Source organism: Paracoccus liaowanqingii, assembly GCF_004683865.2.
Classification (GTDB): Bacteria; Pseudomonadota; Alphaproteobacteria; order Rhodobacterales; family Rhodobacteraceae; genus Paracoccus; species Paracoccus liaowanqingii.
This window is the reverse complement of the sequence record NZ_CP038439.1, coordinates 2008217-2064475: the sequence shown is the minus strand read 5'-3', so window position 1 is coordinate 2064475 and position 56259 is coordinate 2008217. Positions and strand designations below refer to the sequence as shown.

At 69.5% G+C, this 56259-nt stretch carries 55 protein-coding genes (1 of these 55 running past the window's edge); 33 read left to right on the top strand and 22 right to left on the bottom strand.

Annotated elements, in window-relative coordinates; translation table 11 throughout:
* A protein-coding gene (gene tkt, locus E4191_RS09990; RefSeq protein WP_135313288.1) for a transketolase crosses the window boundary here: on the bottom strand, positions 1 to 1509 show its 5' portion. It extends 528 nt beyond the left edge of the window; the window shows 1509 of its 2037 coding nt (coding positions 1-1509); its start codon is at positions 1507 to 1509; the stop codon falls past the left edge of the window.
* A 133-nt stretch (positions 1510 to 1642) separates the two neighbouring features.
* Between tkt and E4191_RS09985 the strand changes: the two genes are divergently transcribed.
* The 15 genes from E4191_RS09985 (at position 1643) to E4191_RS09915 (ending at position 17713) form a co-directional block, all read left to right on the top strand.
* Positions 1643 to 2425, top strand: a complete 783-nt coding sequence (locus tag E4191_RS09985; RefSeq protein ID WP_135313287.1) for a DeoR/GlpR family DNA-binding transcription regulator — start codon at positions 1643 to 1645, stop codon at positions 2423 to 2425.
* Positions 2422 to 3183, top strand: coding sequence for a triose-phosphate isomerase (locus E4191_RS09980; RefSeq protein ID WP_135313286.1), 762 nt, complete (start codon positions 2422 to 2424; stop codon positions 3181 to 3183). Before E4191_RS09985 ends, E4191_RS09980 begins: the two co-directional genes overlap by 4 nt.
* Positions 3180 to 3641: a D-erythrulose-4-phosphate isomerase gene (gene derI, locus E4191_RS09975; protein WP_135313285.1), complete on the top strand. Its 462-nt coding sequence runs from the start codon at positions 3180 to 3182 to the stop codon at positions 3639 to 3641. The genes E4191_RS09980 and derI overlap by 4 nt, the downstream gene beginning before the upstream one ends.
* Positions 3641 to 4615, top strand: a complete 975-nt coding sequence (locus E4191_RS09970; protein WP_135313284.1) for a class 1 fructose-bisphosphatase — start codon at positions 3641 to 3643, stop codon at positions 4613 to 4615. Before derI ends, E4191_RS09970 begins: the two co-directional genes overlap by 1 nt.
* Positions 4616 to 4621: 6 nt before the next feature.
* Positions 4622 to 5662 carry a class II fructose-bisphosphate aldolase gene (gene fba / locus E4191_RS09965; protein ID WP_135313283.1) on the top strand — a complete coding sequence of 347 codons (1041 nt, stop codon included), beginning with the start codon at positions 4622 to 4624 and terminating at the stop codon, positions 5660 to 5662.
* Positions 5663 to 5844: 182 nt separating this feature from the next.
* Complete coding sequence (locus E4191_RS09960; RefSeq protein ID WP_135313282.1) at positions 5845 to 6555, top strand: gamma-glutamylcyclotransferase; 711 nt, start codon at positions 5845 to 5847, stop codon at positions 6553 to 6555.
* 77 nt (positions 6556 to 6632) lie between these two features.
* Positions 6633 to 7286: a GNAT family N-acetyltransferase gene (locus E4191_RS09955; protein WP_135313281.1), complete on the top strand. Its 654-nt coding sequence runs from the start codon at positions 6633 to 6635 to the stop codon at positions 7284 to 7286.
* Positions 7287 to 7509: 223 nt separating this feature from the next.
* The gene (gene glpD / locus E4191_RS09950; RefSeq protein ID WP_135313280.1) at positions 7510 to 9105 is read left to right on the top strand and encodes a glycerol-3-phosphate dehydrogenase; all 1596 of its coding nucleotides are present in this window, start codon (positions 7510 to 7512) and stop codon (positions 9103 to 9105) included.
* 20 nt (positions 9106 to 9125) lie between these two features.
* Positions 9126 to 10604, top strand: coding sequence for a glycerol kinase GlpK (glpK, locus tag E4191_RS09945; protein WP_135313279.1), 1479 nt, complete (start codon positions 9126 to 9128; stop codon positions 10602 to 10604).
* Between the two features lie 97 nt (positions 10605 to 10701).
* Complete coding sequence (locus E4191_RS09940; RefSeq protein ID WP_135313278.1) at positions 10702 to 12192, top strand: inorganic phosphate transporter; 1491 nt, start codon at positions 10702 to 10704, stop codon at positions 12190 to 12192.
* A gap of 125 nt (positions 12193 to 12317) precedes the next feature.
* Complete coding sequence (locus tag E4191_RS09935) at positions 12318 to 13916, top strand: ABC transporter substrate-binding protein (protein ID WP_135313277.1); 1599 nt, start codon at positions 12318 to 12320, stop codon at positions 13914 to 13916.
* A gap of 100 nt (positions 13917 to 14016) precedes the next feature.
* A complete protein-coding gene (locus tag E4191_RS09930) occupies positions 14017 to 15033 on the top strand; it encodes an ABC transporter permease (RefSeq protein ID WP_407947063.1) in 1017 nt (338 codons plus the stop codon).
* A complete protein-coding gene (nikC, locus tag E4191_RS09925; RefSeq protein ID WP_135313276.1) occupies positions 15030 to 15977 on the top strand; it encodes a nickel transporter permease in 948 nt (315 codons plus the stop codon). The genes E4191_RS09930 and nikC overlap by 4 nt, the downstream gene beginning before the upstream one ends.
* Positions 15974 to 16861, top strand: coding sequence for an ABC transporter ATP-binding protein (locus E4191_RS09920; protein WP_176562591.1), 888 nt, complete (start codon positions 15974 to 15976; stop codon positions 16859 to 16861). Before nikC ends, E4191_RS09920 begins: the two co-directional genes overlap by 4 nt.
* A gap of 75 nt (positions 16862 to 16936) precedes the next feature.
* The gene (locus tag E4191_RS09915) at positions 16937 to 17713 is read left to right on the top strand and encodes an ABC transporter ATP-binding protein (protein WP_135313274.1); all 777 of its coding nucleotides are present in this window, start codon (positions 16937 to 16939) and stop codon (positions 17711 to 17713) included.
* Here E4191_RS09915 and E4191_RS09910 read toward each other — a convergent pair.
* The 8 genes from E4191_RS09910 to E4191_RS09875 form a co-directional block, all read right to left on the bottom strand.
* Positions 17710 to 18870 (bottom strand): glycosyltransferase, encoded by a 1161-nt coding sequence (locus E4191_RS09910; protein WP_228461223.1) that lies wholly within the window; start codon positions 18868 to 18870, stop codon positions 17710 to 17712. The genes E4191_RS09915 and E4191_RS09910 overlap by 4 nt on opposite strands.
* A 5-nt stretch (positions 18871 to 18875) precedes the next feature.
* The gene (locus E4191_RS09905; protein WP_135313273.1) at positions 18876 to 19853 is read right to left on the bottom strand and encodes a glycosyltransferase family 2 protein; all 978 of its coding nucleotides are present in this window, start codon (positions 19851 to 19853) and stop codon (positions 18876 to 18878) included.
* Complete coding sequence (locus E4191_RS09900; protein WP_135313272.1) at positions 19850 to 21004, bottom strand: glycosyltransferase; 1155 nt, start codon at positions 21002 to 21004, stop codon at positions 19850 to 19852. Before E4191_RS09900 ends, E4191_RS09905 begins: the two co-directional genes overlap by 4 nt.
* A complete protein-coding gene (locus E4191_RS09895; RefSeq protein ID WP_135313271.1) occupies positions 20997 to 23120 on the bottom strand; it encodes an HAD family hydrolase in 2124 nt (707 codons plus the stop codon). The genes E4191_RS09900 and E4191_RS09895 overlap by 8 nt, the downstream gene beginning before the upstream one ends.
* A 105-nt stretch (positions 23121 to 23225) precedes the next feature.
* Positions 23226 to 24089, bottom strand: coding sequence for an ABC transporter ATP-binding protein (locus E4191_RS09890; RefSeq protein ID WP_135313270.1), 864 nt, complete (start codon positions 24087 to 24089; stop codon positions 23226 to 23228).
* Positions 24089 to 25111, bottom strand: coding sequence for a FecCD family ABC transporter permease (locus E4191_RS09885; protein ID WP_135314422.1), 1023 nt, complete (start codon positions 25109 to 25111; stop codon positions 24089 to 24091). Before E4191_RS09885 ends, E4191_RS09890 begins: the two co-directional genes overlap by 1 nt.
* 23 nt (positions 25112 to 25134) lie before the next feature.
* Positions 25135 to 26163 (bottom strand): FecCD family ABC transporter permease, encoded by a 1029-nt coding sequence (locus E4191_RS09880; protein ID WP_135313269.1) that lies wholly within the window; start codon positions 26161 to 26163, stop codon positions 25135 to 25137.
* On the bottom strand, positions 26160 to 27137 hold the full coding sequence (locus E4191_RS09875; protein ID WP_135313268.1) for an ABC transporter substrate-binding protein: 978 nt from the start codon (positions 27135 to 27137) through the stop codon (positions 26160 to 26162). The genes E4191_RS09880 and E4191_RS09875 overlap by 4 nt, the downstream gene beginning before the upstream one ends.
* Positions 27138 to 27380: 243 nt before the next feature.
* On the opposite strand from E4191_RS09875, the gene E4191_RS09870 reads away from it, so the two are divergent.
* Entirely contained in the window at positions 27381 to 29480 is a 2100-nt protein-coding gene (locus E4191_RS09870; protein ID WP_135313267.1) for a TonB-dependent siderophore receptor, read from the top strand.
* Positions 29481 to 29652: 172 nt separating this feature from the next.
* Positions 29653 to 30942 (top strand): glycerate kinase type-2 family protein, encoded by a 1290-nt coding sequence (locus tag E4191_RS09865; RefSeq protein ID WP_135313266.1) that lies wholly within the window; start codon positions 29653 to 29655, stop codon positions 30940 to 30942.
* A gap of 4 nt (positions 30943 to 30946) precedes the next feature.
* On the opposite strand, the gene E4191_RS09860 is transcribed toward E4191_RS09865, so the two are convergent.
* Positions 30947 to 31642 (bottom strand): GntR family transcriptional regulator, encoded by a 696-nt coding sequence (locus E4191_RS09860; protein WP_135313265.1) that lies wholly within the window; start codon positions 31640 to 31642, stop codon positions 30947 to 30949.
* A gap of 84 nt (positions 31643 to 31726) precedes the next feature.
* Here E4191_RS09860 and uxaC point away from each other — a divergent pair, with 84 nt between their 5' ends.
* Genes uxaC through E4191_RS09815 form a run of 9 tightly spaced genes read left to right on the top strand, consistent with a single transcriptional unit; the run spans position 31727 to position 40833 of the window.
* On the top strand, positions 31727 to 33133 hold the full coding sequence (uxaC, locus tag E4191_RS09855; RefSeq protein ID WP_135313264.1) for a glucuronate isomerase: 1407 nt from the start codon (positions 31727 to 31729) through the stop codon (positions 33131 to 33133).
* A 23-nt stretch (positions 33134 to 33156) separates the two neighbouring features.
* Positions 33157 to 34128, top strand: coding sequence for a TRAP transporter substrate-binding protein (locus tag E4191_RS09850; RefSeq protein WP_135313263.1), 972 nt, complete (start codon positions 33157 to 33159; stop codon positions 34126 to 34128).
* A gap of 55 nt (positions 34129 to 34183) precedes the next feature.
* Positions 34184 to 34801 (top strand): TRAP transporter small permease, encoded by a 618-nt coding sequence (locus E4191_RS09845; protein ID WP_135313262.1) that lies wholly within the window; start codon positions 34184 to 34186, stop codon positions 34799 to 34801.
* A gap of 4 nt (positions 34802 to 34805) precedes the next feature.
* Positions 34806 to 36086, top strand: coding sequence for a TRAP transporter large permease (locus tag E4191_RS09840; RefSeq protein WP_135313261.1), 1281 nt, complete (start codon positions 34806 to 34808; stop codon positions 36084 to 36086).
* A gap of 14 nt (positions 36087 to 36100) precedes the next feature.
* Entirely contained in the window at positions 36101 to 36382 is a 282-nt protein-coding gene (locus E4191_RS09835; RefSeq protein ID WP_135313260.1) for a cupin domain-containing protein, read from the top strand.
* 13 nt (positions 36383 to 36395) lie between these two features.
* Positions 36396 to 37220 carry a 5-dehydro-4-deoxy-D-glucuronate isomerase gene (kduI, locus tag E4191_RS09830; RefSeq protein WP_135313259.1) on the top strand — a complete coding sequence of 275 codons (825 nt, stop codon included), beginning with the start codon at positions 36396 to 36398 and terminating at the stop codon, positions 37218 to 37220.
* Positions 37217 to 37957, top strand: a complete 741-nt coding sequence (kduD, locus tag E4191_RS09825) for a 2-dehydro-3-deoxy-D-gluconate 5-dehydrogenase KduD (protein WP_135313258.1) — start codon at positions 37217 to 37219, stop codon at positions 37955 to 37957. The genes kduI and kduD overlap by 4 nt, the downstream gene beginning before the upstream one ends.
* A 1-nt stretch (position 37958) precedes the next feature.
* Positions 37959 to 39365, top strand: a complete 1407-nt coding sequence (locus tag E4191_RS09820) for a mannitol dehydrogenase family protein (protein WP_456320284.1) — start codon at positions 37959 to 37961, stop codon at positions 39363 to 39365.
* The gene (locus E4191_RS09815) at positions 39358 to 40833 is read left to right on the top strand and encodes a UxaA family hydrolase (protein WP_135313256.1); all 1476 of its coding nucleotides are present in this window, start codon (positions 39358 to 39360) and stop codon (positions 40831 to 40833) included. The genes E4191_RS09820 and E4191_RS09815 overlap by 8 nt, the downstream gene beginning before the upstream one ends.
* 77 nt (positions 40834 to 40910) lie before the next feature.
* On the opposite strand, the gene E4191_RS09810 is transcribed toward E4191_RS09815, so the two are convergent.
* From E4191_RS09810 to E4191_RS24975, 3 genes are all read right to left on the bottom strand, one after another.
* Positions 40911 to 41822 carry a sugar kinase gene (locus E4191_RS09810; RefSeq protein ID WP_135313255.1) on the bottom strand — a complete coding sequence of 304 codons (912 nt, stop codon included), beginning with the start codon at positions 41820 to 41822 and terminating at the stop codon, positions 40911 to 40913.
* A gap of 28 nt (positions 41823 to 41850) precedes the next feature.
* Positions 41851 to 42513, bottom strand: a complete 663-nt coding sequence (locus tag E4191_RS09805; protein WP_135313254.1) for a GntR family transcriptional regulator — start codon at positions 42511 to 42513, stop codon at positions 41851 to 41853.
* Positions 42514 to 42755: 242 nt separating this feature from the next.
* Positions 42756 to 42842, bottom strand: coding sequence for a small membrane protein YohP (locus E4191_RS24975; RefSeq protein ID WP_135314421.1), 87 nt, complete (start codon positions 42840 to 42842; stop codon positions 42756 to 42758).
* Between the two features lie 220 nt (positions 42843 to 43062).
* On the opposite strand from E4191_RS24975, the gene E4191_RS09795 reads away from it, so the two are divergent.
* The 6 genes from E4191_RS09795 (at position 43063) to E4191_RS09765 (ending at position 47683) form a co-directional block, all read left to right on the top strand.
* A complete protein-coding gene (locus tag E4191_RS09795; protein ID WP_135313253.1) occupies positions 43063 to 43242 on the top strand; it encodes a hypothetical protein in 180 nt (59 codons plus the stop codon).
* A gap of 169 nt (positions 43243 to 43411) precedes the next feature.
* A complete protein-coding gene (locus tag E4191_RS09790) occupies positions 43412 to 43675 on the top strand; it encodes a hypothetical protein (protein WP_135313252.1) in 264 nt (87 codons plus the stop codon).
* Between the two features lie 107 nt (positions 43676 to 43782).
* Positions 43783 to 44079 carry a PRC-barrel domain-containing protein gene (locus E4191_RS09785; protein ID WP_135313251.1) on the top strand — a complete coding sequence of 99 codons (297 nt, stop codon included), beginning with the start codon at positions 43783 to 43785 and terminating at the stop codon, positions 44077 to 44079.
* Between the two features lie 794 nt (positions 44080 to 44873).
* On the top strand, positions 44874 to 45062 hold the full coding sequence (locus E4191_RS24030; protein WP_135314420.1) for an ATP-binding cassette domain-containing protein: 189 nt from the start codon (positions 44874 to 44876) through the stop codon (positions 45060 to 45062).
* Positions 45056 to 46408: a metal ABC transporter solute-binding protein, Zn/Mn family gene (locus tag E4191_RS09770; protein ID WP_181955335.1), complete on the top strand. Its 1353-nt coding sequence runs from the start codon at positions 45056 to 45058 to the stop codon at positions 46406 to 46408. The genes E4191_RS24030 and E4191_RS09770 overlap by 7 nt, the downstream gene beginning before the upstream one ends.
* A gap of 27 nt (positions 46409 to 46435) precedes the next feature.
* The gene (locus E4191_RS09765) at positions 46436 to 47683 is read left to right on the top strand and encodes a metallochaperone AztD (RefSeq protein WP_135313250.1); all 1248 of its coding nucleotides are present in this window, start codon (positions 46436 to 46438) and stop codon (positions 47681 to 47683) included.
* A gap of 143 nt (positions 47684 to 47826) precedes the next feature.
* Here the strand turns inward: E4191_RS09765 and E4191_RS09760 are convergent, their stop codons facing one another.
* On the bottom strand, positions 47827 to 48531 hold the full coding sequence (locus E4191_RS09760; protein WP_135313249.1) for an aspartate/glutamate racemase family protein: 705 nt from the start codon (positions 48529 to 48531) through the stop codon (positions 47827 to 47829).
* A 232-nt stretch (positions 48532 to 48763) separates the two neighbouring features.
* On the opposite strand from E4191_RS09760, the gene E4191_RS09755 reads away from it, so the two are divergent.
* The gene (locus tag E4191_RS09755; protein WP_135313248.1) at positions 48764 to 49462 is read left to right on the top strand and encodes a GntR family transcriptional regulator; all 699 of its coding nucleotides are present in this window, start codon (positions 48764 to 48766) and stop codon (positions 49460 to 49462) included.
* Here E4191_RS09755 and E4191_RS09750 read toward each other — a convergent pair.
* From E4191_RS09750 to E4191_RS09720, 8 genes are all read right to left on the bottom strand, one after another.
* Positions 49456 to 51033, bottom strand: a complete 1578-nt coding sequence (locus E4191_RS09750) for a gamma-glutamyltransferase family protein (RefSeq protein ID WP_135313247.1) — start codon at positions 51031 to 51033, stop codon at positions 49456 to 49458. The genes E4191_RS09755 and E4191_RS09750 overlap by 7 nt on opposite strands.
* Positions 51034 to 51050: 17 nt before the next feature.
* A complete protein-coding gene (locus E4191_RS09745; protein ID WP_135313246.1) occupies positions 51051 to 51770 on the bottom strand; it encodes an ABC transporter permease in 720 nt (239 codons plus the stop codon).
* Positions 51770 to 52063 carry an ABC transporter permease subunit gene (locus E4191_RS24145; protein WP_228461705.1) on the bottom strand — a complete coding sequence of 98 codons (294 nt, stop codon included), beginning with the start codon at positions 52061 to 52063 and terminating at the stop codon, positions 51770 to 51772. Before E4191_RS24145 ends, E4191_RS09745 begins: the two co-directional genes overlap by 1 nt.
* A gap of 9 nt (positions 52064 to 52072) precedes the next feature.
* Positions 52073 to 52213, bottom strand: a complete 141-nt coding sequence (locus E4191_RS24140; RefSeq protein ID WP_228461221.1) for a hypothetical protein — start codon at positions 52211 to 52213, stop codon at positions 52073 to 52075.
* Between the two features lie 142 nt (positions 52214 to 52355).
* On the bottom strand, positions 52356 to 53375 hold the full coding sequence (locus tag E4191_RS09735) for an extracellular solute-binding protein (RefSeq protein ID WP_135313245.1): 1020 nt from the start codon (positions 53373 to 53375) through the stop codon (positions 52356 to 52358).
* Between the two features lie 24 nt (positions 53376 to 53399).
* Positions 53400 to 54200, bottom strand: a complete 801-nt coding sequence (locus tag E4191_RS09730; protein WP_135313244.1) for an ABC transporter permease — start codon at positions 54198 to 54200, stop codon at positions 53400 to 53402.
* The gene (locus E4191_RS09725; RefSeq protein ID WP_135313243.1) at positions 54193 to 55116 is read right to left on the bottom strand and encodes an ABC transporter permease; all 924 of its coding nucleotides are present in this window, start codon (positions 55114 to 55116) and stop codon (positions 54193 to 54195) included. Before E4191_RS09725 ends, E4191_RS09730 begins: the two co-directional genes overlap by 8 nt.
* Complete coding sequence (locus tag E4191_RS09720) at positions 55113 to 56180, bottom strand: ABC transporter ATP-binding protein (RefSeq protein ID WP_135313242.1); 1068 nt, start codon at positions 56178 to 56180, stop codon at positions 55113 to 55115. The genes E4191_RS09725 and E4191_RS09720 overlap by 4 nt, the downstream gene beginning before the upstream one ends.
* Positions 56181 to 56259: the final 79 nt, after the last annotated feature.

Sequence of the window (56259 nt, the reverse complement as noted above, 5' to 3'; positions counted from 1 at the left end):
GCGCAGGACCGTCAGGCCGGGGATCGCGCGCAGGCTGGCCAGATGCTCGATCGGCTGGTGGGTCGGGCCATCCTCGCCCAGGCCGATGCTGTCATGGGTCATGACATAGATCGTGCCCACCCCCATCAGCGCCGACAGGCGGATCGCGTTGCGGGCATAGTCCGAGAACACCAGGAACGTCCCGCCATAGGCGATGAAGCCGCCATGCAGGTTGATGCCGTTCATCGCGGCAGCCATGCCGAACTCGCGCACCCCGTAGCCGATGTAGCGGCCCGGCGCGTCGCGGGTGTACTGGCTGTCAACGGCCTTGACGCGGGTCAGGTTCGATCCGGTCAGATCCGCCGATCCGCCGATCATCGCGGGCAGGGCCGGGGCCAGCGCCTCCAGCGCCATCTGGCTGGCCTTGCGGGTCGCGGCCTTCTTGGGCGCCTCGAACAGCGCCTTGCGGGCATCGGCCAAGGCCGCGTCATAGCCCTGGGGCAGGGCGCCGGTCAGGCGTTCGGTCAGCGCTTCGCGATGGGCGGAGGCGGCCAGCCGATCCTCCCATGCTTTGCGGGCATCCGCACCGCGCGTGCCGATGGCGCGCCATTCGGCAGCCAGATCCTCGGGGATGGCGAAGGGCTCGGACGCCCAGCCAAGCGCCTCCTTGGTCAAGGCGCCCTCGTCCTTGCCCAAGGGGGCGCCATGGACCGAATAGCTGCCCGCGCGGTTGGGAGAGCCGAAGCCGATGATCGTCTTCATCGCGATCAGCGAGGGCTTGCCCGTTTCCGCCTTGGCGGCGGTGATCGCGGCATCCAGCGCCTGGCCGTCATGGCCGTCGCAGGTCTGCACATGCCAGCCGCAGGCGGCCAGGCGGGCGGGCACGTCCTCGGAGAAGCTGATCGAGGTCGGCCCGTCGATGGTGATCGAGTTGTCGTCATAGAGGACGATCAGCTTGCCCAGGCCCAGATGGCCCGCAAGGCTGATCGCCTCCTGCCCGATGCCCTCCTGCAGACAGCCGTCGCCCAGCATCACATAGGTGTGGTGATCGACCAGATCATCGCCGAATTCCCCGGCCAGCGCGCGTTCGGCCAGCGCCATGCCCACGGCAGTCGCCAGGCCCTGGCCCAGGGGGCCGGTCGTCGTCTCGATCCCCTTGGCATGGCCGTATTCCGGATGGCCGGCGGTGATCGCGCCCCACTGGCGGAAGTTCCTGACCTGATCCAGCGTCATGTCCTCGTAGCCCGTCAGATGCAGCAGGCTGTAGAGCAGCATCGAGGCATGCCCGTTCGACAGCACGAAGCGGTCGCGGTCGGGCCAGTCGGGGTTCATCGCGTCGAATTTCAGGTGGTTGCGGAACAGCACGGTGGCCGCATCGGCCATGCCCATGGGCGCGCCGGGATGGCCGGAATTCGCGGCGTTCACCGCGTCGATGGTCAGCGCGCGGATGCAGTTCGCCAGCGCGAAATTCTGTGGGTCCAGGTCGGCCTTGGCGGCCAGGGCGGGGTCTTTGGGGGTGTCTAAGGGCATGGGGTCCTCCTTTGACCGAAAGCCATAGCGCGTTGCGGGTGTCATCACAAGAAAAAATCACAAAGTCACAACAAAGGTGTTGTTATGTCCGGTTCGCATGTTATGACCGGGGCGGAGACAGGGGAGGGCCGGGGTGAAGCGCGAGGAACGCAGGCAGGCGATCATGGATCAGCTGGTCGCGGCACGTGCCGTCGATCTTGACGATCTTGCGTTGCGCTTTGCTGTCAGTCGCATGACGATTCACCGCGATCTGGACGATCTGGAACAGGCGGGCCTGCTGCGCAAGGTGCGCGGCGGCGCCACGATCGAGGCGGGCACCCAGTTCGAAAGCGATTTCCGCATCCGCGAGCTGCAGGACGGCGAGGCCAAGGCCCGCATGGCCCGGGCGGCTCTGGATCTGGTCGAGCCGGGGATGACCGTGATGGTCAATGACGGCTCGATGGCGGCGCTGCTGGGGGCCCGCCTGACGGACCGGGCGCCGCTGACCGTCATCACCAACAACGCCGCCGTGATCGAGCGGCTGAAGGACGCCCCCCGCGTCACGCTGATCGCGCTTGGCGGGATCTACAGCGCCAAGTTCAACGGCTTCTTCGGCATGGTGACCGAAGGGGCGCTGGCCGGGCTGCGGGCGGATCTGGCCTTCATCTCGACCCCTGCCGTGGCCGGGCTGCAGGCCTTTCACATGGACGACAACGCGGTGCGCGCCAAGCGCGCCATGATGCAGGCGGCCGAGCGGCGGGTGCTGCTGGTCAACCATGCCCGCTTCGGGCGCAGCGCGCTGCACACGCTGGCCGACCTGACGGAATTCGACGCCATCATCACCGACGCGCCCCCCGCGCCCGAGGATCGCGCCGCGATCGACCGGGCGGGGATCGCGCTGACCATCGCCCCCGAGCCGAAGGAGCCCCTGACATGACCGACTTCTGGATCGGCACCAGCTGGAAGATGAACAAGACCCTGGCCGAGGCCCGCGCCTTTGCCCAAGGCCTGGCGGATGCCCCGGGCGATCCGCGCATCCAGCGCTTCGTGATCCCGCCCTTCACCGCCTGCCGCCAGGTGGCCGAGATGCTGGCGGGCAGCGACGTCAAGGTCGGCGCGCAGAACATGCATTGGGACGACGCGGGCGCCTGGACCGGAGAGATCAGCCCGGTGATGCTGACCGATTGCGGGCTGGACATCGTCGAGCTGGGCCACAGCGAGCGCCGCGAGCATTTCGGCGAGACGGACATGACGGTGGGCCTGAAGACCGCCGCCGCCGTCCGTCACGGCCTGATCCCGCTGATCTGCATCGGCGAGACCCTGGCCGAACGCGAGGCGGGCCGCGCGCAGGAGGTGCTGGAAACCCAGGTGCGCGCCGCATTGCAGCCGGTGGCTGGGTCCGACGCCACGATCCTTCTGGCCTACGAGCCGGTTTGGGCCATCGGCGCGAACGGCATCCCCGCGACCTCGGATTACGCCGATGCGCGGCAGGCCGAGATCATCGCGGTGGCCCAAGACGTGCTGGGGCGGCGGGTGCCCTGCCTCTATGGCGGCTCGGTCAATCCCGGCAACTGCGCCGAGCTGATCGCCTGCCCGCATGTCGACGGTCTGTTCATCGGACGCTCGGCCTGGGACGTGACCGGCTATCTGGACATTCTGGCGCGCTGCGCCGCAACCATCGGAGACGACGCATGAAACTGGCAATTGCAGGCGACAGCGCGGGCGAAGGCCTGGCCAAGGTTCTGGCCGACCACCTGAGGGACCGCTTCGAGGTGTCCGAGATCAGCCGCACCGATGCGGGCCCCGACGCCTTCTATGCGGGCCTGTCGGACCGGGTGGCCAGCGCGGTGCTGGACGGCACCTATGACCGCGCGATCCTGGTCTGCGGGACCGGCATCGGGGTCTGCATTGCGGCCAACAAGGTGCCGGGCATCCGCGCCGCGCTGACGCATGACACCTATTCGGCGGAACGCGCCGCGCTGTCGAACAACGCCCAGATCATCACCATGGGTGCCCGCGTGATCGGGGCCGAGGTCGCCAAGACCATCGCCGATGCCTGGCTGGCGCAGACGATGAACTTCGACGCGGGCGGCAAGTCCGCCGGGAATGTGGACGCCATCGACGCGGTCGATGCCAAGTATTCCAAGACCTGATGCTGCGCCTGCCCAATGACGGGGCCGCCACCGGCCCGCTGCTGGCTGATCTGCTGGCCCCGGACGGCGCCGCCGCCATCGTGCGCGCCATCGCCGAGGCGCTGCCGCCTCTGGCCGCGCGTCTGGCGGCGGGGCGTCTGCATGGCGATCCCGAGGCGATCGTCGGCATCAACGACAGCGGCGACAAGCAGAAGGCGCTGGATGTCGCGGCGCATGACCACATGATCGCCGTGCTGCGCGAGGCGGGCGTCCGGCAGGTCCTGTCGGAAGAGGCCGAAGAGGTCATCCTGCTGGATCCCGACGGCGCCTTCGACGTGGCCATCGATCCGATCGACGGGTCGGGCAGCATCGGCATCGGCGCGCCTCTGGGGATGCTGTTCAGCGTCCTGCCCGCCGCCCCCGAGGGGTTCCGGCGGCCGGGGCGGCATGTGGTGGCGGCGGGCTACGGCTCGTTCGGGCATTCGGTCGATTTCGGCTGGTCTACCGGCGCGGGCGTCCATGTGGCCACCTGGGACGCGCAGGTCGCGTCCTTCCGCGTCGCCCGGCAGGACCTGCGCCTGAAGCCCAGCTCGTCGACCATCGCCTACAATGCCTCGAACGAGCGGCACTGGCCGCCCGGGCTGCAGGCCTGGGCCCGCGATCTGCGGGCGGGCCGCGAGGGGCCGCGCGGGCGCGACTTCAACATGCGCTGGCTGGCCGCCGCCGTGGGCGAGCTGCACCGCATCCTGCTGCAGGGGGGCGCGTTCCTCTATCCCGCAGATGCCCGGCCCGGCTATGCCAACGGTCGGCTGCGGCTGATCTATGAAAGCGTGCCCATCGCCTTCCTGATCGAGCAGGCGGGCGGTCACGCGACCGACGGCCACGGCCCGATCCTCGACCGCCAGCCCGACGGGCTGCACGACATGACCCCCCTGATCTTCGGCGCGACCGACGAGGTCGCCGCCATCCACCATGCCCTCGCCACCAAAGGATAACGCCCCATGTCCATGATCACCCTGCGCCAGCTTCTGGACCACGCCGCCGAGCACGGCTATGCCGTGCCCGCCTTCAACATCAACAACATGGAACAGGGCCTTGCGGTCATGCAGGCGGCCCAGGCCACCCGCTCGCCGGTGATCCTGCAGGCCAGCCGGGGCGCGCGCGCCTATGCCAACGACCTGGTGCTGGCCGGGCTGATCGAGGGGCTGGCCCGCGCCTTTCCCGACATCCCGCTGTGCATGCATCTGGATCACGGCAACGGCATGGAGACCTGCGCCACCGCGATCCAGAACGGTTTCACCTCGGTGATGATGGATGGCAGCCTGAAGGCCGACGGCACGACCCCCGCCGATTATGCCTACAATGCCGACATCACCCGTCGCGTGACCGAGATGGCCCATGCCTGCGGCGTGTCGGTGGAGGGCGAGCTGGGCGTGCTGGGCAGCCTGGAGACCGGCATGGGCGATCAGGAGGACGGCCATGGCGCCACCGAGAAGCTGGGCCATGACCAGCTGTTGACCGACCCTGCCGAGGCCGAGCAGTTCGTCAAGGATACCGGCGTGGACGCGCTGGCCATCGCCATGGGCACCAGCCACGGCGCCTACAAGTTCACGAGAAAGCCCGACGGCGCGATCCTGGCCATGCATGTGATCGAGGAGATCCACAAGCGCCTGCCCAACACCCATCTGGTGATGCACGGATCCTCCTCGGTCCCCGAGGATCTGCAGGAGATCATCAACAACTACGGCGGCGACATCCGCCCGACCTGGGGCGTCCCGGTCGAGGAGATCCAGCGCGGCATCCGCTCGGGCGTGCGCAAGGTGAACATCGACACGGACAACCGGCTGGCGATGACGGCGGCGATCCGCAAGACCCTGACCGAGGACCCGTCCGAGTTCGATCCGCGCAAGTATCTGAAACCCGCGATGCAGATGATGGCGCAGGTCTGCAAGGACCGCTTCGAGGCCTTCGGCACCGCCGGCCAGGCCGACAAGCTGCGCCCCCTGCCGCTGTCGGTGATGGCGGGCCGCTACGCCGCCTGACCTTGGGCGACCGCGACATCGACAGGCCGCCCGGGATCGATGCCGGGCGGCCTTTTTCCCTGCGGATTCGGGCGGGCCCTGCGCGCCGAACGGGCAGCAGGGGCGGTTCCCACCCGTTGCCGCTTGACCCCGGCCGCGCGGGTGACCAGATCGGATCCGACCCCCGATCCCGCAGGACCCCCATGCCCCAGCCCGTTCCACTTGTTCTGTCCGACCACCATGTCGCCCGCGTCGCCCCGGCCGAGGGGCTGATCTACGACCCCGCCTGGCGGCTTCTGGACGAGGTCGATCTGGACGCGCTGGCGGACCGGCTGACCCGGGGGCGGCCCCGCCCGATCCCGATCTTCGCCTATGGCTCGCTGATCTGGAACCCGGGCTTTGCGGTGCAGGACCGCCGCCGCGCGACCGCCATCGGCTGGCACCGCGACTTCTCGCTCAGCCTCGAGCATTTCCGCGGCACGCCGGAACGGCCCGGGCTGATGCTGGCGCTGGCCTCGGGCGGCAGCTGCGAGGGGCTGGTGATGGACATCGCCCCGGGCACCGAGGTCGACTCGCTGCGCGCCATCCTGAAGCGCGAGCTGGTCGCCCACGAGCTGGCCGCCAATGCCTGCTGGATCGAGGTCGAGACGGCGCGCGGGCGCGAGGAGGCGCTGACCTTCTATGCCGACCCGGTGGATACGCCGGTCGCCCGGCTGACGCTGCCCCAGCAGGCCCGCAGGCTGGCCAGCGCGGCGGGGGCGGCGGGATCGGGCGCCGAATACCTGCTGCGCACCGCCCGGGGCCTGGCCGAGCTGGGCATCCATGACGACTATATCTGGACCCTGCAGCAGCTGGTCGCCGAAGAGATCGAGGCGACCCTGCCCGCAGGAGACGGGTCCGGGCATCCGGGCTAGGCGCCCCCCAGGGGATGTTTACTTTGCACCCCCGTCGGGCTTTGCTGGCCGCCGGTATCAAGGATGGGGGCGGCAGGGTGGATCTGGCGGACTGGACCGGGGCCCCGCGCCCCCCACGCGCGGCGATCGCGGGACGCTATGTCCGGCTGGAGCCCTTGGGCCCGGATCATGCCGGGACCCTGTACGAGGCCTCGACCGCGCCGGGGCAGGAGGACCGCTTCCGCTGGCTTTTCGAGACGCCCCCCGCCGACCGCGCCGAGTTCGACGCCTGGCTGGCGCAGGCCTCGGTCCCCGCCGATCCGCTGGTCTTCGCGGTGGTCGATGCCGCCACCGGCCGCGCCGAGGGGCGGCAGGCGCTGATGCGCATCGACACCGCCCATGGCGTGATCGAGATCGGCGGCATCATGTGGGGCCCGGCGCTGCAGCGCACGCGCATGGCGACCGAGGCGCTGTTCCTGACCGCCCGCCATGTCTTCGACCTGGGCTATCGGCGGCTCGAATGGAAATGCAATGCGCTCAACGCCCCCTCGATCCGCGCGGCCACGCGGTTCGGTTTCCGCCCCGAGGGGGTGTTCCGCCAGCACATGGTCGTCAAGGGCGCCAGCCGCGACACTGCCTGGTTCGCGATGACGGACGGGGACTGGGCGCGGCTGCGGCCCATCTACGAGGCCTGGCTGGATCCCGCCAATTTCGACGCGGCGGGACGGCAGCGGGCGGCCTTGGAAGTGTGAGAGCGGCGGGGGATGTTCGTTCCTGCGCGGTTTGGGGGCGGCGGCGGGTAGGATCTTTCTGACGAAGGCCGCCGTGGGGCAGGCTTGAGCCGCGAGGCTTGGGCGGCAGGCCCTCGCCAGACCTCTGATCACGGGACGGATGTGAACAAAACCGAAGCCAAAACTCTTTCCTTTTGACGCGAATGATGCCAGACAGAACCTGTCCAATCGAAGGAACGCGCGCGTGACGGAAGCAGACGGGACCGTGGATCTGTTCGTGATCGGCGGCGGCATCAACGGCTGCGGGATCGCCCGCGACGCGGCCGGGCGCGGATTGTCGGTGACCCTGGCCGAGATGGGCGATCTGGCGCAGGCGACCTCCAGCGCCTCGACCAAGCTGTTCCACGGCGGCCTGCGCTATCTGGAGTATTTCGAGTTCCGCCTGGTCCGCGAGGCGCTGATCGAACGCGAGGTGCTGCTGCGCGCCATGCCCCATATCAGCTGGCCGATGCGCTTCGTGCTGCCGTGGCATCCCGACATGCGGTTCGAGCAGGACACGCCGACCTCCAAGCTGCTGGGCGTGGTCATGCCTTGGATGAAGGGCCGCCGCCCGTCCTGGCTGATCCGTCTGGGGCTGTTCCTCTACGACACCCTGGGCGGGCGCAAGATCCTGCCCGGCACGCGCACCCTGTCGCTGACGGACACGCCCGAGGGCGCGCCGCTGCAGGACCGCTTCCTGCATGCGTATGAATATTCCGACTGCTGGGTCGAGGATTCGCGGCTGGTGGTGCTGAACGCCCGCGATGCCGAGGCGCGGGGCGCGACCGTGATGGTGGGCACCAAGGTCCTGTCCGCCGACCGCCATGCCGACCACTGGATCGTCACCACCCGCAATGCGGACGGCATCACGCGGCAGCACCGCGCCCGCATGCTGGTCAATGCCGCCGGCCCCTGGGTCGGAGAGATCATCCGCGGCACGCTGCGCCTGAACGCGACCGACGGCGTGCGGCTGGTGCGCGGCAGCCATATCGTGACGCAGAGGCTCTATGACCACGACAAGTGCTATTTCTTTCAGGGAACCGACGGTCGGATCATCTTCGCCATCCCCTACGAGACCGACTTCACGCTGATCGGCACCACGGACGCCGAACACGAGGACCCGTCCGTCAAGCCCGACTGCACGCCCGAGGAGCGCGATTACCTGCTGGATTTCGCCAACCAGTATTTCCGCCGCCAGCTGACGGCAGACGACGTGGTCTGGTCCTATTCCGGGGTCCGGCCGCTCTATGACGACGGCGCGCAAAGCGCCTCGGCGGCCACGCGCGACTATACGCTGAAGCTGGACCGGACGGGCGGGGCGCCGGTACTCAATGTCTTCGGCGGCAAGATCACCACCTATCGCCGGCTGGCGGAATCCGCGCTGCAGAAGATCGCGCCGGTCTTTCCGGGCCTGCCCGGGCCCTGGACGCGCGAGGCCTCGCTGCCCGGCGGCGATTTCCCGGTGGACGGGGTGGATGCGCTGGTGGCGCGGCTGCGCGCCGATCAGCCCTTCCTGACCGACCGGTGGGCGCTGCGCCTGGTGCGCGCCTACGGGACCGAAGCGTCGGCGATCCTGCGGGGCGCCCGCAGCGCCGCCGATCTGGGCCGGGACTTCGGCGCCACGCTGACCGAGGTCGAGGTGATCTGGCTGATGGACCGCGAGCATGCCCGCCGGGCCGAGGACGTGCTGTGGCGCCGCAGCAAGCTGGGCCTGCGCCTGGACGCGCCCCAGGCCGCCGCGCTGGAGGACTGGATGGCGGCGCGACGCGCGCGGGAACCCGGGCGCGCTGCCGCCTCTTGAGACTGACGGAGGAGCCTTCCATGACCCATATCCTTGCCATCGACCAGGGCACGACCTCGTCCCGGGCCATCATCTTCGACGCCGACCTGCACCCCTGCGCCAGCGCGCAGGAGGAATTCGAGCAGCATTTCCCGCGCCCCGGATGGGTCGAACACGATCCGGGCGACCTGTGGTCCAGCACCGCCGCCACCTGCCGCGCGGCCATCGAGAAATGCGGCAATCCCCGGATCGCGGCCATCGGCATCACCAACCAGCGCGAGACGGTGGTGATCTGGGACCGCAAGACCGGCAAGGCGGTCCACAACGCCATCGTCTGGCAGGACCGCCGCACCGCCGGGTTCTGCCGAGAGCTGGAGGCAGCAGGCCATGCCGACATGATCACCGCCCGCACCGGGCTGCTGGTCGACCCCTATTTCTCGGCCACCAAGGTCAAGTGGATCCTGGACCATGTCGAGGGCGCCCGCGCGCGGGCCGAGGCGGGCGATCTGGCCTTCGGCACGGTGGACGCCTGGTTGATCTGGAACCTGACCGGCGGGCAGGTCCATGCGACCGATGCCACCAATGCCGCGCGCACGATGCTGTACGACATCCACAAGGGCAGGTGGTCGGCGACGATCTGCAAGCTGTTCGACATCCCCATGTCGATGCTGCCCGAGGTCAAGGACTGCGCGGACGACTTCGGCACCACGCGGCCCGACCTGTTCGGTCGCCCGATCCCGATCACCGGGGTCGCGGGCGACCAGCAGGCCGCGACCGTGGGCCAGGCCTGCTTCCAGCCGGGCATGATGAAATCGACCTATGGCACCGGCTGCTTCGCGCTTCTGAACACCGGGGACCAGCCCGTGGCCTCCAGCCAGCGGCTGCTGACGACCATCGCCTATCAGCTGGACGGCAAGCCCACCTATGCGCTGGAGGGCTCGATCTTCATCGCGGGCGCGGTGGTGCAATGGCTGCGCGACGGGCTGAAGATCATCCGCGATGCCAAGGAGACCCAGCCCCTGGCGGAACATGCCGATCCCGACCAGCAGGTGATCCTCGTCCCCGCCTTCACCGGGCTGGGGGCGCCCTACTGGAAGCCCGACTGCCGGGGCGCGATCTATGGGCTGACGCGCAACTCGGGCCCGGCCGAGCTGGCCCGCGCCGCGCTGGAGAGCGTGGGTTTCCAGACCCGAGACCTGCTGGAGGCGATGAAGGCCGATTGGGAGCCCAAGGGCGAGACCGCCCTGCGCGTGGATGGCGGCATGAGCGCGTCCGATTACGCGATGCAGTTCCTGTCCGACATCCTGGGCGCCCCCGTCGACCGCCCCAAGGTGCTGGAGACGACGGCCCTGGGCGCCGCCTGGCTGGCGGGGCAGGGGCCCGGGATCTATCCCGACCAGGCGGGCTTTGCCAAGGACTGGGTGCTGGACCGCAGCTTCGCGCCCGACATGGAGGCTGCCGACCGCGACGCCCGCTATGACGCTTGGCTGCGGGCGGTCAAGGCGACCATGTCGCTGTGACCGGCGGGGGATCGCTTTCGGGATTGTGACGGTTCGGTAACGGTTGTGCTACGGCACGTTTGCGCCTCGGCCGCGCCTGCCCGACCCCGAGGACATCATGGCCCTGAACGACCTGGACACCCGACATCTCGATACGCTGGACCGCGACCTCGGGCGCTTCTCGGCCCTGGAGCGCGCGACCGCCTATGCCGCGCGCCCGCTGATCGCGCCGGGGATCGCGCTGGTCTTCGTGCTGCTGGCGGGCCTGGGGGCGATGCTGGCCTTCGGGCAGTCCAGCAACGGGCTGATCGTGGCGATGGCGGCGGTCTTCGGCGCCTACATGGCGCTCAACATCGGCGCCAATGACGTGGCCAACAACATGGGGTCCGCGGTCGGCGCCAATGCCCTGACCATGGGCGGCGCCATCGCCATCGCCGCCGTGTTCGAGACGGCGGGCGCGCTGATCGCGGGCGGCGACGTGGTGGGCACCATCTCGCGCGGGATCGTGGCGCCCGAGAGCATCGGCACGCAGGAGGTCTTCGTCTGGGCGATGATGGCGGCGCTGCTGTCCTCGGCGCTGTGGGTGAACCTGGCCACCTGGGTCGGGGCGCCGGTCTCCACCACGCATTCGGTGGTGGGCGGGGTGATGGGCGCGGGGATCGCGGCGGCGGGCTTCGGCGCGGTCAACTGGCCGACGATGGCCACCATCGCGGCCAGCTGGGTCGTCTCGCCCGTGCTGGGTGGGGTGATCGCGGCGGGGTTTTTGTGGTTCATCAAGTCCCGCATCATCTACCGCGCCGACAAGATCGCCGCCGCGCGCATCTTGGTGCCGGTGCTGATCGGCATCATGGCCGGCGCCTTCGCCGCCTATCTGGCGCTGAAGGGCCTCAGCCGGCTGATCGACATCTCGTTCGGCATGGCGCTGGCAATCGGCGCGGGTCTGGGCCTGGCCATCTGGCTGGTGATGATCCCGGTCATCGCCCGCCAGTCGCGCGGGCTGGAGAACCGCAACAAGTCGCTCAAGGTGCTGTTCGGCATCCCGCTGGTCGTGTCGGCCGCGCTTTTGTCCTTCGCGCATGGCGCCAACGACGTGGCCAATGCGGTGGGGCCGCTGGCCGCCATCGTGCAGGCCCTGGGCTCGGGTGGCGCCTCCGAGGCGGTGTCGATCCCGCTCTGGGTCATGCTGATCGGGGCCTTCGGGCTGTCCTTCGGGCTGTTCCTCTTCGGTCCCAAGCTGATCCGCATGGTCGGCAGCCAGATCACCAAGCTGAACCCGATGCGCGCCTACTGCGTGTCGCTGTCGGCGGCGATGACGGTGATCGTGGCCAGCTGGCTGGGCCTGCCGGTCAGCTCGACCCATATCGCGGTGGGCGCGATCTTCGGCGTGGGTTTCTTTCGCGAATGGGATGCGGAACGGCGCCTGCGGGCCGCGCAGGGCGGAATTCCCGAGCGTCCCCGCCCCGGCCCCGAGGAGCGCCGCCGCCGCAAGCTGGTGCGCCGGTCCCATGTCATGACCATCGCCGCGGCTTGGGTGGTGACGGTCCCCGCCGCCGCCCTGCTGTCGGCCTTCCTGTTCCGGCTTCTGACCGCTATCGGCGGACCTGCCTGACCCGGCCGGCGGGACCCCGCATCGCCCCGCTGCAAGACCCTTGCAAGGCGCCGGGGCTTGGGTCAACCTGCAGAATGCGCAACTCCGCGGCAAGCGGAGGCCGTTCACCAACAGGGATCACCGACATGACATTCCACCTGACCTCGCGGGCCGTGCTGCTGGCCTCGGCCCTGGCCTTCGCCCCCGCCGCCTTCGCCGAGACGCCCGCCGACACGCTGGTCGTGGCCCACACGATCGACGACATCATCAGCCTGGACCCGGCGCAAAGCTTCGAGTTCTCGGGCAATGACGTGAACAACAACACCTATGACCGGCTGGTCGACTTCGACCCGCTGGACCCCGAGGCGGGCTTTCAGCCCAGCCTGGCGGAAAGCTGGGAAGTGTCCGAGGACGGGCTGTCCATCACCTTCACGCTGCGCGAGGATGCGACCTTCCATTCCGGCAATCCGGTCCGGGCGCAGGATGCTGCCTGGTCGCTGCAGCGCGCGGTCAAGCTGGACAAGACCCCGGCCTTTATCCTGACGCAGTTCGGCTTCACCGCCGAGAACGTGGACCAGATGATCACCTTCGAGGGCAACACCCTGACCCTGACGATGGACAAGCCCTATGCGCCGTCCTTCGTGCTGAACTGCCTGACCGCCAACATCGCCAGCGTGGTGGACATGGAGACGGTCATGGCCAACGAGGCCGACGGCGATCTGGGCAACGGCTGGCTGAACACCAACGAGGCCGGGTCCGGCGCCTATGTGCTGGCCGCCTGGCGCCCGAACGAGCAGGTGCAGCTGACCGCCTATGAGGACTACTGGCAGGGCGCGCCGACGATGAAGCGGGTGATCGTGCGCAACGTGGCCGAATCCAGCGCGCAGCGGCTGCTGCTGGAACAGGGCGACATCGACGTGGCCCGCAACCTGACGCCGACGGATGTCGAGTCCATCGCCTCGGTCGAGGGCGTGACCATCCAGGACGAGCCGCGCGGGCGCATCCTCTACATGGGCCTGAACCAGAAGGACGAGCTGCTGTCGAACCCCGCCGTGGTCGAGGCGATGAAGCATCTGGTCGATTACGAGGGCATCACCAGCAGCTTCCTCAAGGGCCAATTCGTCACCCATCAAAGCTTCCTGCCCCGCGGCTATCTGGGCGCGCTGGACGAGACGCCCTGGACCTATGACATCGAGAAGGCCCGCCAGATCCTGACCGATGCGGGGATCGAGGGCGGCACGATCACCACCCGCGTGCGCGACCTGCGCGAATATATCGACGTTGCGCAGACCCTGCAGGCCGCGATGGGCCAGGTCGGCCTGACGCTGGAGATCGAGCAGATGACCGGCGCGCAGGTGCTGGATGCCTATCGCGCCCGCGAGGTGCCGATCTTCCTGGGCGAGTGGGGCCCGGATTACTCCGACCCCAACACCAACGCCGCGACCTTCGCCTACAACCCCGACAACAGCGACGAGGCTGCCGCCGTGGGCCTGCTGGCCTGGCGCAACGCCTATGAGGTGCCCGCCGAGATGAACGAGGCCACCGTGGCCGCGACCCTGGAACAGGACACCGACACCCGCGCCGCCATGTATCAGGACATCCAGCGCCAGTATCAGGCCGAGGCGCCCATTGTGCCGCTGTTCCAGCGAATCGAGCAGGTCGGCATGGGCGACGGCGTGCAGAACTGGTGGAGCGGCGGGGCGATCAGCTCGGTCATGTACCGCCAGGTGACGAAGGGCGAATAACCCCGTGTCCGCGACCGACATCACCGGCACCGGGGGACCACCGTCCCCCGGTGCGACCCCTCCGGGCCGGGGCCGTCCCGACCTGGCGGGCCGCCGCGCCCTGCGCCGCCGCCGCGCCCGCAGCGTGGCGGGCACGATCCTGTCGCTGGCGCTGACGCTCTTGGGCCTGCTGCTGGTGACCTTCATCATCGGTCGCGTCATGCCCATCGACCCGGTGCTGAAGGTCGTGGGCGACCGTGCGACCCAGGCCCAGTACGACGCCGCCTATATCGCCATGGGGCTGGACCAGCCGCTGGTCGTGCAGTTCCTGACCTATATCGGCGACGTGCTGCGGGGCGATTTCGGACGCTCGATCTCGACCGGGCAGCCGGTCAGCGCCGACATCGCCCGCGTCTTTCCCGCCACGCTGGAGCTGGCGACGCTCGGTACCCTGATCGGGGTCGTGATGGGCGTGCCCCTGGGCGTGATCGCCGCCGCCCGCCGGGGCGGGATCATCGACCAGGTCGCCCGCGTGGTGGCGCTGGTGGGCTATTCCATGCCGATTTTCTGGCTGGGGCTGATGGGCCTGCTGATCTTCTACGGCATGCTGGGATGGGTCGGCGGCCCGGGGCGTCAGGGCATCCTCTATGACGGGATGGTCCCCAACGTCACCGGCATGGTGCTGGTCGACAGCCTGATCGCCGGGGACTGGCCCGCCTTCCAGGACGCCTTCAGCCACATCATCCTGCCGGCCAGCCTTCTGGGCTATTACAGCCTGGCCTATATCAGCCGCATGACCCGCAGCTTCATGCTGGAACAGCTGTCCCAGGAATACATCACCACCGCCCGCGTGAAGGGCCTGTCGGAACGCGCGGTGATCTGGCGCCACGCCCTGGGCAACATCGCCATCCCGCTGGTCACGGTCATCGCGCTGTCCTTCGGCTCGCTGCTGGAGGGCTCGGTCCTGACCGAGATCATCTTCAGCTGGCCGGGCCTGGGCAGCTACATCACCCGCGGCCTTCTGTCGGGCGACATGAACGCGGTGTTGGGCGGCACGGTCGTCGTCGGCGCCTGCTTCGTGGTGCTGAACCTGCTCAGCGACATCCTGTACCGCTTCCTTGACCCGAGGTCGACATGACCGCCGCCCCGACCTCCCCCGACAGCCGCCCCCAGACCCGCCTTCAGACCCGGCGCGACTGGCTGCTCTCGGATGCGCCGCAGACCCGGCGCCAGGCGCGGCTTGGCGCCATCTACCAAGGCTGGCTGACTTTCCGCGCCAACAAGCTGGCGATGCTGGGGCTGGTCATCCTGGTCCTTCTGACCGGCATGGCGATCCTGGCGCCCTGGATCGCGCCGCAAAGCCCCTATGCCCAGAACCTGGCCGACCGGCTGCAGCCGCCCTCGGCCGCGCATTGGCTGGGCACCGACGCATTGGGCCGGGACATCCTGTCCCGGCTGATCCACGGCTCGCGCATCACGCTGTTCATCGTGGGCACGGTGGCGCTGATCGCGCCGATCATCGGGCTGTTCATCGGCACGGTCGCGGGCTTTGCGGGTGGCTGGGTCGACCAGGTGCTGATGCGCATCACCGACATCTTCCTGGCCTTCCCCAAGCTGATCCTGGCGCTGGCCTTCGTGGCGGCCTTGGGCCCCAGCATCGGAAATGCGGTCCTGGCGCTGGCCCTGACCGCCTGGCCGCCCTATGCCCGCCTCGCGCGGGCCGAGACGCTGACCATCCGCAACGCCGATTTCATCGCCGCCGCCCGGCTGCAGGGCGCGGGGCGGCTGCGCCTGCTCATCGGCCATATCTGGCCCCTCTGCGTCAGCTCGCTCATTGTGCGGGTGGCGCTGGACATGGCGGGCATCATCCTGTCGGCGGCGGGCCTGGGCTTCCTGGGCCTCGGCGCGCAGCCGCCCCTGCCGGAATGGGGGGCGATGATCTCGGACGGGCGGGCCTATATCCTCGACTTTTGGTGGGTGGCGGCGATGCCGGGGCTGGCGATCTTCACCGTCTCGATGGCCTTCAACCTGCTGGGCGACGGCCTGCGCGACGTGCTGGACCCCAAGGGAGACAAATCGTGACCGAGGCCCCCCTCCTGTCCGTGCGCGACCTGCGGGTGACCTTCCCCACGCGGCAGGGCAGCTTTCAGGCCGTGCGCGGCGTCAGCTTCGATCTGGGCCGAGAACGGCTTGGCGTCGTGGGCGAAAGCGGCTCGGGGAAATCCATGACCGGCCGCGCCATCCTGGGCCTGATCCGGCCGCCGGGACGGATCGAGGCCGCGTCGATGACGCTGGAGGGCCAGTCGATCCTGGACCTGCCCGAACGCCAAATGCGGCGCATCCGCGGCGGGCGAATCAGCATGGTCATGCAGGACCCCAAGTTCAGCCTGAACCCGGTGATGACGGTCGGCCGCCAGATCATCGAGGCCTATCGCCTGCACGCCGCGGCCCCCCGCGACCAGGCCCGGCAGAAGGCGCTCGAGATGCTCGAGGCGGTGCAGATCCGCGACCCCGAGCGGGTGATGAACGCCTATCCGCACGAAGTCTCGGGCGGCATGGGCCAGCGCATCATGATCGCCATGATGCTAGCCCCGGGACCGCAGATCCTGATCGCGGACGAGCCGACCAGCGCGCTGGACGTGTCGGTCCGGACCGAGGTGCTGCACATCATGGACCGGCTGGTCCGCGACCGGGGCATGGGCCTGATCTTCATCAGCCACGACCTGAACCTGGTCGCGCAGTTCTGCGACCGAGTGCTGATCATGTATGCGGGCCGCATCGTGGAAACGCTGCCCGCCCGCGACCTGCACCAGGCCCGCCATCCCTATACCCAGGGGCTGTTGAACAGCCTGCCGCGCCTGGACGCGCCCGTGTCCCGCCTGCCGGTCCTCGCCCGCCAGGACAGCTGGCGCGACGGCGACCCTCTATTGCCCCGCGCCGACACCGCGCTGCCCGGAGGGCTCTGACATGCACATTCGCCTTGGCGCAAATATCCCGCGGGGGTGCGGGGGCGCGAAGCCTCCGTTCCGACGGTCCCGCCCATGCTGAGCGTGTCGGATCTGAACGTCTGGTTCGGCCAGATCCCCGACCGCGTGGACGCCGTGCGCGGCGCGGGGTTCCAGGTGGCGTCCGGCGAAAGCTTCGGCCTTGTGGGCGAAAGCGGCTCGGGCAAGTCGACCGTCCTGCGCGCCATCGCCGGGCTGATCCCCACCTGGTCGGGGTCGATCCGGGTGGACGGGGCCGACCTGCGCCGCGACCGCCGCGACCGGGTCTTCTTCAAGACCGTGCAGATGGTCTTCCAGGATCCCTATGCCAGCCTGCATCCGCGCCATTCCGTCGATGCCGTCCTGGCCGAGACGCTGCGGCTGCAGGGCATGGACCGGATCGACCAGCGCATCGTGCGGCTGCTGGACGATGTGGGGCTGGGGCAGAGCTTCCGCTTCCGCTATCCCCACCAGCTCTCGGGCGGCCAGCGCCAGCGCGTGGCCATCGCCCGGGCGCTGGCGGCCGAGCCGCGCCTGCTGCTGCTGGACGAACCCACCAGCGCCCTCGATGTCAGCGTCCAGGCCGAGATCCTGAACCTGCTGGCCGACCTGCGGGCCGAGCACGGGCTGACCTATCTGATGGTCAGCCACGACCTGTCGGTGATCGGGCATATGTGCGACCGGCTGGCGGTCATGCAGCAGGGCCGCGTCGTCGAGGTGATGCCGGTCGCAGACCTGCGCGCGGGCCGCAGCACGGCGCCCTATACCGCGCAGCTGATGGCCGCCTCGGCGGGCTACCGCGCCCCGGATGCGGTCGCGGCCCCCGGCGCCTAGATCGCCTGCGGGACCTCGGCCCGGTCCCAGGCCGCGACCAGCCGGTGGGGCAGCTCGATCTCGGGGAAGCGGATGGGGTCGCCCCCCGCCGCGCCGCGATGGGCCAGCGCGCTGGCATAGAGCGCCTCGTAGCCGTCGATCATCCGGTCCAGCGTGAACAGCCGCTCGACCCGCTGCCGGGGGCGGTCGCGGGGGATGGCCAGGGCCGCCTGCAGGGCGCGGTCCAGATCCGAGCCGTCGGCCTTCGCATAGGCGCCCGCATCGCCCACGACCTCGCGCACCGCGCCCATCTCGATCGCCGCGACCGGGGTGCCGCAGGCCATCGCCTCAATGGCCGACAGGCCGAAGGGCTCGTCCCATTGCGGGGTGAACAGCAGGACCGAGGCCCGCCCGTATTCCCGCGCCAGATCGGACCCGGCCAGATGCCCGCCATGGCGGATGCGGGGGCCAAGCGCAGGACGCACCAGCGCCTCGTAATATCCCGAATCCTCGATGCTGCCGAAGATGGTCAGCGCAATGCCCGCCCGAACGGCGGCGGCGATGGCCAGATGCGTGCCCTTGTTGGGGGTGATGCGCCCGGCCCAGACCGCCTCGCCATTGCCCGTCGCGCGGAAGGGCCAGTCGGCCGGATCGATCCCGTTGGGGACCACATGCGCGTCCGGCGCCACCCCGCCCGGCCAGTAGGCGTCCAGATGCCGGCGCGAGCATCCCGTCACCGGATGCCACGGCGCCACGCTGTCGCGCACCGCGCGGGCCAGCGCGTCGAAGGGGGGCACATGCAGCGAGGTGACCATCGGCAATTCCACGCTGCGCGCCAGCCGGGGCGGATAGCGGTGCAGCGTGTTGTTGTGGACGATGTCGAAGCCCTCGTCCCGCAGCCGGGCCAGCGCCTCGGCATGGCTGAGGTCCAGATGGTCGTTCAGCACCTTGGTGCCGTGGAAATCGTTCCAGGGATAGGCGCTGTCGTAATGCTGCCGCATCAGCGGCAGGACCGGCACGCCGACGCGGCTGTCGCCCGCCGCAATCAGTGTCACATCATGGCCGCGCGCCTGCAGGGCATGGGTCAGGTGATGGGCATGCACCTCCATCCCGCCCATGAAGGGAGGCGAGATGGGATGGCGGCAATGCGCCATCACGGCGATCTTCAGCGGGCGCATCGCGGCTATTCCGCGGCGGGCATCAGAAGGCTGTCCTGTGCCCGGCGCAGCTCGGCCACCCGGTCGGGGGCATGGCGGCGGTCGGCCGCGACCTGATGCAGGTGGTCGATCACCCGGCGCGAATTGGCATAGGGCATGTGGCCCTGCTGCTCGCAGAGCGCGATGTCGGCGGCGGCGGGCTCGCGCAGCACCTCCAGCCCCGATGCGGTGTTGCGGATCAACCCCATCAGCTGGAAGGCATAGAGCCAGTGCTCCATCGTCCGGTGGCCCCATTTCGCCGCGAAGACCTCGGTGTTGCGCAGCACCGAATGCAGGTGATGGACGGGGGGCATGCAATGGGGGTGGTACTGGTGATAGACGCGGCCCCCCTTGATCCACCAGATCGGGATGCCCGCCTCGGACAGGGCGCGGCCGAAATCGGTGTCCTCGCCGCCATAGCCAGTGAAGCGCTCGTCAAAGCCTGGCCCGGCCTGCCAACCGGCGCGGTGCATGGCGAAGTTCAGCGACCAGAAGCAGCGGTAATCCGGGCAACGCTCCAGCCCGGCGGCGGGCGGGCCCTGGCGGTCGGAATGGCGCACGGCCATTCCGGCGAAGCGGTCGAAATCCAGCCCCTGGGCCGTCGCGCCGGAGGGCAGATACAGGACCTCGCCCATGAAGAGGCCGCTCTGCCCCTCCATGCAGGCCAGATAGCCCGCGATGAACTCCGGATCGGGCATGCAGTCGACATCGACGAAGACCAGCACATCGCCCGTCGCCGCATCGGCCACCGCGTTGCGCGCGGCGGCCAGGGGCAGCTCGGGGCCGGTGATGCGGATCTGGCGGATCGGGAAGTCGGTCGTGGGCAGGTCGGTGTAATCGCTGTCCTGCATGACGCCGATGATCAGCTCAACCGGGGGATGGGTCTGGGTCTGAAAGCCGCGGATGACATTCTTCAGATGCGCCTCGCGGCCCGAGGCGATGGTCAGGGCCGAAACAGTCGTCATGCATGTGCTCCTTGCACGGGATGGAGGGGGAGGGGCTCCGCGCCCCACAGATCGTCCGACAGCGTCTCCAGCCAGCGCGCCGCCGCGGCGGCCGGATCGGCCGAGATCAGCCGAGCCTGCCGGGCCGGATCGTGGCGGGCCATGGCTTGCGTCACCGCCGCCCGCCAGGCCTGCGCGCTGGAGGGCAGATGCGGCAGATGCAGGGCCGCGCCTGCGCGGTCCAGGGCCTCGGCCTTCAGCCGCTGCTCGTCGAAATAGCGCCATTCGGGAACCACGATCCACGGGCGGCCCGCCGTCAGCACCTGCGCGCAGGTGGTGTTGCCGGTGGACGAGATCACCAGATCGGCGGCGGCCACATGGGTCTCGGGGTCGTCGACCCAGCCCTTGCTGACGAGGTTGCGCCCCTCGGTCGCGTGCCATTCCTCCTGCAGCTTGCCGATGGTCAGCCAGGTCCAGCCGGGAAAGGCCCGCGCCGCAACGCCAAGCGGCGCCTGCGAAAAGCCGGTGCCGCCCGCGCCCGACAGGATCAGCGCCACGGGGCGGTCGGGATCCAGGCTAAGCGCGCGCCGGGCTGTGGCGCGGTCGCCCGCGCGGCTTGCGGTGACGCCGAGGCCCGGGGCGAAGTGGATCTTGTGCGCAAACGCCTGCCAGTCGGGCTGGGCCAGCTCGGCCGCGAAGGGAGCCAGCAGGCCCGCAGCCCCCGCATAGGCCGCCTGATGGCCGGCGTCGTCGCGGGCACCGTGCTGCAGGATCTTGACATGCGGGACCGAGCAGATGCGCGCCAGCTGCGCGATCTCGGCGCTGACATCGCAGATCATCAGCGCGGGATCGGCGCTGGCGAACCATGCGGCGATGGTGCCCATCGCCTGCCGGATGCCGGGCCAGCCCAAGGGCGCGCAATGCAGCGTCTCGGGCGTCTCGACCTGATCCATGTCGACCTCGGCCCCGCCGCGTTCGAACAGCGAGGGGATGCGGGTGATCCGCACATGGCCGGGCAGGGCCGGAAAGATGTCGTCGCGCGCGCAGAAGATCGTCACGGGGCGATCCGGGGGTAGGGCGGCCAGCAGGGCGGCGCAGCGCTCGGCATGGCCCCGGCCCTGATGGTGGACGAAATAGCCGAAGGGTCGGCGCGGCAGGGTCAGGTCACGCATGGGCGGGCTTCGCCGCCTTGGGGGCGGTGCTGCGGGCCAGGCGGGAGGCCGGGACCGGTCCTTGGGTCGGGGTCTGGGACGGCGCGCGGGGCCGGACGGGACCGCCGAGGCCAAGCCGCGTCAGCCCGTCGATGACGCCGGCCGCATGGGTCAGGGGGCTGCGATAGATGCCGGTGCCGCGCAGGTGGTCCAGTTCGGCATAGGCATTGGCGGGCAGGATCGCGGCACCGCTGGCCGCCAGCATGTCGGCATCGTTGCCGCTGTCGCCCGCCGTGATGCAGTGGCCAAGGTCCAGACCCCACCGCGCCGCCTCGAAGCGCAGCGCGGCGGCCTTGCCTGCGCGGGGCGGCAGGATGTCGATGAACTGGCCGTGCGAGGCGATGACGCGGGCGCCAAGGCCCTGCCGGGCCAGGTCGCGGCGCAGATCGTCCGCCAAGGCCGCGGTCCCGAACAGGGACAGCTTCCAGCGGCGCTGCTCGTATCCCGGCTGCCATTGCGGATCATGTTCGGCCAGCAGGGCGGCCACCGCCGCGCGGTCCCAATCGCCGTCCAGATGGCGGGCGTAATCGGCGCAGCGCGCCAAGCGCCCGTCCGGGGACCAGCGCCAGATCTCGCTGCCGACCGAGGTGATGAACAGGTCCGGGCGTGGTAGCTGCCAGTCGTCCAGAACCCGCCGCGCCTGAGAGACCGCGCGCCCGGTGGCGACTGCGAACATCAGCGTCTCGGACCGGGTGGCGTGCCAGTCGCCGAAGCGCAGTGCCGCCGCATAGCTGCCGGTCAACGTGCCGTCGATGTCGCTGGCCAGGATGCGGCGCACGATCCGGCGCGGCCGTGCCGCCGGCTGGCCGAGCGTCCGGCAGAGGGCGACCGAGCGTTCGGCCCAGTCTCCCCAATCGAAGACCGCCAGCGCACGCACCTGCGCCAAGCGGACCCGGGCCGCGCGGTCCGGATCCTCCATCAGCCGCAGGCAGGCGGCGGCGATCTGCGCGGGGTCCTGCGGATCGACCAGCGCGCCGTGGCCCAGCTGCGCCACGATGTCCACCGGCCCGCCGTTCCGGGTGGCCACGACCGGCACACCGGCCTGCGCGGCCTCGATCAGGGTCAGGCCGAAGGGCTCGTGAAAGGCCGGGTTCACGAAGACGCCGCCCTGCGCCGCCCGATCGTACAGCGCGCGCAGCTGCCGGGCGTCATGGCGCGGCGGCAGGGCGACCTTGCCCCACAGCCCGTGCCGGTCGACGCAGTCGAAGAGGCCGCGCAGCACGTGGTTCTGTTCGGCCGGTCCCTGCACGATCCCGTCGCGCAGCCCGGCCAGGATGACCAGATTGGCGCGGGCCTGCAGGACGGGCGAGGCGGCATAGGCCTCGATCAGGCCGATCAGGTTCTTCTTGAGGACAGGGCGCGCCACGGCCAGCAGGATCGGCAGGGACGCATCGCGCAGGAAGGGCGCCAGCAGGCCGTCGGCCGCCGTGGCATCCGACAGCGGCGCCAGATCGACGCCCGGCGCCAGGCAATGGCTGCGCCCCTCGGCATCCGCGCCGTAAGGCAGCAGCTGCCGTTCGGCCTCGTCGCGCGAAGACACGATGATCGCCCCCGCGCCAGCAACGGCAGCGCGCTCCGAGGCGATGCGGGTCCGCAGCGCGGGCAGGCGGTCCGCGTCCGGGCCCTTCTGCAGGGCCAGCGAATGGGGGGTATAGATCCACGGGATGCCGAATTCAGCCTCGGCGGCCCGGGCCAGGCGCGCGGCATCGGCGAAATGGGCATGGATCACGTCGGGCCGCCGGGGCATGTCCCGCAGCAGGTCCAGGAAGGCCAATGTCAGCGCGGGCACCTCGGCCTCCAGCGCCTCCTTGCTCAGGTAGGCATGGTTCGACGTGCGCAGGCGCAGGATGCGGCATCCCGGTGCCACCTCCTCGGTCGTCCGGTCATGCACGGTGTCCAGGCCCGGCGCCCGGAAGGCGCGGGTGACGATATCGACGGCATGGACATCGGCCAGCCGGGCCTGCGCCATGGCCGCGCCCAGGATATAGGCGATGTGGCCGCCCGTGTCTTCCGTGATGCCATAGCTGACCGGCGGCGCCTTGAGGCAACCGCCGAGCGCGACGTGAAGGATGTGCATGAATGGCCTTTCGGCGGGGAAAGAAGGCGCCGCGTGCGACACGCAGCCCATCCCAACGCGTTTTGGCCATCACGGTTCAGTCAGCGGATCGGAAACTGAGAAAGATTATACCCCGCAGCCCGGGGCGCGGGCATCCGGACACCCCTCGGGCATCGCACTGCGATGGCGGCCCAGGGGCAGCATCAGCGGCCGCCCCGAGACCGGATCGGCGATGATGCGGCTGTCCAGACCGAAGACCTGACGCACCATCTCTCGTGTCAGCACCTCGGACGCGGGGCCCGCGGCATGGATGCGGCCCGCGGACATGGCGATCAGGTGATCAGCATAGCGCGCCGCCAGATTGAGGTCGTGCAGCACCATCACCACGGTCGTGCCCCGGTCGCGGTTCAGGTCCGTCAGCAGGTCCAGCACCTCGATCTGGTGGCTGATGTCGAGGAAGGTCGTGGGCTCGTCCAGCAGTAGCAGGTCGGTCTGCTGGGCCAGGGCCATGGCGATCCAGACGCGCTGGCGCTGGCCGCCCGACAGCTCGTCCACCGGGCGTTCTGCCAGATCGGCGGTGCCGGTGACGGTCAGCGCCTCGGCCACGGCGCGGTCGTCGGCGCCGCTCCAGCGCGAGAGCAGGCCGTGATGGGGATGGCGGCCCCGGCTGACCAGATCGGCCACGGTGATCCCCTCGGGCGCGACGGGCGATTGCGGGAGCATGCCCAGGATTTGCGCCAGCTGCCGGGGCGGCATGGCATGGATTGACCGACCGTCCAGCAGCACCTGGCCCGCGCGGGGCGGCAGCAGCCGCGTCAGGCTGCGCAGCAGCGTCGACTTGCCGCAGGCATTGGCGCCGACGATGGCGGTGATCCGGCCCGGCGGCAGGTCCAGATCCAGCCCGGTCAGGATCTGCGCGGGGCCATAGCCCGCCGTCAGGGACCGGGCGATCAGGGCATGGCGGGCAGGGCTGTGGGCGGGAGGGGGCATCAGGTCGCTCCGATCCGGTTGGCGCGGATGATGAGAAGGATGAGGTAGGGGGCACCGAGCGCGCCGGTGACAACCCCCACCGGATAGCGCGCGGGCAGCAGGAACTGCCCCGCATAATCGCCCGCCAGCACCAGCAGCGCCCCCACCAGCGCCGCCGGCAGCAGGGCCGAGCCGCGCGGCCCGGTCATCCGCGCCGCGATCGGCCCCGACAGGAAGGCCACGAAGGCGATGGGTCCGGTCACGGCCGTCGCCACCGCGATCAGCGCGACGGCGGCCAGGATGACCGTCGCACGGGCGCGGCCCACGCGGACGCCAAGGGCGGCGGCGGTGTCCTCGCCCAGGCGCAGCGCCTCCAGATCGCGGGCGCGCGACAGGATCAGCCCGCCGCAGACGATCAGCGCCAAGGCCAGCGGCAGCGCCTGGTCCAGCCGGGCGCCGTTGACGCTGCCGGTCAGCCAGCGCATCGCCTCAAGCAGGTCCCACGCGGGCGCGCGGGCCAGCACATAGGCGATCACGCTGTCCAGCATGGCCGAGATGCCGATGCCCACCAGGATCAGCCGCGTCCCCGCGATGCCGCCCCGGAAGGACAGGCCGGTGATCAGCACCGCCACGCCGATCCCCGCCGCCACCGCCAGCAGCGACAGGGCCGCGCCCTCCAGCCCCAGGACCACGATGCCCAGCACCGCCGCCGCGCTGGCGCCCGACGAGATGCCGATGATGTCGGGGCTGGCCAGCGGGTTGCGCAGCAGGGTCTGGAAGGCCGCGCCCGCCAGCCCGAAGCTGGCGCCCGCCAGCAGCGCCAGGGCGGCGCGGGGCAGGCGCAGCTGGCCCACCACGAAGGCCGCGCCGGGGGCATCCTGGCCCGTCAGCACGTGCCAGACCTCGCCCGGCGGCGTGAAATTCTGGCCCAGCATCAGGGTCAGCGCGACCAGTGCCACGACCGCCGCCGCCATCCCCAGGGTGGTGCGGCGCCATCCGCGCATGCGCGCGCGGCGCAGGGCGGCGATGCGGGGGGCGGTCATCGGCGGGGCTGGGGTGTCGGGGCTCACAGCTCGCGGATCCTCTGGCGGCGGACGATCCAGATGAAGACCGGCCCGCCCAGAAGCGCGGTGACGATGCCCACGTCCAGCTCGGCCGGGCGGGCGATCAGGCGGCCCAGGATGTCGGCGGCCAGCAGCAGGCAGGCCCCCGCCAGCGCCGCGAAGGGCAGCAGCCAGCGGTGGTCGGTGCCGGTCAGCAGCCGGCAGGCATGCGGCACGACCAGCCCCACGAAGCCGATCGGTCCGCAGATGGCGGTGGTCGCCCCGGCCAGCAGGATCGCGCCCGCCGCGGCCCAGGCCCGGGCGCGGGCCACCCGTTCCCCGAAGCCCGCCGCCAGCTCGTCGCCCAGGGCCAGCGCGTTCAGCTTGCGCGCCGAGATCATCGCCAGCATGAAGCCCAGGGCCAGGAAGGGCGCCACATGGCCGATGCCCTCGAAGGTCGCGCCGCCGACGCCGCCGATCTGCCAGGACCGGATGCCGCCCGCCAGATCGGCCCGGGGCAGCACCACCGCCGCCACCAGCGACGAGAAGGCGACCGAGGTCGCGGCCCCCGCCAGCGCCAGCTTCAGCGGCGTGGCGCCGCCCCGGCCGAGCGAGCCGATGCCATAGACGAAGACCGCCGCCGCCCCCGCGCCCAGGATCGCGGTCCAGACATACTGGTCCAGCGCGGTGATGCCGAACCAGGCGATGCCGATCACCACGGCCAGCGAGGCGCCCATGTTCACCCCCAGGATGCCCGGATCGGCCAGCGGGTTGCGCGTCACGCCCTGCATGATCGCCCCCGACAGGCCCAGGGCGGCACCCGCCAGCGCGGCCAGCGCGGTGCGCGGCAGCCGGGCCGCGACGGCGGCGGTGGCGATGCTGTCCACCTGTCCGCGCAGGGCCAGCGCGATGTCGGGCCAGCCGACCGCCCGGGTGCCCACCGCGACCGAGGCCAGCACCAGCGCGCCCAGTACCAGCAGCGCCAGCCCCAGCCACAGCGGGCGGCGGCCCGCCCGCATCAGGCCGGCGCCAAAGGATGGGCCGCCCCTCATCGGGCCTTGCGCGCCGCGTCGGACAGCAGGCCCACATAGTCGGGCAGCACATAGGAGATCGACAGCGGCGTGGGCGTCGCCGCCGTGCCCAGGGGATCGTTCTGCAGCATCACCACCGCGTCGTTGGCCACCGCCGGCATCCGCGACAGCAGCGGATCGGCGCGCAGCGCCGCCAGCAGGTCGTCGCCGCCATAGGTGACGATGATGTCCACGTCGTCGAACAGGTCGATCCGCTCGGCGCTGATCGCGCCCGCATATTGCCCGGGCAGCGTGGCCTCGGCGACGCTTTGGGGCAGTTCCAGCCCCAGATCGCCGAAGAACTTCACCCGCGCGTCGTTGCCGGTATAGAAATTGATGACGCTGAGGTTCGTGGTGTCCAGATGCGTCACGAACATCGCCCGCTTGCCCGCCAGCTCGGGATGGCCTTCCAGGGTCCGGGCGATCTCGGCCTCGATCCGGGCGATCAGGGCGTCGCCCTCGGGCGCCATGCCCAGCCCGGCGCTGTCCATGCGGATCGTCTGGCGCCAGTCGGTGGCCCAGGGCGCGTCGGGATAGGCCACGACCGGGGCGATCATGCCAAGCGTCGCATAGTCGTCGGCGCTGAGCCCGGAATAGGCCGCCAGGATCACGTCGGGGGCGCTGGCGGCGACCGCCTCGAAATCGATCCCGTCGCCCTCGTCGAAGAGCGGCGGCACCGGCGCGCCCAGTTCCGCCAGTCGGGCCGAGACCCAAGGAAGCACCCCGTCGCCGTCATCGTCGCCGAAATTGGCGCGGGCCATGCCCACCGGCACGATGCCTAAGGCCAGCGGCACCTCGTGATTGGCCCAAGCCACCGTCGCCACGCGCTGCGGCGGCGCCGGGATGGTGGTGGTCCCGAAGGCATGCGGGACGGTCAAGGGAAAGCCCGGATCCTGGGCCAGGGCGGGGGCTGCGGCCAGAAGACAGGCGGCGGACAGGGGAAGGAGGCGGGACATGGGCAGGGTCTTTCACGGGGCGGTCCGGGGGCCGGGGGACCGGGCGGGCGCCCGAAAAGCCCGGGACGGCCGCCGTCCGCCGGGTCCGGCGACGATTTGCGCTGTTTCTGACAAAAACGATAGGATTATACAAGACAAGCGCCGCAAAAAGGTTTAGCAGCCCGGACCAGCCATCGGTCGACGCCCGCAAAGGGCCGCGCCGTCGCCAGACCCGCCCCCCTCTTCAGTCCGGAACCCTTTCCCATGCGCTTTCCCCCTCATGCCCGTCCCCTGTCCCTGATCGCCGCTCTGGCCGGCTGCGCCTCGGTTCTGGCGGTCACCGCCGGGGCGGGGCTGGCACAGGACATGCCCGCCAATGTCACCGTCCTCGATCCGATCCTGCTGGAGGCGGTCGAGGGCGACGACGACGCGGGCTCGATCGTGGCCGCGACCAGCAGTGCGGGCGGGCGGCTGGCCGCGCCCCTGCTGGACACGCCCGCCTCGGTGTCCGTCATCACCTCGCGCGAGATCGCGCAGCGCGGCGCGCAGGGGGTCGAGGAGGTGCTGCAGTATTCCGCCGGCGTCGTCGCGGATTTCTATGGCGCCGACGACCGCTTCGACTACTTCAAGATCCGCGGCTTCGATGCCTATGCCGCCCGCGACGGCCTCAGCCTGGGCCGTCCCTTCGGCGGCATCCGCGAGGAGACCTATGCCTTCGAGCGGGTCGAGGTCGTGCGCGGCGCCATCTCGACCGCGACCGGCGTGTCCGACCCGGGCGGCTCGGTGAACTACGTGACCAAGCTGCCCCGCCGCGCGCGCTTCGGAGAGGTCTATGGCACGGTCGGTTCGGACGACCGGGGCGAGATCGGCTTCGATCTGGGCGACAATTTCACCCCCGATGCGACGCTGTCCTGGCGGCTGACCGGCAAGCTGCGCGACGCGGATGCCGAATACGACAACTCGCGCGACGATGCGGGCTTCCTGATGGGCGGGCTGACCTGGCGCCCGTCGGAGGCGACCAGCCTCAGCGTGGTGGTCGATCATCTGGACCTGGAGGGCGTGCCGGGCAGCGGCGGCCATCCGATCGGCACCGATTTCGACCGTGACCGCTTCTTCGGAGAGCCGGGCTACAACTTCCGGGGCACCGAGCGGACCAGCGTGACGGCGCTCCTGGACCATGACTTCGGCACCGGCCTCAGCGCCAGCGCCCGGCTGCGCTATTCCGACACGGCCAGCGATTACGGCTATGCCTATATCGCCGCCACGCCCACCGATGGCAGCACCGTCGCCACGCGGTCCTTCTTCGGCAACGATGCCGCGCTGACCGCGCTGATCGGCACGGCGCAGCTGCAATACGACACCAGCTTCGGCGGCACCGGCAGCCGCACCGTCGCCGGGGTGGAATTCGCCGACCGCGACCGCGACAACGACACCTTCTTCGGCCCGGCCCCGGGCATCGACTGGACCGATCCGATCTATGCCGGCGCGCCGGAGGACGTGCCGCTGATCGCCAGCACGACCAACGACCAGCGCGGTCGCGCGATCTTTGCCGAACAGGAGCTGACCTTCGCCGACCGGTTCATCGTCACCGCCGGGCTGCGCCACGACTGGCTGGACATCACCGAGACGGACAACCTGACAGGGACCACCGCCCGGGGCGAGATCAGCGAGACGACCGGCAGGCTGGGCCTGACCTGGAAGGTCACGCCCGAGGTCTCGACCTATGCCAGCTATGCGCAATCGGTCGTCCCCGCAGGCATCGGCACCGATCCCGAGGAGGGGCGGCAGGTCGAGCTGGGCGTCAAGTACCAGCCGCTTGGCACGACCGCGCTGTTCAGCGCTGCCGTCTACGACCTGACGCGCACGAACCTGACCCGCACCGACCCGGTCACCCTGCTGCCCGCCACCATCGGAGAGGTCAGCGCCCGGGGCCTGGATCTGGAGGCCAAGGCCGAGTTGACCCCGGCGATCAGCCTGACCGCCGCCTATTCCTGGATCGACCAGGAGATCGTCAAGAATGGCACCTCGGGCAATCTGGGCAACCGCCCCCTGCTGGTGCCGGAACAGTCGGCCTCGCTCTGGGCGACCTATACGCTGGTCGGGCAGGGCGCGCGGGGGGACATGACCTTCTCTCTGGGCGGGCGCTATACGGGCCAGCACTTCTACGACGATGCCAACACGGTGGGCACGGGCGGCACGGTGGTGGTCGATGCGGCCTATGGCTGGCAGCTGCGCGACGACACCGCGCTGACGCTGAATGTCAGCAACCTCTTCGACCGCAAATATGTGGCGAATGGCGGCTTCGGGGCGGATTTCTACAATCCCGGCCGCCAGGTCACGGCGACGCTGCGCCGCAGCTGGTAACGATCTTTGCGGCCCCCCGGCGCGGGGGCCTTCGGCCGGGGCCGAGTTGCCTTTGAGGCGTCGAGGCCCCGGAGATCAGGACAAGCCGCGCCTTGAGACCTTCGGTCCGGGGGGCGGTGGCAAAGCCCGATCCCGCCGGTTATGTTGCCCGAAAGAGGGCAGGGGGACCGCGATGACGCAGCAGGACGACTGGACCGCAGACCGGGCAAAGGCGCTGCTGCGCGCCATGTTCGACGCGGCGGTGGCGGCGGCCGATCCCGCGCGGGTGCTGGCGGCGCATCTGCCCGAGGCCCCGCGCGGGCGCTGCATCGTGCTGGGCGCGGGCAAGTCCGCCGCCGCCATGGCCGCCGCGGTCGAGGCGGCCTGGCCCGATGTCGATCTGTCGGGCGTGGTCGTCACCCGGCATGGCCATGCCGTTCCCACGCGGCGCATCACCGTGCGCGAGGCGTCCCACCCGGTGCCCGACGCGGCCTCGGAAGCGGCGGCCCACGAGATCCTGGCGGCGGCGCAGGCGGCGGGACCGGACGATCTGGTGCTGGCGCTGATCTCGGGCGGGGGGTCGGCGCTGATGGCGGCGGCGCGTCCGCCGCTGACGCTGGCCGACAAGATCGCGGTGAACCGGCTGCTGCTGCGGTCCGGCCTGACGATCGAGGACATGAACCGCATCCGCCGCCGCCTGTCGTTGGTCAAGGGCGGCGGGCTGGCACGGGCGGTGGCGCCGGCGCGGCTGGTGACGCTGGCGATCTCGGACGTGCCCGGCGACGATCCGGCAGCCATCGCCTCGGGGCCGACGGTGGCCGATCCCACGGCGGGCGACGATCTGGCGCCGCTGGTGGCGCGTCTGGGGGAGGACCTGCCGGAGGCGGTGCGCGCCCTGCTGCTGGCGCCGCCCCCGCCGCCGCTGCCGGACATGCAATCGGACTATCGCCTGATCGCCACGCCGCAGATGTCGCTGCTGGCGGCGGCCGAGGTCGCGCGGGCGGCGGGCGTCACGCCCCTGCTGCTGGGTGACGCGCTGGAGGGCGAGGCCGCGCAGCTGGGCATCGCGATGGCCGGAATGGCCCGCGCCACGGCCCGCCACGCCACCCCCACAGCCCCGCCCGCCGTGCTGCTGTCGGGCGGCGAGACGACGGTGACCATCGGCCAGGCCGCGCCGGGACGCGGCGGGCGCAACACCGAATTCCTGCTGTCTCTGGCCCTGACCCTGCGCGGCCTGCCCGGCACCTTCGCGCTGGCGGCCGATACCGACGGCATCGACGGCACCGAGGATGCGGCGGGCGCGGTGATCGGCCCCGACCTGAGGGCCCGCGCGGCGGAATGTGGTCTGGACCCGCAGGCCAGCCTTGATGCCCATGACAGCTGGACGCTGTTTCAGGCGACCGGCAGCCTGATCCGCACCGGCCCCACCCTGACCAACGTGAACGACTTCCGCGCCGTGCTGGTCACCGGCCGCGCCGGATAGTCCGTCAGCCGAGGATGCCGGGCTGGTCGCTGCGCAGGCGGTCCAGGATATGCTCGATATGGCTCAGATGCAGGCGCACCGCGGCGGCGGCGGCCTCGGGGTCGCGGGCGCGCAGGGCGGTCAGGATCTGGCGATGCTCGATCCAGGCGGTCGAGGCGCCGTAGGACAGCGACAGGAACCGCGCGCGGTCCATGTGCCCCTTGGTGTCGCGGACCAGGTTCCAGACGAATTCCTTGCCCGCACCCGCGCAGATGTCGTGGTGGAACTGGTCGTCCAGCGCGTGAAAGCCCGCACGGTCGTCGGCACGGCTGGCGGCCTCCTGCGCGTCGATCAGCCCCTCCAGCCCGTCCCAATCGGCGGGGTCCAGCCGCAGGGCGGCGACGCGCATCGTGGCCTCCTCCAGCGCGCTGCGCACGAAATAGGCCTGCATGACCGCCTCGGTCGAGATCGGCGTCACCGTGGTCGCGCGCTGCGGGCGGATCTGGATGAAGCCCAGCTGCGACAGCCGGTAGAAGGCGTCGCGCACCGGCTGGCGCGACACGCCCATCTGCGAGGCGACCTCGGCCTCGGACAGCTTCGCGCCCGGGGGCAGGGACAGGTTCACCACCCGCGCATACAGATCGTGGAAGATGTGGTCCGTCACGCTGCGGGGGCGCAGGTCCTCCATCGCCGGCAGGGCTGCGACATCGGGCTGAGGCATGGGGTCGGCTCCGATTGACGTGTCTCGTAAACTAGCATATTAGACGACAAGCCTTATGGCAAGCGAGTCGGAGGAGAGCGTCGCGTGGCACTTGTGGCAGAAGACCGTCTTTTTCCCGTCGAGGGGCGCAGCCGCGATCTGGCCCGCGCGCTTTACGATCAGGTCCGCGATCTGCCGATCCTCAGCCCGCATGGTCACACCGATCCGCGCTGGTTCGCCGAGAACGAGGCGTTTCCGGATCCCGCGCAGCTGTTCGTGACGCCCGATCACTACGTCTTCCGGATGCTCTGCTCGCAAGGCGTGCCGCTGGCCGAACTGGGCGTGCCCCGGGTCGATGGCGGTGCGACCGAGACGGACGGGCGCAAGATCTGGCGGCTGTTCGCCGAGAACTATCACCTGCTGCGCGGCACGCCCTCGCGGCTGTGGCTGGACCATTCCTTCCAGCATCTGTTCGGCATCGACCGCCGCCTGTCGGCCGAGACCTCGGACTGGTATTACGACCGCATCGCCGAAAGCCTGGCCACCCCCGAGTTCCGCCCGCGCGCCCTGTTCGAGCGATTCAACATCGAGGCGATCGCCACGACCGAGGCCGCCACCGACGATCTGCGCTGGCACAGGATGATCAAGGACAGCGGCTGGCAGGGCAGGGTGCTGACCGCCTATCGCCCCGATGGCGTGGTCGATCCCGAGATGGCGGGCTTTGCCGACAACATCGCCCTGATGGGCCAGCAGACCGGCTTCGACACGGGCACCTGGGCGGGCTATCTGGATGCCCACCGGGCGCGGCGGGCCTTCTTCATCGAACATGGCGCGACCTCCAGCGATCACGGCCACCCCAATGCCCGGACCGAGGATCTGCCGCAGGCCGAGGCGGCGGCGCTGTTCGCCAAGGCTCTGCGCGGCGACTGCTCGGCCGACGAGGCCGACGCCTTCCGCGGCCAGATGCTGACCGAGATGGCGCGGATGAGCCTCGAGGACGGGCTGGTCCTGCAGATCCACCCCGGATCGCGACGCAACCATTCCGATCAGGTCATGGGCATGTTCGGGCGCGACAAGGGCTTCGACATCCCGGGCCGCACCGATTACGTGGCCGCCCTGCGCCCGCTGCTCAATGCGGTGGGGATGCGTCCCGACCTGACCGTGGTCCTGTTCACGCTGGACGAGACCGCCTATGCCCGCGAACTGGCGCCCCTGGCCGGCGTCTGGCCCTGCCTGCGGCTCGGGCCGGCATGGTGGTTCCACGACAGCGCCGAGGGCATGCGCCGCTTCCGCGAGATGACCACGGAAACGGCTGGCTTTTACAATACCGTCGGGTTCAATGATGACACCCGCGCGTTCTGCTCGATCCCCGCGCGCCATGACGTCGCCCGCCGGGTCGATTGCAGCTACCTGGCCACTCTGGTCGCCACGGGGCGTCTTGCGGAAGACGAGGCCCCCGAGGTGGCGCACGAGCTGACCTATGGCCTGGCCAAACGGGCCTACCGACTTTGACCGTTCATATCTGGGAGGATACCATGAAACTTCTGATGACATCCCTTGCGGGCCTGCTGGCCTCGGCCAGCTTCGCCGCCGCCTGCGAGATCACGCTGCGGTCCTCGGACACCCATCCCGACGGCTATCCGACCGTCGAGGGCGTCAAGGCCATGGCCGAGGAGGTGCTGGAGCGCACCGACGGCCGCATCTGCATCGAGGTCTTCCCGTCCTCGCAGCTGGGCGAGGAGCGCGACACGATCGAGCAGACCCAGTTCGGCGTGATCGACCTGGTCCGCGCGTCCTTCGGCACGTTCAACGACATCGTGCCGGTCACGCAGACCTTCTCGCTGCCCTACCTGTTCCGCAACGTGGACCACATGCATGCGGTCATGGACGGCCCGATCGGCGAGGAGATCGGCGCGCAGTTCGAGGAACGCGACCTGGTCGTGCTGGCCTATTACGACGGCGGCGCGCGCAGCTTCTACAACTCGCAGCGCCCGATCAACTCGATCGAGGATCTGGCGGGCCTCAAGATCCGCGTCATCCAGAACGACGTCTTCGTGGACATGATGGACGCGCTTGGCGCGGTCGCGACGCCCATGCCCTATGGCGAGGTCTATTCCGGCATCCAGACCGGCGTGATCGACGGCGCGGAAAACAACTATCCCAGCTATGACAGCTCGGGCCATGCCGAGGTGGCGCCCTACTTCACCCTGGACGAGCATCTGATGGTGCCCGAACTTGTCGCCATGTCCAAGACCAGCTGGGACGCGCTGTCGCCCGAGGACCAGACCGTCCTGCGCGAGGCCGCGCGCAATTCCTCGACCACGCAGCGCCAGCTGTGGGCCGAGGCCGAGGCCGCGTCCGAGGAGGCCGTGATCGCGGCGGGCGCCGAGATCGTGCGCGAGATCGACAAGCAGCCCTTCATCGACGCCATGGCGCCGGTCTACGAGAAATACGCGACCTCTCCCGAGGCGCAGGACCTGGTCGAGCGCATCCGCGCGACCGAGTGACGACGACAGCCGCCCGCAATCCTTGCGGGCGGCTTTTTCTTTGGGGGGACGCGCGATGCGCGAGGGATTGATCAGATTTGCCACCCTGACCGGCGCCGTGGCGCAGGTGGGGCTGTGGCTGGCGGGCACGGGACTGGTCCTGATGACCGTCTTCGTCTTCGCGCAGGTGTTCTATCGCTATGTCATCGGCTCCAGCCTGTTCTGGGCGGAACCGGCGGCGGTCATGCTGATGGGCTGGTTCATCTTTCTGGGCGCCGCCGTGGGCGTCAAGGAGGGCTATCACCTGTCCTTCGACGTGGGCCTGATGGTCGTGCCGGAAAGCTGGCGGCCGTGGTTCCACAGCTTCTCGGACGTGGTCGTGACGGGCTTCGGCTTCGGCATGGTCTGGTTCGGCTGGCAGCTGGCCGCGCGCGCCTCGACCGGCGTGGTGCCGGGCCTGGGGATCTCGCGCCTGTGGGATTTCGTGCCGCTGATCGGTGGCGGCCTGCTTCTGATGCTGTTCTCGGTCGAGCGGATCCTGCGCCGGGCCGCGGGCCTGCGCACGCTGCGCTTCGGCGACAATGACGAGATCGAGGACGTGGCCGGGGCCGGTTCGGCCGCGCCGCTGATGGCCGCCGAGGCCCTTCACGACCGCAACACGACGGCGGCGCCGCGCGCCCGCAAGGGGGACTGACGCCATGGAATTGTGGATCCTGTTTGGCAGCTTCGTGGCGCTGCTGCTGATCGGCACGCCGGTCGCCTTCTGCCTGGGCGTGGCCAGCTTCCTGACCGTCCTCTACATGGGACTGCCGCCGGTGGTGGTGTTCCAGCGTCTGAACAGCGGCATATCCGTGTTCGCGCTGATGGCCATTCCCTTCTTCATCTTCGCGGGCGACCTGATGGTGCGGGGCGACATCGCCCGGCGGCTGGTGGCGCTGGCGGGGGCCATGATCGGCCATGTCCGCGGCGGCCTGGGGCAGGTCAACATCGTGGCCAGCCTGATGTTCGGCGGCGTGTCGGGATCGGCCGCGGCCGATGCGAGTGCCGTCGGCGGGCTGATGGTGCCGCAGATGAAGGAACGCGGCTATGACGTCGACTACGCGGTCAACATCACGGTGGTCAGCTCGATCATCGCACTGATGGTGCCGCCCAGCCACAACATGATCATCTATTCGATCGCCGCCGGCGGGCGGCTGTCCATCGCGGACCTGTTCACCGCCGGGATCATCCCGGGCCTGCTGCTGGCCTTCATGCTGATGATCGCCGCCTGGTGGGTGGCCCGCAAGAAGGGCTACCCGACCGAGCCCTTCCCGGGCTTCCGCATGCTGGGCACCCTGGCCGTCGCCGCCCTGCCGGGCCTGATCCTGATCGCCATCATCTTCGGCGGCGTGCGCTCGGGCTGGTTCACGGCCTCGGAATCCTCGAACGTGGCGGTCGTCTATGCGCTCTTGGTGACCACGCTGGTCTATCGCAGCCTGCCGTGGTCCGAGTTCGTCGAGGCCACCAAGGGCGCCGTGCGCACGACCGCGATGGTGCTGCTGGTGATCGGCACCGCCGCCTGCTTCGGCTGGCTTCTGGCCTATCTGCGCGTGCCGACCCAACTGGTCGAGATCCTGCAGAACGTGTCGGACAACCCCATCGTGATCCTGCTCTTGATGAACATCATCCTGCTGATCCTGGGCACGTTCATGGACATGTCGCCGCTGATCGTGATCACCACGCCGATCTTCCTGCCGGTCGCCGTTGCCTTCGGGGTGGACCCGGTGCATTTCGGGGTCATCCTGATCCTGAACCTGGGGATCGGCCTGTGCACGCCGCCCGTCGGCGCGGTGCTGTTCGTGGGCTGCGCGGTCGGCCGCATCAGCATCTGGCAGGCGATGCGCACCATCTGGCCCTTCTACGGCGCGGCTTTCGCCACGCTGATGCTGGTCACCTACGTGCCCGCGCTGTCGCTGTGGCTGCCCTCGATGTTCCGCTGAAAGGACCCCGTCCCATGACCGATCCCGTCCGCACCGTGCTGGCCCATGCGCCCGAGCTGATGGTCGTCCGCTTCGCCTTTGGCGAAGGGGACAGCGGCGCGCTGCACAGCCATCCGCATGTGCAATCGACCTATGTGCGCTCGGGCCGCTACCGCTTCACCATCGACGACCGCGCCTTCGAGGTCGGACCCGGCGACGCCTTCGTCATCCCTTCGGGCGCCACCCATGGCTGCCTCTGTCTGGAGGAGGGCGAGCTGATCGACAGCTTCACCCCCCGCCGCGACGATTTTCTCTGAAAAGGACTTCCCCATGACCCATGTCGACACCCGCCACGCGATCCATCCCGACCACGCCCGCGCCATGGACACCGCCACCCTGCGCCAGCACTTCCTGGCCGAAGGTCTGTTCGCCGAGGGAGAGGTCCGGCTGGTCTATACCCATTACGACCGCTTCGTGGTGGGCGGCGCCGTGCCCGCCGGGGGCAGCCTGACCCTGGACAAGATCGAGGAGACCAAGACCCCCAGCTTCCTCGATCGCCGCGAGATGGGCATCGTGAACATCGGCGGCATGGGCCGCATCGAGGCTGCGGGCGAGGCTTGGGACATGGCCCCGGGCGACGTGCTGTATCTGGGCATGGGTGCGGGGGCGGTGACGTTCTCGGGCGAGGGGCGGTTCTACATCACCTCGGCGCCGGCGCATCGCGCGCTGCCGCATCGGCTGGTGACGGTCGACGAGGCCAAGAAGGTCGAGATGGGCGCCACCGAGACCTCGAACAAACGCGTCATCAAGCAGTTCATCCACCCGCTGGTCATGGAAAGCTGCCAGCTGGTGCTGGGCTATACCTCGCTGCAGGAGGGGTCCGTCTGGAACACCATCCCCAGCCATGTCCATGACCGCCGGATGGAGGCCTATCTCTATCACGGCATGGCGCCGGAATCGCGCGTGCTGCACCTGATGGGTGAGCCGCAGGAAACCCGCCACATCTTCGTCTCAAACGAGCAGGCCGTGCTGTCGCCGCCCTGGTCGATCCATTCGGGCGCGGGCATCGGCGAATACACCTTCATCTGGGCAATGGCCGGGGACAATGTCGATTACACCGACATGGACTTCATCCAGCCCAAGGACATGCTGTGAGCGCGTTCTCCCTCAAGGGCCGCACCGCGCTGGTGACCGGGGCCAATACCGGCATCGGTCAGGCCATCGCAGTGGCCATGGCAGAGGCGGGGGCCCATGTCATCGCCAGCGGTCGCCGCGATTGCGACGAGACGCTGGAGATGATGGGCCGGGTCTCGGACAAGGCGGGGCGGTCGCTGATGCTCGACTTTGCCGATCCGATGGCCGCGCGCGACGTCTTTGCCGATCAGCGGATCGACATCCTGGTCAACAACGCCGGCATCATCCGCCGCGACGATGCGGTCGACTTCTCCGAGGCCGATTGGGACGCGGTGATGGACGTGAACCTCAAGGCGCTGTTCTTCACCTGCCAGGCCTTCGCGCGTGCGGCGCTGCCGCGCGGCAGGGGCAAGATCGTCAACATCGCGTCCCTGCTGTCGTTTCAGGGGGGCATCCGCGTGCCCTCCTATACCGCGTCCAAGCATGGCGTGGCGGGGCTGACCAAGCTGATGGCGAACGAATGGGCGGCCAAGGGCCTGACCGTCAACGCCATCGCGCCGGGCTATATCGAGACGAACAACACCGAGGCGCTGCGCGCCGATCCCGACCGCTCGAAGGCGATCCTGGACCGGATCCCGGCGGGCCGGTGGGGCCGCCCCGAGGACATCGCGCAGACGGCGGTCTTCTTGGCCGCGCCCGCGTCCGATTACATCAACGGCGCCGTCCTGAACGTCGATGGAGGCTGGCTTGCCCGATAGGTTGCACCACACCCCGTCCACCGCCCCCGCGGGCATCGTCCATCTGGGCTTGGGCGCGTTCTTCCGCGCGCATGGCGCGATCTTCGTGGCCGAGGCGATGGCCGCGTCCGGCGGCGAGTGGGGCATCACCGGCGTCTCGCTGCAATCGCCGGGCACGCGCGACAAGCTGCGTCCGCAGGGCTGGGCCTATACCGCGCTGGAACTGGGCCCCAAGGGCGAGACGGCACAGGTCGTCACCGTGCTGCGCGACGTGCTGGTCGCGCCCGAGGATCCGCAGGCGGTGCTGGACGCGATGGCTGCGCCCTCGGTGCGGATCGTCAGCCTGACGGTGACCGAGAAGGGCTATTGCCACGAGCCGTCGACGGGGCGGCTGAATGCCGGGCATCCCGACATCGTCCATGATCTGGACAGCCCCCTGCCGAAATCGGCGCCCGGCTTTCTGGTCCGCGCGCTGCAGGCGCGGCGCGCGGCCGGAATCTCGCCCTTCACCGTCCTCTGCTGCGACAACCTGCCGGAGAACGGCAAGGTGGTGCGCGGCGTCGTGCTGGACCTGGCGCGTCTGATCGACCCCGACCTGGCGACCTGGATCGAGGCCGAGGGGGCGTTCCCCTCCACCATGGTCGACCGCATCGTGCCCGCCACCACCGACGCCGATCTGGACCGGCTGGAGGCGCTGACGGGGGCGCGCGACGCGGCGCCTGTCATGCACGAGCCCTTCCGCCAATGGGTGGTCGAGGACGATTTCGTGGGCGGCGCCCGCCCCGATCTGGGCGCGGTCGGCGTGCAGCTGGTGGGTGACGTGACGCCCTTCGAGCACATGAAGCTGCGGATGCTGAACGGCACCCATTCCAGCCTGGCCTATCTGGGCTATCTGGCAGGGCACGAGACGATCGCCGAGGTCGCCGCCGATCCGGTCTTCGCAGGCTTCGTGGACCGGCTCTGGAAAACCGAGATCATCCCGGCGCTGACGCCTCCTCCGGGCGAGGATCTGGGCGCCTATGCCGATGCGCTGGCCGCGCGCTATGCCAACCCCGCCATCCGGCACCGGACCTGGCAGATCGCCATGGATGGCAGCCAGAAGCTGCCGCAGCGCATCCTGGGCACGATCGCCGAGGGGCGCGCGGCGGGCCGTGCCGTCCCGGGGCTGACCTTGGCGGTGGCGGCGTGGATGCGCTATGCCTCGGGCACCGGCCTCGATGGTGCGGCGATCGAGGTCAAGGACCCGATGGCCGCCGATCTGGCAGCCCTCTGGCGCGACGATCCGGCCGGGACGGTGGCGGGCTTCCTGCGCCTGGCGACGGTCTTTCCGGCGGCCCTGCGCGAGGATGCGGGCTTTGCGGGCGACCTGACGGCGGCGCTGAGCGCGTTGCGGGACAAGGGCGCGCGGGGTGCCGCGGCCGATGTCTGACCCGCTGGTCCTGAACGCGGCCGACAATGTGGCGATCCTGACCGCGCGGGGCATCGCCCCCGCCGGTCACAAGATCGCCCGCCGCGCGATCGCCCAAGGGGCTGCGGTGGTGAAATACGGCCAGACCATCGGCTATGCCACCGCGCCCATCGCGGCGGGCGATCACGTCCACAGCCACAACTGCGCCTTCGGCGCGCATGGCCGCGACTATCGCCCCGGCAGCCGGCTGGCCGAGGCCGAGGCCGCGCTGGCCCGTCACCCGCGCGAGGGGCTGACGTTCCAGGGCTATCACCGCCCGGGCGGGCAGGTGGGCACGCGCAACTTCATCGCGCTGGTGGCGACGGTCAACTGCTCGGCCACGGTGATCCGACGCGCGGCGGAGGAGCTGCGGATCGAGGGCGCGCTGGCGGCCTTTCCGAATGTGGACGGGGTCGTGGCCTTTGCCCATGGATCAGGCTGCGGGATGGCCGACAGCGGGCCGGGCTGGCAGGCATTGCAGCGGGTGCTGACCGGCCATGCCGGGCATCCGAATGTGGGGGCGGCGCTGTTCGTGGGGCTGGGCTGCGAGGTGATGCAGATCGCCCGCATGAAGCAGGAGCTGGGCGAGGCCGCACGCTTTCACGGGCTGACCATCCAGGAGAATGGCGGCACGCGGACCACCATCGCGGCGATCAAGGCGCGGGTCCGCGAGATGCTGCCCGCCGTCAACGCGGTGACCCGCGCGCCGGCCCCGGCGGCGGCGCTGAAGATCGGGCTGCAATGCGGCGGCTCGGACGGGTTTTCGGGCGTGACCGCCAACCCCGCACTTGGCGTGGCCTGCGACATGCTGGCGGCGCAGGGGACCTCCGTCGTCCTCTCCGAGACGCCCGAGATCTATGGCGCCGAAAGCCTGCTGCTGGACCGCGCCGCCCGCCCCGAACTGGCCGAGCAGCTGCTGGCGCGGCTGCGCTGGTGGGAGGGCTATACGGCCATGAACGGTGCGTCGCTGGACAACAATCCCAGCCCCGGCAACAAGGCCGGCGGGCTGACCACGATCCTGGAGAAATCCCTGGGCGCGGTCGCCAAGGCGGGCGCCACGCCGCTGAACGCGGTGCTGGACTACGGCCAGGCGATCACCGCGCCGGGGCTGAGCTTCATGGACACGCCGGGCTATGACCCCGTCTCGGCCACGGGCCAGATCGCCGGGGGGGCGCAGCTGATCGTCTTCACCACCGGGCGCGGATCGGCCTTCGGATCGAAGCCCGCGCCGACCATCAAGCTGGCCACGAACGACGCGCTGTTCGCGGCGATGCGCGACGACATGGACCTGAACTGCGGCGACATCCTGTCGGGAGTGAGCATTGCGGAGAAGGGGCGTGAGATCGTCGATCTGATCCTGCGCACGGCCTCGGGGGAGGCGACGCGCAGCGAGGATCTGGGGTTGGGGGACAACGAGTTCCTGCCTTGGCAGATCGGCGCGGTGGTCTGACGGAGGAGGGGCAGGGGGGCGCTGCCCCCCATCGCGTGCCGCGATGCCCCCCGGGATATTTTCGCCAAGATGAAAGGTCAGAGGGGCGCAACGGCCTGCGGGACGAGCGCGCCGTGGTGGCGGATGACCCGGGCGCTGAGGGCGTGGCCCGCGAGGATCGCCGTGGCGCAGTCCTGGCCCGTGAGGGTGGCGGCAAGGTAGCCCGCGTTGAAGCTGTCGCCGGCGGCGGTCGTGTCGACGGGGGTCTCGCGCGGCAGGTCGGTGACCACGCCCAGGCCCTGGGTGCCGCCGAAATGGATCGGGCCGCCGCCGTCCTTCACCACCACATGTCCGGCGCCGCCCTGCAGATAGCGGCCAAGCGTCGCTTCGGGATCGGCATCGCCGAAATGCGCGGCCTCGTCGTCGAAGCTGGGCAGGACCAGATCGGCGCGGTTCGCGGCCTCTTGCGTGGCCGCGCACATGGTCGCGGTGTCGTCCCAGAGGCGCGGGCGCAGGTTGGTGTCGAAGACGATGGTCGTGCCGGCGGCCCGGGCCGTGTCCAGCGCCTCCATCAGGGTCTGGCGCCCGGCGGGCGGCAGGATCGCCAGGGTGATGCCCGACAGATAGGCCAGGCGGCAGTCGCGCAGGGCGGCGGCTAGGACCTGAGGCTGGTCGGCCAGCCGGCGGGCGGCCGAGGTGTCGCGCCAATAGGCGAAGCTGCGCTCGCCCCCGTCCAGGCTGATGGCGTAGAGGCCGATCTCGCGGTCGGTCTCGGCCCGGACATGGGTGGCGTCCAGCCCCGCCTCGGTCAGGAAGTCCAGCATCCGGCGCGAGAAGTCGCCAGTGCCCACGCGGGTCAGGTAGCCGACCTGCCAGTCGGTCCCCAGCAGGCGGCGCAGGTACCACGCGGTGTTCAGCGTGTCGCCGGCAAAGCCCATGCGCCACAGCGACGGCTGGTCGGCCTGAGAGAGTTCGACCATGGCCTCGCCGATGGACAGGATGCGGGTCATGTGGGGGCCTTTCGGTGGGGGATGGCGGTCAGTCGGTGAAATAGTCGGGATGGGTGCGCACCATTTCCGGCAGCTCGGTCAGCATCTGGCGCAGATGGGTGCGGATGGCGGTCTCGGCCGCGTCGCCGTCGCCCGCCTGCAGGGCGGTCAGGACCGCGCGGTGCTGGGCGATGGTCGCGCTGCGGTCGAAGACCCGCATCGACAGGTGGCGCATGCGGTTCATCTGCGCCTTCAGGCGTTCCAGATCCTGCCAGACGGCGGGATGGCCCGCCGCCTCGGCCATGGCCCCGTGGAAGCGGTCGTCGCTTTCCACGAAGGCGGGCACGTCGCCTGCCGCGTCGGCGCGAGCCTGCAGCTCCAATTCGGCCTCCATCGCCGTCAGGTCGGGGCGGCTGGCTGCGACCATGCGCACCAGATCGCTTTCCACCGCCTCGCGGATCAGGCGGGCCGACAGCACCGCGCGGACCGAGATGCGGCCGATATAGGTGCCGCGCTGCGGGCGGATCTCGGCCAAGCCGTCGCTGGCCAGGCGGATGAAGGCCTCGCGCACGGGCTGACGCGACAGGCCGACCTGAGCCGCGATCTCGGTCTCGGACAGGCGCATGCCGGGCAGCAGGTCGCCGCGCAGCACGCAGCGATAGAGCCAGTCATGGACCTGCTGGGCGGTCGAGGCGGAGCGGATCGGGATCATGCGGCGGACATCCTGAAAGCAGACCTTCTTTTTATGCCATACTTCCATACGAGTAAAGAGGAAGTGGGGTGTCTTCGGTCCATGAGGGACTGCGGCTCAGCGGCCTGTCACCCGCTGGCCCCGGCCGCCAAGAAGAAAGGCCCCGCAGACGGTGCTGCGGGGCCTTTTCACCTGCCGGAGGACGTGTCGATCAACCGCTGTCCTAGGAATGGACGACAGCCAAAGACCTGTCCCGGGTGCGATCAGAAGATCAGCGACAGGATGCCGATCACGACAAGAAGGCCGATGACGAAGATGATGCCGACGGCGCCGCCGAGGAATTTGAACATGGGTCTCTCCTGATTGTGTCCGGGACAACGGGCAGTGCGGCCTGGGGTTCCGGCCCGGCCTGCGAAACGGCGCGCATGCGAGGCGCGCCGTCAGCGTAAAAACGCTTGCCGCGCCAGACAAGGCCGGGACAACTCATCTTTTCGCAACGGACGCGGAAACCTCTGCGGCGGTTGCCCGTTGACAGGTCCGAACCAGAACCAAGAGCAGACGGAGCCAACCGTGCGGAATGATGTGATCGTGACCACCACCACGCAAGAAGACCTGAACCTGATCGTGACCGCCCTGTCGGCCTATCAGCACAACACGCGCTATCGCGCCCTGTATTTGCGGCTGGTCCGCCAGATCGAGCGGCGGGATGGTGCCCTTCACATGCCCCTGCTGCTGGCCAGCGAAGCTTGAGCGAGCCTTGCGGCTGTTGACCTGATGGGTCGCCCGTTCCCGGGCGGCCTTTGCAATTGGCAGGGCGGAGCGACCGCGATCCATCGGCAAAAGATGGCAGATCGCCGTCATTGTCGGACCTGATCTGCCGCAGGGGCGTTCCCCTTTGCCCCATGCAAGGATCAGACCCATGACCGATGCCACGCTGACATTGAAGGACATGCCGCCGCTGACCGGAACGGTCGAGACGGGCGGCGACTATGTCCGCTTCCGCACACAGGCCGATCTGGACCAGAGCACCCTCGGCGATCCGCTGGAGGGCGTGGTCGAGATGGACGGGCACCGCGAGGAGGTCGTGCTGGAAAGCGCCCATCCCTATCGCCCCACCCCGGGGCTCGAGGACGGCCCCGAGGGGGTGGAACTGACCCTGCGCCGCCGCAAGCCCTCGGCCTGACGACCGGCCCGACCCTGCCATCACGGCCGCGTGGGTCGGGCGGATTTCCGGAACGCCATCGCGCCTCAGGCGTTCGATCCGGCAACATCCTTGAGGAGGAAACCCGAATGGACCACTCCAACCACACCCGCCTGACCGCCAGCGAATATACCGAGGCCGTGCTGGACGGCGCGACCGTCTACGGCCCCGGCAACGAGACGGTCGGCACCATCTCTCACACGCATGGCGCGGGTGAGGGGACCGAGGTCGTCATCGACGTCGGCGGCTTTCTGGGCATCGGCGCAAAGCCGGTCTTGGTGCCGGCGCGCGATCTGGACTTGATGCGCGACGAGTCCGGCACCGTGCATGCGGTGACGACTTGGACCAAGGACGACCTCAAGGCGATGCCGACCCACGAGCATTGATCCATCAGGTTTGTCAGGAAGACGCCCGCCGGAGGTTCTTCGGCGGGCGTTTTCGTGTCTGGCCCAGTGCGGGTGACAGGTGTCTTTGGTGGGCAGGCACTCATGAAAACTTCCCGCCCGCGTAATCCAGTCAGGTCTGAAAAGACCGGACGCGGGGGCGGAAGACGGTCTACTTGAACTCTCTGCAAGAGGCACTTGTCAGGACGTCACTCAACTGTAGCCGACCCGCGCGTACGCAAATGGGGACGTCTGGGCCTGACACCGTTCGCGATCCAATGCGGCAAGTTCGCGGATGAAGTCGCCCACGTCATGATTGTCCCTCACGTTGACGACCCTCGGGCTAGATCGCGCAACATGTTATCTTCATAAGCCGACCAATCGCTGACCTTTGAAGCCACGGCAGCCCAAGCGTTGGCGCATCAGGGAGATGGCCATCTCGGCTGTCAAAGGCTGCGGCTCTTGCCGTCCAGATCGGGCCAGGCAGGATATTGGATCCGGGACTTGGGGTGGTCACGATGCTATCAAAGACCTTCAGGTGCAGCCTCCTTCCTAGTGAGCAATGCACTTGCACGACCTAAACAAAACTGATGCAGGATCATCATTCCCAGTGTCGTTCAGACCACCCCTGTGGCGGGCCGTAGACTCCGGACCTCATTTTCTTGGCCCGATGCACAAACAGAACGGACCATGCAGCCTCTCAATATGTAATGTTATTATACATTGAACCACAGGGACTCTCCATGTGAAGACACCTATCACTCTTTGGCCATCCGGTCGTCGGGCTGGACGATCTGATGGCGGGTTATGGCAGTCATGCGGCGATCCATCACGTGACAGGAGAGTTTGCGCAGAGATCGCTGACGGCGATCGTCTGGCCGAACCGGTCGGGCAAATCCACGCTGCTGAAGACCATGGCCGGGCTGCTGGCGCCGAGGAGCGGCACCTGCACGGCCGGGCGGCGGACGATGCGGCAATCGTGCTGATCGCTCTGGTGCTGGTGGTAACCGCCCTCGCCTTCGGCCTGCTGTGGCGGGCGTTGGTGGCGGAGTGCCTCGATCCGCTGTTCCTGGGCTCGGTCTCGGGGATGGGCACGGTGGTGCATTTCGGCTTTCTGGCGATCGTGGTGCTGAACCTCGTGGCCGGCTTCCAGGCGCTTGGCACGCTGCTGTCGGTCGGGCTGATGATCCTGGCCGCGGCCGCCGCCCGCTTCTGGACGCAGTCGGCGCGCCCGATGGTGGCGCTGGCCGTGGCGATCGGCGCGGTCTCTTCGGCCGGCGGTCTGCTGCCGTCCTGTCACCTGTCGCTGCCCTCGGGGCCGGCGATCACGCTGTCGGCCGGGACGGCCTATCTGGTCTCGGTGCTGTCGGCCCGCGCGGCCTGTTGGTGCCTCGCCTGCCGCAGCGCCGGCACCGGGCCGCGTGACCCCAGGAAAAGGATACCCATGATCCTCCGCTCCCTCGCAGCCCTGATGCTGAGCGCCGCCGCCGTCCAGGCCGGGCCGCCGCAGGTCGTCGCGACCTTCTCGATCATCGGCGACCGCATCGACCTGCAGGTGCTGCTCGGCCCGGATGCCGACGCGCATCTCTACGAGCCGCGCCCGCGCGACGCGATCGTGGTGGCGCGGGCCGATGGGGTGCTGACCTTTGAGCTGGAGCTGGAGGGCTTCGTCGACCGGCTGATCGCGGCCAGTGGCACCGATGCCGCCATCATCGCCCTGACCGACGGCGCGGATGTGCTGGAGGACCCGGCGGGCGGGCATTTCCATTACGTCGGCGACGAGGCAATCTGGCATGCGGGCGCCCATGATCCCCATGTCTGTCAATCGGTACCCAGCGCACAGGCCTATGTGGCGACCATCGCGGATGCCGTCTGCGCCGCGGATGCTGAAGGGTGCGAGGTCTATCGCGCCAATGCCGCCCGCTACGCCGAGGATCTAGATGCGCTGGACGCCGAGTTCCGCACGGCCATTGGCGCCCTGCCCGAGGATCGCCGCACCGTCGTCGTCGCCCATAACGCCTTCCGCTATTTCAAGGAGGAATACGGCATCGTCTTCCTGTCCCCGCAGGGCCTCAGCACTGACTCCGAGGCCTCGGCCGCCGATGTCGCGGGCCTGATCTGCAAGATCTTCGACCGGAAGGCCGGGGCGATCCTTGCCGAGAACATTTCGGACATCCGGCTTGTGGACCGGATCGCGGCCGAAACCGGGATGGACCTGGCCGGCACGCTCTGTTCCGACGCCCTGTCCGGGCCCGACGGTCCGGCCCCCGATTACCTGTCGATGATGCGCCACACTGCCCGTGCCATCACCGCGGCGCTTGCCGCCGACTGACCCGACTTCCACCTCAAGGGACCCTTCATGACGATCAGAACCCTCACCGGCGCCAGCACCCTGGCCCTGATGCTGGCCGGCGCCGCCGTGGCCCAGGACGGCCACGACCATGATCACGATCATGCGCATGACGGCGATGTCACGCTCTATCGCCTGTTCGTCGGCGACCACGCGGAAGGCCGCGTCACTGCCATCGACCTGTCCGAGCCGGACCACCGCTGGAGCTTCGAGCCGACCGGCCAGACCAAGCTGTTCCCCGTCGCGGGCGGGGCCGTCGTGGCCGCCGTGCAGTCGGACGACGACGCGGTGCATTTCTTCGACAGCGGCATATCGTTCGAGGATCACGGCGATCATGCCGATATCGAGGTCACCGACCCCGAGGACATCGACACGGTCCTGACCGGCCCGCGCCCCTTCCACCTGGTCGATCACGACGGCAGGATCGTCATCAACTACGACCAGGGGGGCTATGCCGAGGTCATCGACGGCGCGGCGCTGGCCCGGGGCCAGATCGCGCCGCAGACCGTCCCGCAGTCCCGCGCCCATCACGGATTTGTCGCGCCGATGGGCGACGTGTGGCTGTCCACCGTCGCCTCGGACGAGGAGGTGACGGGCGACGCCTCCGTCCCGCGGCTTGGCCTGCAGGCAATCGACGCCCAAGGCAATGCCACCGGCGATCTGGCCACCTGCACCGGCATCCATGGCGAGGCCTTCTCGGGCGCCTATCTGGTCGAGGGCTGCAAGGAGAGTGTGCTGACCGTCACCGGCGGCGGGGACGGCCCGCAGTTTGAGATGCTAGGATACCCCGCCGATCTGCCGCAGGACGTGACCACCGGCACGATCCTGAGCTCGAACGCGATCCAGATGTTCCTGGGCAATCACGGCCCCGACGGGCTGGTCGTCATCGACCCCGCGGACGAGCCGCATTTCACCCGCATCTCGCTGCCCTTCCGCCGGGTGGATTTCGCGCTGGACCCGGTCAAGCCCGCCCATGCCTATGTCCTGACCGAGGATGGCAGCCTGCACCGCATCGACAGGCTGGCCGGAGAGATCGCGGCTTCGGCCCGTATCACCGCGCCCTATTCGATGGACGGCCACTGGAACGACGCCCGCCCCCGTATCGCCATGGCCGGGGACCAGATCGTCGTGACCGACCCGAATGCCGGCCTGATCCGCCGCATCTCGACCGAGGATCTGTCGGAACTGGGCACGATCGCGGTCGAGGGCACGCCCTACAACATCGCCGTCGCCGGTGGTAGCGGCGTCGTCCACTGACGGCCGCCACCTAAAGCCCACACGCCCGGCCCGTCACGGGCCGGGCGTGTCTCTTGCCGTCGCTTCTCGGGGCCCCGCGCCAGCCGATCGGGTGCAGCGCCTGAGCGGAGGGTGCTGCGGAAGATGCAGCCGATCCGGTCGGATCACGGCACGCCCGTCGGATCCGGACCGCCCGAAAGGCGCGCCCGGATGTCCCTCACGGCGCTCTCGGGTGTCGTCAGGACCGGGCAGGACAGTGTCGCCCGCAGGGCCGGTGCTGCCCGGGCTAGGCTGAACTGTCCCAACAGCAGCAGATCCTGAGACCCGAGCGCGCCGCAGGCCGCGACGACCGCGGCATCATGCGCTGCCGCGTCGCCCGCCTTCAAGGCTGCCAAGGCCCCCTCCGCCAGGACCGGCATGACCTGCACGCTCGCGCCTGCCGCGGATGCCATCTGGTGCAGTTCCTTTGTGAGCGCGGGCAGCGAGGGCGGGAAGGTCACGATCAGCGCGATTCGACGGCCCAGTTCAAGGGCCTGGGCAAAGGCGGCCTCGTTCGGGCGCAGGACGGGCACCGACAGGTCGGCCCGCACCGCATCGATGGCGGGACCGAAGGCCGAGCAGGTGAACAGCACCGCATCCGCAGGCTGCACCCCGCTGCCGGCGGCGACATAGCGGCCCAGGGCCCGGAACCGGTCCGTCATCGCGGCGTCAAGGCGGCCTGCCGCTGCCAGATCCGCCGACAGGGAGGCATCGAGCACATCGGCCGTCCGCGCCTCGGGCCAGAGGCGCGCGAAGGCGTCGCGAATGGGCGCGACCGACTCCTCCAACGCATGCACCAATGCGATCCGCGGAGGAGGGGGCTGTCTCATGTCGAGGGTGCCTGTGGTGGGATCCTGAAGTCAGGGCCGAGGTGTGGGGCATCATGTCTCATCGTGACACAGGTGTAGCTCTGCGATCATGGTGGGATCATGCGTGGCCAAGCGATCCCCCTCGCGGCCATCACCGCGCAAGGGGATCCGGACCGGCCGGATGCGTGGGGACGGTTTGCCCTTGGCAGGCATTCCGCGCTAGGATCGGGTACCAGCAGACAGGATCGCGACCATGCGCCCGACCAGCCCCATCCGGCTTCGCCATTCCACCTATGACGCGGTCAAGTCGCTGATCATCACCGGGCAGCTGCCCCCCGGCGCCCGCGTGACCGAAGCCGAGTTGACCGAGCGTCTCGGCGTCAGCCGCACCCCGATCCGGGAGGCGCTGAACCGTCTGGAACGCGACGGGCTGGTCGAGGGGCGCGCGAAAAGCGGCTATGCCATCGCGTGCTTCGATGCCCGGACCGCGCGCGAGGCCTTCGATCTGCGCGCCACGCTGGAGGTGCAGGCGGTGTTGCTGGCCTGCCGTCACGCATCCGACAGTCATCATCAGGCGCTGCGGGCCATCATCACGGAACGCGACGGTCTGGCCGATCAGGATCCGCGCTTCAAGCTGCGCGAGTTCCAGCTGGGGATGAAGGTGCATCGCACCATCGCCGAGGCAGACGACAACCGGATGCTGGCGCGGATCGTCCACGACCTGCTGGACCGCTGCCAGGTCTATGTCTGGATGGACCTGACGGCCCTGGACAACTGGCAGGCGGCGCGTGCCGAACATCGCGCCCTGGTCGAGGCGGTCTGTGCCCGCGACGAGGCCTGCGCGACCCAGGTCATCACCGCCTATATCGCCGACCCCCGGACCAATGTGGTCGACCTGATGGAGGCGCGGCGCGACCTGCGCGCGATGGCGGTCGCGGGCTCCGCTCAGTAGCCCAGGGCGATCCCGTCCTTGCGCGGGTCCGAGGCGCCGGTCAGGGTGCCGCGTTCACGGTCGATCCAGATGGCCTGCGCGCCGCCATGCGGCTCGGCCGCGCAGGCGACCTCGTGGCCCAGATCCTGCAGGCCGGCGATGGTCCGGGCCGGCACGCCGCGCTCGACCTGGACCACCCGGCCGTCATGGAAGGCGCGGGGGTGGTCGATGGCCTGTTGCAAGTCCATCCCGTAATCCAGCAGGTTGGCCAGCAGATGCACATGCCGGGCCGGCTGGTAATCGCCGCCCATCACCCCGTAGGGCATGACGGCATGGCCGTCCTTGGTGACCATGCCCGGCATGATCGTGTGCAGGGGCCGCTTGCGCGGGGCCAGCGCGTTGGAATGGGCCGCATCCAGCCGGAAGCTGGCGCCCCGGTTCTGGAAAATGATGCCCGTCTGGGGGCAGGTGATGCCCGCGCCGAAGGAATGATAGGTCGAATTGATGGAGCTGACCGCGTTACGGTCGCGGTCCACGACGCTGACATAGACGGTGTCGCTGGTCGCCAACTCCGGTCCGGGCAGGCTCTGGATGCGGCGGTCGGGATGGATGGCCGCCCGCAGGCCGGGCGCGTGACCCGGGGCCAGCGGGCGGGCGGCCAGGCCCGCATCCTCGCCCAGATGGCGGTCGCGGTCCGCATAGGCCAGGCGTGCGGCCTCAATCTCCAGATGCATGCGCTCGGGGCCGTCGGGGTCCAGGGCCGCCAGGTCGAAGCCCGACAGGATGTCCAGCATGACCAGCGCGGTCAGGCCCTGGTTGTTGGGCGGCACCTGATGGACCTGATAGCCGCGATAGAGGGTCGAGATTGGCGTGACCGCATCACTGCGGGTTGCCGCCCAATCGGCCGGATCATGCATCCCGCCCAGGGATTGCAGATGCGCGACCATCGCCCGCGCCAGATCGCCGTCATAGAACGCCGCGCGCCCGGCTTGCGCGATGGTGCGCAGGGTCTGGGCCAGGGCGGGTTGGCGGTACCGGTCGCCGACCTGCGGGGCCGCGCTCCCGGGCAGGAAGATCGCGGCGCTGGCCGGATCCTCGGCCAGACGGGGGGCGGCGATCTGCCAGTCATAGGCCACGCGGTCATGGATGACATAGCCGTCCTCGGCATGGGCGATGGCGGGTTCCAGCAGCCGCGCCATGGGCAGGCGCCCGTAATCGGCCGACAGGCGGAACCAGGCGTCGATCGCGCCCGGCGTGGTGACGGAGTGGGGGCCGAAGGTCGGCATCTGGGTCAGGCCCATGCCCCGCAGCGCCTTGATGGAGGCCCGGCCCGGCGCACGGCCCGAACCGTTCAGCCCCAGCACCCGGTCGCCCCCGCCGGGGCAGTGCAGCACGAAGCAGTCGCCGCCGATGCCGGTCGATTGCGGCTCGACCACCGCCTGCACGGCGGCCGCGCAGATGGCGGCGTCCATCGCCGTGCCGCCCTCGCGCAGCACGTCCAGCGCGGCCAGCGTGGACAGGGGATGAGAGGTCGCCACCATCGCCTGCGTGGTGCGGACGGCCGAGCGGCCGGGGGTCTGGAAGTCGCGCATGGGGCGGGTCCTTGTGGTCAGCGGGTCAGGTCGGGGATCGGCCGGGCGGGGCCGGGGGTGCGGCGGGTATGGGCGCTCAGCCGATGCTCGATCCGCCCGGCGATCAGCAGCACGGCATAGACCAGCACCAGATAGAACAAGTCGGCCATGCCGAAGGCCTCGTAGAAGCGGAAGTCGCGGGTGCCGATGGCGCGGGCGACGCCGGTGATGTCCATGATGGTGATGACCGAGACCAGCGAGGTCGCCTGGATCTGATATACCACCTCGTTCGTGTAGGCCGGCCAAGCGATGCGGATCGCGCGCGGCATCACCACCAGACGCAGCCGCAGCCAGCGGCCGAAGCCCAGGGCGCGCGCGGCCTCGATCTCGCCCTTGGGGATGGCGGTGATGGCGCCGCGCAGGATCTCGGAGGTGTAGGCGCCGGTGTTCAGCGTCAGCGTCAGGATGGCGCAGAACCACGGGTCGCGGAACAGGCCCCACAGCCCGAGGCTGTCCAGCGTCGGGCGGAACTGGCCCGCGCCGTAATAGATCAGGAAGATCTGCGCCAGAAGCGGCGTGCCGCGAAAGAACAGCACATAGGCCGTGGACAGGCCGCGCAGGATCAGGCTGTCGGACAGCCGCGCCAGCGCCACCGGCAGCGCGATCAGGAACCCGAGCACGCAGCTGATCGCGGCCAACTGCAGGTTGATCCAGGCGGCCTCGGCAAAGCGCGGCAGGGCCTCGAGGACGAAACCCATCAGAGGGGCCCCCCGACCAGGCCACGCGCGGCGCGGTGTTCCAGCCGCGCCTGCACGGCCATCGAGACCAGCGTGATGGCCAGATAGACCAGACAGGCCAGCAGGAAGAAGGTGAAGGGCTGGCGGGTGGGGCGCGCGGCGATGTCGGCGTTGCGCATCAGCTCCGGCAGCTGGATCAGCGAGATCAGCGAGGTCGCCTTGACCAGCACCATCCAGACCTTGCCCAGACCCGGCAGGGCCAGCCGCATCATCTGCGGCAGGATCACCTTGCGGAAGGCGATGCGCGGTGGCAGGCCAAGCGCCTACGCGGCCTCGGTCTGGCCCGAGGGCACGGCCAGATAGGCGGCGCGATAGACCTCGCAGGCGAAGGCGCCATAGATCATGGTCAGCGTGGCCACGCCCGCCAGGAAGGGGTTCAGCGCCAGCCGGATGTCACGGCCCATCGCGGCGGCCGCATCCTGCCCCAGCGTCGGATAGAAAAATAGAGAAAAGATTTTGGCGTGGCGCACCCTCGTGTCGATCTGCCCGCTGAAACGGCAGACGCCGCCCGGTCGGGGGCGGCGTCGGGCAGCGGGACGGCGAGGCCTATCGCAGCACTTCGGTCCAGATGCGGGTATAGATGTCCTGCGTCGCAGGCTCGCACAGCCGCGCGGTCTGGGCCGAGGCCTGCAGATCCTCGGGGATGACCAGTTCGGGGGCATCGATCAGGTCGGGGTCCATGAAGTCCTCGGACCCCGCGATCGCATTGGCATAGCGCAGGTAGTTCGAGATGATCGCCGCATTCTCGGGATCCATCACGAAGTTCTGGAACAGCTTGGCGTTGTCGGGATTGCGGGCATCGGCCAGCACCGCGACGTTCTCCATCCAGATCGGAAAGCCCTCGCGCGGATAGCCATAGGCGAAGTCCGGGTTCGCCGCGCGGATCCGCCCCGAGGCGCCGTTCCAGAAGGTCGAGGCCAGGATGTCCTCGTTGATCAGCGTCTCGAAGGGGGGATAGTCGATGCCGGTCCAGAAGGGCTTGGCGGCCAGCATGCCGTCGCGGACCTGACGCAGGATGTCCATGTCGGCGCTGCAGATCTCTCCGCCGTAATACATGACAGCCAGGTTCATGATGTCCTGCATCTCGGGGACGACATTGATGCGGCCGCGCAGTTCCTCGGGCGGGTCGAGGAAGATGGCCGAGGTGTTGATATCGCCCGCATAGCTGCCGGTATGGACCAGGATGCCGGTCGTGCCCCATTGCCAGGGCGCTGTATAGACGCGGCCCGGGTCCCATTCGGGATCGGCCCATTCGGGCAGGATGTTGCCGGCATTCTCCATCTGGCCCGGGTTGGTCTGCAGCAGCAGATCCTGCGCGATCCAGATCGGCAGGAAGCTGGAGGTCGGCACCACGATGTCGAAGCCATGCCCGCCCGCGCGGATCTTGGCCAGGGCCGCGTCGTTGCTGTCATATTCGGTGACGGTCACGAGGACGTCGTAGGTGTCCTGGAACTTCTCGATCAGCTCGGGCGGGGTGTAGTTGCCCCAGTTGAAGATGTGCAGTTCTCCCTCGGCCAGGGCCGGGGTGGCGGTCAGGGCGGCAAGGCCGGCGAGGATGCGGTTCATCGGATCTCCTTCGGGATGGGGCGGTCAGGGCCGCCTGCGGTTCACGAGAAAGGACAGGGTCAGGATCAGCAGGCTGAGGCCCACCAGCATCGTGGACACGGCATAGATCTCGGCCGAGATGCCGCGGCGCAGCTGGCCCAGCATGTAGGTGGGCAGCGTCTCCTGCCCGGCCGTCTTGATGAATTGCGAGATCACCACGTTGTCCAGCGAGATGACGAAGGCCAGCATGAAGCCCGCCAGGATGCCCGGCGCCAGCAGCGGCAGGGTGATGCGGCGAAAGACCGACAGCGGGCTGGCATAAAGATCGGCCGCAGCGCGTTCGAGGTTCGCATCCATCCCCTCCAGCCGGGCGCGGACGGGCAGGTAGGCGAAGGGGATGCAGAAGGTCACGTGGGCGGCCAGCAGATAGCCCATGCCCGACAGCCCGGTGGCCTGCCGCACCATCGAGAAGAGCAGCAGCAGCGCGACCGCCATGACGATCTCGGGCACCACCAGCGGCTGGTTGACGACGGCGGCGATGGCGTGGCGGGGGCGGAACTGATCGGCCCGCGTGGTGGCCAGCGCCGCCAGCACCGCCAGCGCGGTCGACAGCGCCGCCGCGACCAGCGCCAGCACCAGCGAGCGCAGCGCCGCGTCCTGGATGGCGGCGTTGTCCAGCGCCTGCGCGTACCAGCGCCACGACAGTCCCTCCCACCGGCCGATCAGGTCGCCCGCGTTGAAGGAATAGGCGACCAGCACGATCAGCGGCAGATAGAGCAGCGCGAAGGCCAGCGCCGCGATGGCGCCGAAGCCGGGCAGGGTCCGGGGATCGAAGCGCCTAGCCATGGGGTGCCGCCTTGCCGCGCAGCAGCCGCGCGCAGGGGATCAGCGCCAGCCCGATCAGCACCATCAGCGTCAGGGCCAGCGCCGCACCCAGGGGCCAGTTGCGGCCCTGCCCGAACTGCAGCTCGATCAGGTTGCCGATCATCAGGTTCGACCCGCCGCCCAGCACGCGCGGCGTGACGTAATCGCCAAGCGCGGGGATAAAGACCAGCAGCGATCCGGCGATCACCCCGGGCCGGATCAGCGGCAGGATCACCCGCCGGAAGGTCCGCGCGCGCGAGGCGTAGAGGTCGTAGGCCGCCTCCAGCAGGCGCGGGTCCAGCCGCTGCACGGCGGCATAGACCGGCAGCACCATCAGCGGCAGATAGACATAGGTCATCCCCAGCCCGATGGCGAAATCGGTGAACAGCATCTGCAGGGGTTCCTCGATCAGCCCCAGCTGCAGCAGCGCCGCGTTGACCAGTCCGTCGCGGCGGATCAGCTCTCCGATGGCGATGATGCGGATCAGAAGCGAGGTCCAGAAGGGCACGGTGATCGCGAAGAGCCACAGGTTGCGGGTCTGCGCGGGCCGGGTGCCGATGAAATAGGCGGTGGGCACGCCGATCAGCAGCGTCAGCCCGGTGGTGATCAGGGCCAGCCGCACCGATCGCCACAGGATCGCCAGATGCGCCTCGGCCGGGGCGAGGGTGCCGTCGAAGATGTCGCGCTGGAAGAACACCTCGACCCAGGCCTCGCCCGACAGCGCCCAGAGGACGCCGCCATAGCTGTCGCGCTCCAGCACCGAATAGAGGATGACGATGCACAAGGGCAGCAGCGACAGCGCCGCGATGGTCAGCAGGGCGGGCGTGGCCAGCCACCAGCGGGCGCGGGCCGACCGGCGGGTCTGGCGGGCCTCGGCGGTGGCGGGCCCGGCGCTCATGCGGGCACCAGACGCAGGGCGTCGGGGGGGACGTTCAGCGTGGCGGGCATGCCCGGCGTCAGCCCCTGCAGATGCGGGTCGCCGTTGGCGATGCGCGCGGTGATCTGCGCGCCGCCCTCCAGACGCAGATGCAGATGCGTGTCGGTGCCGAGATAGACGAGGTTCTCGACGATCCCCGCCAGCGGCAACCCCCGGGCCGAGGGCGACAGGCAGATCCGCTCGGGGCGGATCATCGCGTGCAGCTCGCCCGGGGGTAGGGCATCCGTCGGCAGGGCAAGATCGGTGCCGGCGATTGTCACCCGCGCCTGCGCCCCGTCATGGCCGTGGACATGGACGGGCAGGAAGTTCCCCTCGCCGATGAAGCCCGCGACGAAGCGGTTGGCCGGGCGGTCGTACAGGTCGCGGGGCGTGGCGACCTGCTGCAACCGCCCCGCGCCCATGACGGCGATGCGGTCGGACATGGTCAGCGCCTCCTCCTGGTCATGGGTCACGAAGACGAAGGTGATGCCCGTCTCGGCCTGCAGGCGCTTGAGTCCCATCTGCATCTGCCGGCGCAGCTTCAGGTCCAGCGCTGACAGGGGCTCGTCCAGCAGCAGGATGCGCGGCGCGGGCGCCAGCGCGCGGGCCAGCGCCACGCGCTGCTGCTGGCCCCCCGACATGGCGGCGATCCTGCGGTCGGCCAGATGCTCCATTGCGACCAGCGCCAGCATCTCGGCCACGCGGGCCTTGACGGCGGCGCGGGGACGGCCAAGCGATTGCAGCCCAAAGGCGATGTTCTGCGCGACCGTCATGTGCGGAAACAGCGCATAGTTCTGGAACACCGTGTTGATGGGCCGCCGGTGGGGCGGCAGATCGGCGATGTCGGCGCCGTCCAGCACGATGGCGCCCGTGCTGGGCACCTCGAACCTCGCCAGCAGGCGCAGCAGCGTGGTCTTGCCGCAGCCCGAGGGGCCCAGAAGGGTGAAGAACTCGTTCTCGGCGACGGTCAGGCTGACATCCGACAGGGCGGTGACCGCACCGGCGCCCGCGCCATAGATCTTGGAGACGGATTTCAGCTGGATCATCTGGCAGGGCCCTTGCAGTGACGCGATCTGTCCGAAGATTGGTATTGACACAAATATTTTAGTCAATAAAAAAGTTTAC

What these genes read in the sequence shown, in the direction of transcription:
- E4191_RS09980 (WP_135313286.1), top strand. Translation starts at nt 2,422, where the DNA reads ATGACCGACTTCTGGATCGGCACCAGCTGGAAGATGAACAAGACCCTG.
- derI (WP_135313285.1), top strand. Translation starts at nt 3,180, where the DNA reads ATGAAACTGGCAATTGCAGGCGACAGCGCGGGCGAAGGCCTGGCCAAG.
- E4191_RS09970 (WP_135313284.1), top strand. Translation starts at nt 3,641, where the DNA reads ATGCTGCGCCTGCCCAATGACGGGGCCGCCACCGGCCCGCTGCTGGCT.
- fba (WP_135313283.1), top strand. Translation starts at nt 4,622, where the DNA reads ATGTCCATGATCACCCTGCGCCAGCTTCTGGACCACGCCGCCGAGCAC.
- E4191_RS09960 (WP_135313282.1), top strand. Translation starts at nt 5,845, where the DNA reads ATGCCCCAGCCCGTTCCACTTGTTCTGTCCGACCACCATGTCGCCCGC.
- glpK (WP_135313279.1), top strand. Translation starts at nt 9,126, where the DNA reads ATGACCCATATCCTTGCCATCGACCAGGGCACGACCTCGTCCCGGGCC.
- E4191_RS09940 (WP_135313278.1), top strand. Translation starts at nt 10,702, where the DNA reads ATGGCCCTGAACGACCTGGACACCCGACATCTCGATACGCTGGACCGC.
- E4191_RS09935 (WP_135313277.1), top strand. Translation starts at nt 12,318, where the DNA reads ATGACATTCCACCTGACCTCGCGGGCCGTGCTGCTGGCCTCGGCCCTG.
- nikC (WP_135313276.1), top strand. Translation starts at nt 15,030, where the DNA reads ATGACCGCCGCCCCGACCTCCCCCGACAGCCGCCCCCAGACCCGCCTT.
- E4191_RS09915 (WP_135313274.1), top strand. Translation starts at nt 16,937, where the DNA reads ATGCTGAGCGTGTCGGATCTGAACGTCTGGTTCGGCCAGATCCCCGAC.
- E4191_RS09910 (WP_228461223.1), bottom strand. Translation starts at nt 18,870, where the DNA reads ATGCGCCCGCTGAAGATCGCCGTGATGGCGCATTGCCGCCATCCCATC.
- E4191_RS09905 (WP_135313273.1), bottom strand. Translation starts at nt 19,853, where the DNA reads ATGACGACTGTTTCGGCCCTGACCATCGCCTCGGGCCGCGAGGCGCAT.
- E4191_RS09900 (WP_135313272.1), bottom strand. Translation starts at nt 21,004, where the DNA reads ATGCGTGACCTGACCCTGCCGCGCCGACCCTTCGGCTATTTCGTCCAC.
- E4191_RS09895 (WP_135313271.1), bottom strand. Translation starts at nt 23,120, where the DNA reads ATGCACATCCTTCACGTCGCGCTCGGCGGTTGCCTCAAGGCGCCGCCG.
- E4191_RS09890 (WP_135313270.1), bottom strand. Translation starts at nt 24,089, where the DNA reads ATGCCCCCTCCCGCCCACAGCCCTGCCCGCCATGCCCTGATCGCCCGG.
- E4191_RS09885 (WP_135314422.1), bottom strand. Translation starts at nt 25,111, where the DNA reads ATGACCGCCCCCCGCATCGCCGCCCTGCGCCGCGCGCGCATGCGCGGA.
- E4191_RS09880 (WP_135313269.1), bottom strand. Translation starts at nt 26,163, where the DNA reads ATGAGGGGCGGCCCATCCTTTGGCGCCGGCCTGATGCGGGCGGGCCGC.
- E4191_RS09875 (WP_135313268.1), bottom strand. Translation starts at nt 27,137, where the DNA reads ATGTCCCGCCTCCTTCCCCTGTCCGCCGCCTGTCTTCTGGCCGCAGCC.
- E4191_RS09870 (WP_135313267.1), top strand. Translation starts at nt 27,381, where the DNA reads ATGCGCTTTCCCCCTCATGCCCGTCCCCTGTCCCTGATCGCCGCTCTG.
- E4191_RS09865 (WP_135313266.1), top strand. Translation starts at nt 29,653, where the DNA reads ATGACGCAGCAGGACGACTGGACCGCAGACCGGGCAAAGGCGCTGCTG.
- E4191_RS09860 (WP_135313265.1), bottom strand. Translation starts at nt 31,642, where the DNA reads ATGCCTCAGCCCGATGTCGCAGCCCTGCCGGCGATGGAGGACCTGCGC.
- E4191_RS09850 (WP_135313263.1), top strand. Translation starts at nt 33,157, where the DNA reads ATGAAACTTCTGATGACATCCCTTGCGGGCCTGCTGGCCTCGGCCAGC.
- E4191_RS09845 (WP_135313262.1), top strand. Translation starts at nt 34,184, where the DNA reads ATGCGCGAGGGATTGATCAGATTTGCCACCCTGACCGGCGCCGTGGCG.
- E4191_RS09840 (WP_135313261.1), top strand. Translation starts at nt 34,806, where the DNA reads ATGGAATTGTGGATCCTGTTTGGCAGCTTCGTGGCGCTGCTGCTGATC.
- E4191_RS09835 (WP_135313260.1), top strand. Translation starts at nt 36,101, where the DNA reads ATGACCGATCCCGTCCGCACCGTGCTGGCCCATGCGCCCGAGCTGATG.
- kduI (WP_135313259.1), top strand. Translation starts at nt 36,396, where the DNA reads ATGACCCATGTCGACACCCGCCACGCGATCCATCCCGACCACGCCCGC.
- E4191_RS09815 (WP_135313256.1), top strand. Translation starts at nt 39,358, where the DNA reads ATGTCTGACCCGCTGGTCCTGAACGCGGCCGACAATGTGGCGATCCTG.
- E4191_RS09810 (WP_135313255.1), bottom strand. Translation starts at nt 41,822, where the DNA reads ATGACCCGCATCCTGTCCATCGGCGAGGCCATGGTCGAACTCTCTCAG.
- E4191_RS09805 (WP_135313254.1), bottom strand. Translation starts at nt 42,513, where the DNA reads ATGATCCCGATCCGCTCCGCCTCGACCGCCCAGCAGGTCCATGACTGG.
- E4191_RS24975 (WP_135314421.1), bottom strand. Translation starts at nt 42,842, where the DNA reads ATGTTCAAATTCCTCGGCGGCGCCGTCGGCATCATCTTCGTCATCGGC.
- E4191_RS09790 (WP_135313252.1), top strand. Translation starts at nt 43,412, where the DNA reads ATGACCGATGCCACGCTGACATTGAAGGACATGCCGCCGCTGACCGGA.
- E4191_RS09785 (WP_135313251.1), top strand. Translation starts at nt 43,783, where the DNA reads ATGGACCACTCCAACCACACCCGCCTGACCGCCAGCGAATATACCGAG.
- E4191_RS24030 (WP_135314420.1), top strand. Translation starts at nt 44,874, where the DNA reads ATGGCGGGTTATGGCAGTCATGCGGCGATCCATCACGTGACAGGAGAG.
- E4191_RS09765 (WP_135313250.1), top strand. Translation starts at nt 46,436, where the DNA reads ATGACGATCAGAACCCTCACCGGCGCCAGCACCCTGGCCCTGATGCTG.
- E4191_RS09760 (WP_135313249.1), bottom strand. Translation starts at nt 48,531, where the DNA reads ATGAGACAGCCCCCTCCTCCGCGGATCGCATTGGTGCATGCGTTGGAG.
- E4191_RS09755 (WP_135313248.1), top strand. Translation starts at nt 48,764, where the DNA reads ATGCGCCCGACCAGCCCCATCCGGCTTCGCCATTCCACCTATGACGCG.
- E4191_RS09750 (WP_135313247.1), bottom strand. Translation starts at nt 51,033, where the DNA reads ATGCGCGACTTCCAGACCCCCGGCCGCTCGGCCGTCCGCACCACGCAG.
- E4191_RS09745 (WP_135313246.1), bottom strand. Translation starts at nt 51,770, where the DNA reads ATGGGTTTCGTCCTCGAGGCCCTGCCGCGCTTTGCCGAGGCCGCCTGG.
- E4191_RS24140 (WP_228461221.1), bottom strand. Translation starts at nt 52,213, where the DNA reads ATGGGCCGTGACATCCGGCTGGCGCTGAACCCCTTCCTGGCGGGCGTG.
- E4191_RS09735 (WP_135313245.1), bottom strand. Translation starts at nt 53,375, where the DNA reads ATGAACCGCATCCTCGCCGGCCTTGCCGCCCTGACCGCCACCCCGGCC.
- E4191_RS09730 (WP_135313244.1), bottom strand. Translation starts at nt 54,200, where the DNA reads ATGGCTAGGCGCTTCGATCCCCGGACCCTGCCCGGCTTCGGCGCCATC.
- E4191_RS09725 (WP_135313243.1), bottom strand. Translation starts at nt 55,116, where the DNA reads ATGAGCGCCGGGCCCGCCACCGCCGAGGCCCGCCAGACCCGCCGGTCG.
- E4191_RS09720 (WP_135313242.1), bottom strand. Translation starts at nt 56,180, where the DNA reads ATGATCCAGCTGAAATCCGTCTCCAAGATCTATGGCGCGGGCGCCGGT.